50 protein-coding genes and 3 pseudogenes (1 of these 53 running past the window's edge) are annotated in these 57,671 nt (G+C 57.1%); 35 read left to right on the top strand and 18 right to left on the bottom strand.

Annotation, left to right across the window (positions count from 1 at the left end; translation table 11 throughout):
• The 6 genes from EAH78_RS03665 to EAH78_RS03635 all read left to right on the top strand — a co-directional run.
• Positions 1-163 carry the 3' end of an MFS transporter gene (locus EAH78_RS03665; protein WP_140665803.1) on the top strand. It extends 1,178 nt beyond the left edge of the window, so the window shows 163 of its 1,341 coding nt (coding positions 1,179-1,341); the start codon falls outside the window, past its left edge; it ends in the stop codon at positions 161-163.
• Positions 156-1,112, top strand: coding sequence for an amidohydrolase family protein (locus tag EAH78_RS03660; RefSeq protein ID WP_140665800.1), 957 nt, complete (start codon positions 156-158; stop codon positions 1,110-1,112). The genes EAH78_RS03665 and EAH78_RS03660 overlap by 8 nt, the downstream gene beginning before the upstream one ends.
• Positions 1,109-2,113: a 4-hydroxythreonine-4-phosphate dehydrogenase PdxA gene (locus EAH78_RS03655; RefSeq protein ID WP_140665797.1), complete on the top strand. Its 1,005-nt coding sequence runs from the start codon at positions 1,109-1,111 to the stop codon at positions 2,111-2,113. The genes EAH78_RS03660 and EAH78_RS03655 overlap by 4 nt, the downstream gene beginning before the upstream one ends.
• 329 nt (positions 2,114-2,442) lie before the next feature.
• Entirely contained in the window at positions 2,443-3,618 is a 1,176-nt protein-coding gene (locus EAH78_RS03645; RefSeq protein ID WP_007943924.1) for an L-rhamnonate dehydratase, read from the top strand.
• Positions 3,619-3,670: 52 nt separating this feature from the next.
• Positions 3,671-4,666, top strand: coding sequence for an AraD1 family protein (gene araD1 / locus EAH78_RS03640; protein WP_140665791.1), 996 nt, complete (start codon positions 3,671-3,673; stop codon positions 4,664-4,666).
• Between the two features lie 20 nt (positions 4,667-4,686).
• Positions 4,687-6,267, top strand: a complete 1,581-nt coding sequence (locus EAH78_RS03635) for an aldehyde dehydrogenase (NADP(+)) (protein WP_140665788.1) — start codon at positions 4,687-4,689, stop codon at positions 6,265-6,267.
• A 123-nt stretch (positions 6,268-6,390) separates the two neighbouring features.
• Here EAH78_RS03635 and EAH78_RS03630 read toward each other — a convergent pair whose 3' ends face one another.
• Positions 6,391-7,299 carry a DMT family transporter gene (locus tag EAH78_RS03630; RefSeq protein ID WP_140665785.1) on the bottom strand — a complete coding sequence of 303 codons (909 nt, stop codon included), beginning with the start codon at positions 7,297-7,299 and terminating at the stop codon, positions 6,391-6,393.
• A 157-nt stretch (positions 7,300-7,456) separates the two neighbouring features.
• On the opposite strand from EAH78_RS03630, the gene aceK reads away from it, so the two are divergent.
• The 5 genes from aceK (at position 7,457) to EAH78_RS03605 (ending at position 15,859) form a co-directional block, all read left to right on the top strand.
• Positions 7,457-9,175, top strand: a complete 1,719-nt coding sequence (aceK, locus tag EAH78_RS03625) for a bifunctional isocitrate dehydrogenase kinase/phosphatase (protein ID WP_140665782.1) — start codon at positions 7,457-7,459, stop codon at positions 9,173-9,175.
• Between the two features lie 248 nt (positions 9,176-9,423).
• A complete protein-coding gene (gene hrpA, locus EAH78_RS03620; RefSeq protein ID WP_140665779.1) occupies positions 9,424-13,335 on the top strand; it encodes an ATP-dependent RNA helicase HrpA in 3,912 nt (1,303 codons plus the stop codon).
• A 413-nt stretch (positions 13,336-13,748) separates the two neighbouring features.
• Positions 13,749-14,870, top strand: coding sequence for a beta-ketoacyl-ACP synthase III (locus EAH78_RS03615; protein WP_140665776.1), 1,122 nt, complete (start codon positions 13,749-13,751; stop codon positions 14,868-14,870).
• A gap of 144 nt (positions 14,871-15,014) precedes the next feature.
• Positions 15,015-15,629 carry an RNA polymerase sigma factor gene (locus EAH78_RS03610; RefSeq protein ID WP_140665773.1) on the top strand — a complete coding sequence of 205 codons (615 nt, stop codon included), beginning with the start codon at positions 15,015-15,017 and terminating at the stop codon, positions 15,627-15,629.
• On the top strand, positions 15,623-15,859 hold the full coding sequence (locus tag EAH78_RS03605; protein ID WP_140665770.1) for an anti-sigma factor family protein: 237 nt from the start codon (positions 15,623-15,625) through the stop codon (positions 15,857-15,859). Before EAH78_RS03610 ends, EAH78_RS03605 begins: the two co-directional genes overlap by 7 nt.
• Positions 15,860-15,991: 132 nt before the next feature.
• Here the strand turns inward: EAH78_RS03605 and EAH78_RS03600 are convergent, their stop codons facing one another.
• Positions 15,992-17,323 carry a putative porin gene (locus EAH78_RS03600; protein WP_140665767.1) on the bottom strand — a complete coding sequence of 444 codons (1,332 nt, stop codon included), beginning with the start codon at positions 17,321-17,323 and terminating at the stop codon, positions 15,992-15,994.
• A 281-nt stretch (positions 17,324-17,604) separates the two neighbouring features.
• Here EAH78_RS03600 and EAH78_RS03595 point away from each other — a divergent pair, with 281 nt between their 5' ends.
• Positions 17,605-18,729 (top strand): GNAT family N-acetyltransferase, encoded by a 1,125-nt coding sequence (locus tag EAH78_RS03595; protein ID WP_140665764.1) that lies wholly within the window; start codon positions 17,605-17,607, stop codon positions 18,727-18,729.
• Positions 18,730-18,744: 15 nt separating this feature from the next.
• Here EAH78_RS03595 and aqpZ read toward each other — a convergent pair whose 3' ends face one another.
• From aqpZ to EAH78_RS03570, 5 genes and pseudogenes are all read right to left on the bottom strand, one after another.
• Positions 18,745-19,443 carry an aquaporin Z gene (aqpZ, locus tag EAH78_RS03590; RefSeq protein WP_140665761.1) on the bottom strand — a complete coding sequence of 233 codons (699 nt, stop codon included), beginning with the start codon at positions 19,441-19,443 and terminating at the stop codon, positions 18,745-18,747.
• Positions 19,444-19,782: 339 nt separating this feature from the next.
• Positions 19,783-21,615 carry an ABC transporter ATP-binding protein gene (locus tag EAH78_RS03585; protein ID WP_140665758.1) on the bottom strand — a complete coding sequence of 611 codons (1,833 nt, stop codon included), beginning with the start codon at positions 21,613-21,615 and terminating at the stop codon, positions 19,783-19,785.
• Positions 21,616-21,700: 85 nt separating this feature from the next.
• Positions 21,701-22,258 (bottom strand): peptidylprolyl isomerase, encoded by a 558-nt coding sequence (locus EAH78_RS03580; protein ID WP_140665754.1) that lies wholly within the window; start codon positions 22,256-22,258, stop codon positions 21,701-21,703.
• Between the two features lie 3 nt (positions 22,259-22,261).
• A pseudogene (locus EAH78_RS03575) lies at positions 22,262-23,067 on the bottom strand (alpha/beta fold hydrolase).
• 14 nt (positions 23,068-23,081) lie between these two features.
• On the bottom strand, positions 23,082-24,005 hold the full coding sequence (locus tag EAH78_RS03570) for a LysR family transcriptional regulator (RefSeq protein WP_027925831.1): 924 nt from the start codon (positions 24,003-24,005) through the stop codon (positions 23,082-23,084).
• A gap of 49 nt (positions 24,006-24,054) precedes the next feature.
• Between EAH78_RS03570 and EAH78_RS03565 the strand changes: the two genes are divergently transcribed.
• The 4 genes from EAH78_RS03565 to EAH78_RS03550 all read left to right on the top strand — a co-directional run bounded on the left by EAH78_RS03565 (position 24,055) and on the right by EAH78_RS03550 (position 27,014).
• Positions 24,055-24,369, top strand: a complete 315-nt coding sequence (locus tag EAH78_RS03565; RefSeq protein ID WP_140665748.1) for a 3-phosphoglycerate kinase — start codon at positions 24,055-24,057, stop codon at positions 24,367-24,369.
• Between the two features lie 231 nt (positions 24,370-24,600).
• Positions 24,601-25,200, top strand: a complete 600-nt coding sequence (locus EAH78_RS03560; RefSeq protein ID WP_027925829.1) for an FMN-dependent NADH-azoreductase — start codon at positions 24,601-24,603, stop codon at positions 25,198-25,200.
• Between the two features lie 429 nt (positions 25,201-25,629).
• On the top strand, positions 25,630-26,508 hold the full coding sequence (locus tag EAH78_RS03555; RefSeq protein WP_140665745.1) for a carboxylate/amino acid/amine transporter: 879 nt from the start codon (positions 25,630-25,632) through the stop codon (positions 26,506-26,508).
• Positions 26,505-27,014 carry a MepB family protein gene (locus EAH78_RS03550; protein ID WP_140665742.1) on the top strand — a complete coding sequence of 170 codons (510 nt, stop codon included), beginning with the start codon at positions 26,505-26,507 and terminating at the stop codon, positions 27,012-27,014. Before EAH78_RS03555 ends, EAH78_RS03550 begins: the two co-directional genes overlap by 4 nt.
• A gap of 20 nt (positions 27,015-27,034) precedes the next feature.
• Here the strand turns inward: EAH78_RS03550 and EAH78_RS03545 are convergent, their stop codons facing one another.
• The gene (locus EAH78_RS03545) at positions 27,035-27,922 is read right to left on the bottom strand and encodes a LysR family transcriptional regulator (protein ID WP_140665739.1); all 888 of its coding nucleotides are present in this window, start codon (positions 27,920-27,922) and stop codon (positions 27,035-27,037) included.
• Positions 27,923-28,080: 158 nt separating this feature from the next.
• Here EAH78_RS03545 and EAH78_RS03540 point away from each other — a divergent pair, with 158 nt between their 5' ends.
• Positions 28,081-28,725 (top strand): hydrolase, encoded by a 645-nt coding sequence (locus tag EAH78_RS03540; RefSeq protein ID WP_027925826.1) that lies wholly within the window; start codon positions 28,081-28,083, stop codon positions 28,723-28,725.
• A 159-nt stretch (positions 28,726-28,884) separates the two neighbouring features.
• On the opposite strand, the pseudogene EAH78_RS03535 reads toward EAH78_RS03540, so the two are convergent.
• Positions 28,885-29,123: pseudogene (locus EAH78_RS03535) on the bottom strand (mechanosensitive ion channel family protein); the annotation flags it as partial.
• Between the two features lie 102 nt (positions 29,124-29,225).
• On the opposite strand from EAH78_RS03535, the gene EAH78_RS03530 reads away from it, so the two are divergent.
• From EAH78_RS03530 to EAH78_RS03485, 10 genes are all read left to right on the top strand, one after another.
• The gene (locus tag EAH78_RS03530) at positions 29,226-29,660 is read left to right on the top strand and encodes a LexA family protein (RefSeq protein WP_140665736.1); all 435 of its coding nucleotides are present in this window, start codon (positions 29,226-29,228) and stop codon (positions 29,658-29,660) included.
• Positions 29,647-30,927 carry a translesion error-prone DNA polymerase V subunit UmuC gene (gene umuC / locus EAH78_RS03525; protein WP_140666800.1) on the top strand — a complete coding sequence of 427 codons (1,281 nt, stop codon included), beginning with the start codon at positions 29,647-29,649 and terminating at the stop codon, positions 30,925-30,927. The genes EAH78_RS03530 and umuC overlap by 14 nt, the downstream gene beginning before the upstream one ends.
• Before the next feature lie 549 nt (positions 30,928-31,476).
• Positions 31,477-32,745, top strand: a complete 1,269-nt coding sequence (locus tag EAH78_RS03520; RefSeq protein ID WP_140665733.1) for a cystathionine gamma-synthase family protein — start codon at positions 31,477-31,479, stop codon at positions 32,743-32,745.
• Positions 32,746-32,881: 136 nt separating this feature from the next.
• Positions 32,882-34,318, top strand: a complete 1,437-nt coding sequence (locus tag EAH78_RS03515) for an amino acid permease (RefSeq protein ID WP_140665730.1) — start codon at positions 32,882-32,884, stop codon at positions 34,316-34,318.
• A gap of 51 nt (positions 34,319-34,369) precedes the next feature.
• Complete coding sequence (locus EAH78_RS03510; protein ID WP_140665727.1) at positions 34,370-35,260, top strand: LysR substrate-binding domain-containing protein; 891 nt, start codon at positions 34,370-34,372, stop codon at positions 35,258-35,260.
• Between the two features lie 18 nt (positions 35,261-35,278).
• The gene (thrC, locus tag EAH78_RS03505) at positions 35,279-36,667 is read left to right on the top strand and encodes a threonine synthase (protein WP_140665724.1); all 1,389 of its coding nucleotides are present in this window, start codon (positions 35,279-35,281) and stop codon (positions 36,665-36,667) included.
• On the top strand, positions 36,664-37,101 hold the full coding sequence (locus EAH78_RS03500; protein ID WP_140665722.1) for an Lrp/AsnC family transcriptional regulator: 438 nt from the start codon (positions 36,664-36,666) through the stop codon (positions 37,099-37,101). Before thrC ends, EAH78_RS03500 begins: the two co-directional genes overlap by 4 nt.
• Positions 37,102-37,214: 113 nt before the next feature.
• On the top strand, positions 37,215-38,255 hold the full coding sequence (locus EAH78_RS03495) for a homoserine dehydrogenase (RefSeq protein ID WP_140665719.1): 1,041 nt from the start codon (positions 37,215-37,217) through the stop codon (positions 38,253-38,255).
• Positions 38,256-38,267: 12 nt separating this feature from the next.
• Complete coding sequence (locus tag EAH78_RS03490; RefSeq protein ID WP_140665716.1) at positions 38,268-39,686, top strand: aldehyde dehydrogenase family protein; 1,419 nt, start codon at positions 38,268-38,270, stop codon at positions 39,684-39,686.
• 218 nt (positions 39,687-39,904) lie between these two features.
• Positions 39,905-40,270: a histone-like nucleoid-structuring protein, MvaT/MvaU family gene (locus EAH78_RS03485; protein WP_140665712.1), complete on the top strand. Its 366-nt coding sequence runs from the start codon at positions 39,905-39,907 to the stop codon at positions 40,268-40,270.
• 243 nt (positions 40,271-40,513) lie between these two features.
• On the opposite strand, the gene EAH78_RS03480 is transcribed toward EAH78_RS03485, so the two are convergent.
• A complete protein-coding gene (locus EAH78_RS03480; RefSeq protein ID WP_140665709.1) occupies positions 40,514-41,188 on the bottom strand; it encodes an HAD family hydrolase in 675 nt (224 codons plus the stop codon).
• A 101-nt stretch (positions 41,189-41,289) separates the two neighbouring features.
• Positions 41,290-43,464 (bottom strand): glycogen debranching protein GlgX, encoded by a 2,175-nt coding sequence (gene glgX / locus EAH78_RS03475; protein ID WP_140665706.1) that lies wholly within the window; start codon positions 43,462-43,464, stop codon positions 41,290-41,292.
• Positions 43,465-43,689: 225 nt separating this feature from the next.
• Here glgX and EAH78_RS03470 point away from each other — a divergent pair, with 225 nt between their 5' ends.
• The gene (locus EAH78_RS03470) at positions 43,690-44,874 is read left to right on the top strand and encodes a DUF2252 family protein (protein WP_140665701.1); all 1,185 of its coding nucleotides are present in this window, start codon (positions 43,690-43,692) and stop codon (positions 44,872-44,874) included.
• Between the two features lie 164 nt (positions 44,875-45,038).
• Here EAH78_RS03470 and EAH78_RS03465 read toward each other — a convergent pair whose 3' ends face one another.
• On the bottom strand, positions 45,039-45,569 hold the full coding sequence (locus EAH78_RS03465; RefSeq protein ID WP_140665698.1) for a cupin: 531 nt from the start codon (positions 45,567-45,569) through the stop codon (positions 45,039-45,041).
• 322 nt (positions 45,570-45,891) lie between these two features.
• The gene (locus EAH78_RS03460) at positions 45,892-46,131 is read right to left on the bottom strand and encodes a hypothetical protein (protein ID WP_140665695.1); all 240 of its coding nucleotides are present in this window, start codon (positions 46,129-46,131) and stop codon (positions 45,892-45,894) included.
• A 379-nt stretch (positions 46,132-46,510) separates the two neighbouring features.
• On the opposite strand from EAH78_RS03460, the gene EAH78_RS03455 reads away from it, so the two are divergent.
• From EAH78_RS03455 to EAH78_RS32565, 5 genes are all read left to right on the top strand, one after another.
• Entirely contained in the window at positions 46,511-47,887 is a 1,377-nt protein-coding gene (locus EAH78_RS03455) for a cytochrome ubiquinol oxidase subunit I (protein WP_140665692.1), read from the top strand.
• Positions 47,888-47,899: 12 nt separating this feature from the next.
• Positions 47,900-48,901, top strand: a complete 1,002-nt coding sequence (cydB, locus tag EAH78_RS03450; protein ID WP_140665688.1) for a cytochrome d ubiquinol oxidase subunit II — start codon at positions 47,900-47,902, stop codon at positions 48,899-48,901.
• 105 nt (positions 48,902-49,006) lie between these two features.
• Positions 49,007-50,794 (top strand): thiamine pyrophosphate-requiring protein, encoded by a 1,788-nt coding sequence (locus EAH78_RS03445; protein WP_140665685.1) that lies wholly within the window; start codon positions 49,007-49,009, stop codon positions 50,792-50,794.
• Positions 50,795-50,862: 68 nt separating this feature from the next.
• Complete coding sequence (locus tag EAH78_RS03440) at positions 50,863-51,282, top strand: DNA methylase (RefSeq protein ID WP_140665681.1); 420 nt, start codon at positions 50,863-50,865, stop codon at positions 51,280-51,282.
• A gap of 213 nt (positions 51,283-51,495) precedes the next feature.
• Complete coding sequence (locus EAH78_RS32565; RefSeq protein WP_140665677.1) at positions 51,496-51,732, top strand: hypothetical protein; 237 nt, start codon at positions 51,496-51,498, stop codon at positions 51,730-51,732.
• A gap of 332 nt (positions 51,733-52,064) precedes the next feature.
• On the opposite strand, the gene EAH78_RS03430 is transcribed toward EAH78_RS32565, so the two are convergent.
• Positions 52,065-52,622 (bottom strand): ATP-dependent Clp protease proteolytic subunit, encoded by a 558-nt coding sequence (locus EAH78_RS03430; RefSeq protein WP_140665673.1) that lies wholly within the window; start codon positions 52,620-52,622, stop codon positions 52,065-52,067.
• Positions 52,623-52,929: 307 nt separating this feature from the next.
• Between EAH78_RS03430 and EAH78_RS33220 the strand changes: the two are divergent.
• A pseudogene (locus EAH78_RS33220) lies at positions 52,930-53,043 on the top strand (general stress protein); the annotation flags it as partial.
• Positions 53,044-53,507: 464 nt separating this feature from the next.
• On the opposite strand, the gene EAH78_RS03420 reads toward EAH78_RS33220, so the two are convergent.
• Positions 53,508-53,786 carry a hypothetical protein gene (locus tag EAH78_RS03420; RefSeq protein WP_123431623.1) on the bottom strand — a complete coding sequence of 93 codons (279 nt, stop codon included), beginning with the start codon at positions 53,784-53,786 and terminating at the stop codon, positions 53,508-53,510.
• 1,009 nt (positions 53,787-54,795) lie between these two features.
• Here EAH78_RS03420 and EAH78_RS03415 point away from each other — a divergent pair.
• Positions 54,796-55,266, top strand: coding sequence for a hypothetical protein (locus EAH78_RS03415; RefSeq protein ID WP_140665667.1), 471 nt, complete (start codon positions 54,796-54,798; stop codon positions 55,264-55,266).
• Positions 55,267-55,304: 38 nt separating this feature from the next.
• On the opposite strand, the gene tnpC is transcribed toward EAH78_RS03415, so the two are convergent.
• From tnpC to tnpA, 3 genes are all read right to left on the bottom strand, one after another.
• Positions 55,305-56,831, bottom strand: a complete 1,527-nt coding sequence (gene tnpC / locus EAH78_RS03410) for an IS66 family transposase (RefSeq protein ID WP_140665664.1) — start codon at positions 56,829-56,831, stop codon at positions 55,305-55,307.
• An 83-nt stretch (positions 56,832-56,914) separates the two neighbouring features.
• Positions 56,915-57,250: an IS66 family insertion sequence element accessory protein TnpB gene (gene tnpB / locus EAH78_RS32560; protein ID WP_140665661.1), complete on the bottom strand. Its 336-nt coding sequence runs from the start codon at positions 57,248-57,250 to the stop codon at positions 56,915-56,917.
• Positions 57,247-57,570, bottom strand: coding sequence for an IS66-like element accessory protein TnpA (tnpA, locus tag EAH78_RS03400; RefSeq protein ID WP_140665658.1), 324 nt, complete (start codon positions 57,568-57,570; stop codon positions 57,247-57,249). The genes tnpB and tnpA overlap by 4 nt, the downstream gene beginning before the upstream one ends.
• Positions 57,571-57,671 lie beyond the last annotated feature (101 nt).

Raw genomic sequence — 57,671 nt, 5'->3', positions numbered from 1 at the left:
CATGGCCGGCAGCACGGGCGGTATCGCGGTGCCGATTCTGGTGGGCGTCATTGTGCAAATGGCCGGTGGTTTTGCACCGGTGCTGGGGTTCTTTGCGGCGTGCTCGGCAGTCTTCGTGTTGGCCACATTGTTTATCAGCCTGGATGAGGTGCGTCATGACTAAGTTGTGGGACGGCCCGATCGTAGACGCCCATCACCATTTCTGGGACCCGGCGATCAATGACCATCCGTGGCTCGCGCCCGAGGCCAACATTCCGTTTCGCTACGGTGATTACAGCGCGATCAAGCGGCGCTATTTTCCTGATGACTACTTCGCCGATGCCGGTGCCCATAACGTCGTGCAAACGGTGTATGTCGAGACCGAATGGAACCCGCACGACCCGATTGGCGAAACCCGTTTCATCGAGGGGCTGGCTGCTCGCTACGGCGTGCCGAACGCTATCGTCGCGCAAGCCTGGCTCGATCATCCGGACGCCATCGCAGTCCTGACCGAGCAAGCCAGTTTCAAGTACGTGCGCAGCGTGCGCCACAAACCCGGCGGCCCGATTGCGCCGGAGCAGGTCGGGCACATCCGCAGCCTGATGAGCAACGAACATTGGCGGCGCAGTTACGCCGCGCTTGAAGGCCTGGGTTTGCATTTCGACCTGCAGACGCCCTGGTGGAATTTGCACGAAGCCGAACGTCTGGCCCGGGACTTTCCCGGCACCACGCTGATTCTCAACCACGCGGGATTACCCAATGACCGCAGTGCCGACGGCCTGGCGGGTTGGCGGCTGGCGATGGCGCGGCTGGCGCAGTGGCCGAACGTGCGGGTGAAGATTTCCGGCCTGGGCCAGGGCGGTCAACGCTGGCGCGCCAAGGACAACGCATGGATCGTGCGCGAAGTCATCGCCATGTTCGGCAGCGACCGGGCGATGTTCGCCAGCAACTTCCCCGTGGACAGTCTGTGCGGCTCGTTCGACGACATCTACAGCGGTTTCAAATCCATCGTTGCCGATTTTCCGAGTGCCGATCAGGAACGACTTTTCTACAGCAACGCGCAGCGGGTTTATCGCTGCGAGCCTTGCGCCATTGACCGGGCGCGGCCTGAATCCTTGAGGAGTGAAGCATGAACAAAACCACCATCGCGATGGTCTTGGGTGACCCCGCCGGCATCGGCCCGGAACTGATCGCACGCCTGCTCGCCGAGCCCGAGGTGCGCCGTCAGGCCCATGTGATTTTGATTGCCGACGAGGCGGAAATGCGTCGCGGCATGCGCATCGCCGGAGCGGAGTTTCCCTACCGTCGCGTCGAGTCGCTGGAGCACCTGTCATTCGTTGATGACACGCCGCTGTTCTATGACTTTCGCGGCGATACGATTGGCGAGTTTGCGCGCAATGAAGCCAGCATCATCGGCGGCCGCTACAGCCTCGACACCCTGGAAAAAGCCCTGCGCCTGACCGAGGCCGGCATCACCGACTCCGTGCTGTTCGGACCGCTGAACAAGACCTCGCTGCACATGGCTGGCATGGCGCATAACGATGAGCTGCACTGGTTCGCCGAGTTGCTGGATTTCCACGGGCCGTTCTGCGAGTTCAACGTGCTCGATAACCTGTGGACGTCGCGGGTGACTTCCCACGTGGCGCTGGCTGAAGTGCCGGGCATGCTGACTCAGGCGCGGGTGGTGGAGGCGATCCAGTTGATCGACACCGCGCTCAAGCGAAACGGCCTGGCCAAACCGCGTATCGGCGTGTGTGGGCTCAACCCGCACAACGGCGACAACGGCTCGTTTGGTCGCGAGGAACTGGACATCATCGGCCCCGCCGTACGCTCCGCCCAGGCGTTGGGGATTGCGGCGGAAGGGCCGTACCCGGGGGACACGATTTTCCTCAAGGTACAGGGCGACGCCAGTGCCTTCGACGCGGTGGTCACGATGTATCACGACCAGGGCCAGATCGCGATCAAGTTGATGGGCTTCTCCCGCGGCGTGACGGTTCAGGGCGGCTTGCCGATCCCGATTACCACCCCGGCGCACGGCACCGCTTTCGACATTGCGGGGCAGGGCAAGGCGAATGTCGGGGCGATCCGCCAGGCGTTCGAAATCGCCTGCCGAATGGGCACCAACAACTACTGATCCACAGTCGCCAAATCAACATAAATCCCCTGTGGGAGCGGGCTTGCTCGCGAAAGCGGTGTGTCAGACAGCATTAATGTCGACTGACCCACCGCTTTCGCGAGCAAGCCCGCTCCCACATTTGTTTTGTATGAGGGCTGATAACCCGATCTGCCTGATATCCCGTTTTTGCGATCACCCCAGGTTATCGCCGGATACGCATAAGTGATTATCCCCCCCCCCGCGCGCTGGCTAAAGTCGCTCCATCGAATGCCGGAACCCGCCACCCGAGCGGTTCTGTGCAGCGACCCTACAACTACAAGAAGCCGGCAGCGCAAGGAATTGTATTCATGAAAATCAAAGCCATCCGTACCCGCGTTTTTGAGTGGAAAGGCAAAGTCGTTCCGCCTCAAGCGCACTTCTGCACCAACGCCAGCGACATTCTGTTCGAGCGTGGCGACGCCATGGGCTCGTTCCGTTTTCACGGCTGGCTGGTGGTGGAAGTCGAGACCGATACCGGCCTCGTCGGCATCGGTAACTGCGCCCTGGCGCCGCGTGTGGCCAAGGAAATCATCGACACCTACCTGGCGCCGATCGCCATCGGCGAAGACCCGTTCGACAACGAATACATCTGGCAGAAGATGTACCGCCAGAGCCACGCCTGGGGCCGCAAAGGCATCGGCATGGCGGCGATCTCGGCGATCGACATCGCGATCTGGGACATCATGGGCAAAGCCGTGAACAAGCCGGTGTTCAAACTGCTCGGCGGGCGGACCAAAGAAAAAATCTGGACCTACGCCTCCAAGCTCTACGCCAACGACAACCTCGACCTGTTCCTCGAAGAAGCCCAGGGTTATCTCAACCAAGGTTTCACCGCGCTAAAAATGCGTTTCGGCTACGGCCCGAAAGACGGCCCGGCGGGCATGCGCAAGAACATCGAGCAAGTGCGCGCTTTGCGTAATCTGGCCGGCCCGGACATCGACATCATGCTCGAGTGCTACATGGGCTGGACGCTGGAATACGCCCGGCGCATGTTGCCCAAACTCGCCGAGTTCGAACCGCGCTGGCTCGAAGAGCCGGTGATCGCCGATGACATCGAAGGCTACATCGAGCTGAAAAAAATGGGGATCATGCCGATCTCCGGCGGTGAGCACGAGTTCACCTCCTACGGCTTCAAGGACTTGCTGGAGCGCCGCGCCGTCGACGTGATCCAGTACGACACCAACCGCGTCGGCGGCATCACCGCCGCGCGCAAGATCAACGCCATGGCCGAAGCCTGGTCGGTGCCGGTGATTCCTCACGCCGGGCAGATGCACAACTACCACCTGACCATGTCCACCACCGCCTCGCCAATGGCCGAGTTCTTCCCGGTGTTCGACGTCGAGGTCGGTAACGAACTCTTCTACTACGTGTTCAAGGGCGAGCCGCAACCGGTCAACGGCTACATCCAGCTCGACGACAACACACCGGGCCTGGGCCTGGAAATCTCCGATGAGTACCTGAGCGACTTCAACATCATCGAGTGACCCTGTGGCGGCGCCTGCGGGCGGCGCCATCCCCGATTTTCTGGAGGCCGTCATGCGCCTGATTCAATTTGAAAATACTGCCGGCGAGCGCCAGGTCGGCCTCGTCGAGGGTGCACAGGTGCAGGTGCTCAAAGGCACCACCAGCACCCGTGAACTGGCCCTCACGGCAATCCGCGCCCAGCGCAGTCTGCAAGACGAAGTCGCCCGACGCGGCACCGAGCCAGGTCCCGATTACGCGCAACTGTTACAGCAAGGCAAAGTCCTGCCCCCACTGGACCACGAAGATCCTGCTCATTGCCTGATCAGCGGCACTGGCCTGACCCATCTGGGCAGTGCCTCTGCGCGGGACAAAATGCACCAACAGGACGGCGCCGTCGAAGCCGGCATGACCGACACCATGCGCATCTTCAAGTGGGGCCTGGAGGGAGGCAAACCGGAGGCCGGGCAGGTCGGCGCGCAGCCGGAATGGTTCTACAAGGGCGACGGCAGCATCGTCGTGCGTCCCGGCGCGGACTTTCCAGTGCCGCCGTTTGCCGAAGACGCCGGTGAAGAACCCGAGTTGACCGGCCTTTATGTCATCGGCGACGACGGCCAGCCGTATCGCCTCGGTTATGCGTTGGGCAACGAGTTCTCCGACCATGTGATGGAGCGGCGCAATTACCTGTACCTGGCGCATTCGAAATTGCGTTTTTGCTCCTATGGTCCCGAGCTGCGTGTCGGTGAATTGCCCCGGCATCTGGCCGGCACCAGTCGCATCACGCGCAACGGCGAAACCATCTGGGAGAAAGAGTTTCTCAGCGGCGAAGACAACATGTGCCACAGCCTCGCCAACCTCGAGTTCCATCACTTCAAATACGCGCAGTTCTTGCGCCCCGGTGATGTCCATGTGCACTACTTCGGCACCGCCACGCTGTCGTTTGCCGACGGAGTGAAAACCCAGCCGGGCGATCACTTCCAGATCAGCCTCGATGAATTTGGTGCGCCATTGGTGAACGGTATTGGCGAAAGCGCCCAGCCTTTGCCTATTGGTCAGGTGCGTGCGCTTTAAGCCTTCTAAAGGAAACCCTCATGACATTGCCACTGGGACACAATTACATCGGCGGTCGCCGCAGCGCCAACGGCACGTTGCAACTGCAAAGCCTTGATGCGACAACAGGCGAACCGCTGCCGGGCACATTCTTTCAGGCGTCCGAAGCCGAAGTGGATGCCGCTGCCAAAGCCGCGGCCGCCGCTTACCCGGTCTACCGCAACCTGAGCGCGGAAAAGCGCGCCCGCTTCCTCGACGCCATCGCCGATGAAATCGATGCCCTCGGCGATGAGTTCGTCGCCACCGTGTGCCGCGAAACCGCGCTGCCGGCCGGGCGAATTCAGGGGGAGCGGGGGCGCACCAGCGGTCAGATGCGTTTGTTCGCCAAGGTCCTGCGTCGCGGGGATTTCTACTGTGCGCGGATTGATCGGGCGCTGCCGGAGCGCCAGCCATTGCCGCGTCCGGACCTGCGTCAGTACCGCATCGGTTTAGGGCCGGTCGCGGTGTTTGGTGCGAGTAACTTTCCGCTGGCGTTCTCCACGGCCGGTGGCGATACCGCGTCGGCCCTGGCCGCCGGTTGCCCGGTGGTGTTCAAGGCGCACAGCGGTCATATGGCGACGGCCGAGTGGGTGGCGGACGCGATCATCCGTGCCGCCGAACGCACGGAAATGCCGGCCGGCGTGTTCAATATGATCTACGGCGGGGGCGTCGGTGAGTGGCTGGTCAAGCACCCGGCGATTCAGGCGGTGGGCTTCACCGGTTCGCTCAAGGGCGGCAATGCCCTGAGCCACATGGCCGCGACCCGGCCGCAGCCGATCCCGGTGTTTGCCGAGATGTCGAGCATCAACCCGGTGTTCCTGTTGCCCGAAGCGCTGGCGGTACGCGGCGAGCAAATCGCTGCACAATTGGCCGGATCGGTGACCTTGGGGTGCGGTCAGTTCTGCACCAATCCCGGCCTGATCATTGGCCTGCGTTCGCCGCAGTTCAGCACCTTCCTGGAAACCTTCTGCGCCAGCATGAACCAGCAACCGGCGCAAACCATGCTCAACGCCAGTGCGCTGGTCAGCTACAGCCGGGGCCTTGGCGAATTGCACGAACATCCGGGGCTGACGCATCTGGCGGGCCGGCCGCAGCAGGGCAATCAAGCACAACCGCAGGTGTTCCAGGCCGATGTCAGCCTGTTGCTCAAGGGTGATGAACTGCTTCAGGAAGAAGTTTTCGGGCCGACCACCATCGTTGTAGAAGTCGAGAGCCTTGCGCAGTTGGCGGAGGCGCTGCAGGGGTTGCGCGGGCAATTGACGGCGACGTTGATTGGCGAGGACGAGGAACTGCTGGAGTACCGCTGGCTGGCGGAAATGCTTCAGGAGAAGGTCGGACGGATTCTGCTCAACGGCTATCCGACCGGGGTCGAGGTGTGCGAGGCGATGGTGCATGGCGGGCCGTATCCGGCGACGTCCGACTCGCGGGGGACATCGGTGGGGACGCTGGCAATCGATCGGTTCCTGCGGCCGGTGTGTTTCCAGAATTATCCGGATGCGTTGCTGCCCGAGGCGTTGCAGAACGCTAATCCGCTGGGGATTCGGCGGTTGGTGGATGGCGAGGTGAGTCAGTCAGGTTTGTAGTGCCTGGGCGATCGCCTTCGCGAGCAAGCCCGCTCCCACATTCGACCGCATTCCAACTGAAGGAATCGGGCCAAATGTGGGAGCGGGCTTGCTCGCGAAGGCGTCATCAGCAACACCGCCAAACTACTTGGCAGTCACCTCAGCCACTTTCACCACCGCTGGCTTCAGCACCAGCCACAACGCCGCCGCAATCAACACGCCGCCATAGATATGCGCCATGGACATCGGCTCATCCAGCAACAACGCCCCCCACAACACCCCGAACGGCGGGATCAGGAAGGTCGTGGTCATCGACCGCACCGGCCCGACCGAGCTGAGCAAGCGGAAGTAAATGATGTACGCCAGCGCGGTACACACCAGCCCCAACCCCAGCAACGACAACCAGACATTCCAGCCACCCCAGCTCGCGGGCGGTTGGCTGATCACGCTGTAGCCAAACAACGGCAACAGAAACAACGTCGCCCCGAGCATGCTGCCCAGCGCGGACAAACGGCTGTCGAGACCGCCGGCCTGATCCAGCCAGCGGCGGGCAAGGAAACCGGCGAAGCCGTAACACGTCGTGGCCATCAGGCAGGCGAGGGCGCCCATCAGCAATTGCAGGTCGAACGCGACCGGACCCGCGCGGGTCAGCACGCCCACACCAAACAATCCAAGGAATACCCCGCCAAGCTTGGCGGCGGTGAGTCGTTCATGGAAGAACAACCCGCCAATCAATACGCCCATCAGGGGTGTGGTGGCGTTGAAGATCGCCGAGTATCCGGCCGGCAGCACTTGGGCGGCCACGGAGTACAAGGTCGCCGGAATCCCGGAGTTGATCACCCCGAGCAGCATCACGGTCTTGAGTTTGCCTTTGAAATCCCAGCTGATGCGCATCAGCCCGAGAATAATCAGCAGGCCGGTCGCAGCAATCGACACGCGGAAAAACGCGGTGGGGATTGTGCCAATCACTGGGGCGATGATGCGCATGAACAGAAAACTCGCACCCCAAATGGCCGCCAGTGACAGTAAACGGACGATATCGACGGGGTTCACGCTGCTCTCCTTCCTTGCTGGGGACGAGAGTGTTGCCGAGTGCCTGATTGATGGCAACCGAAAAACGGGCAAATAACTGCAGCGAAAAATTACGCTTCTCCTGCACCCGGTTCACTGGCTAAGCTCAGGGCTCACGAATTCCCGCAGAGGTCTCACCATGCCGCAGCAATGGCCAGCCGCCGATATCGCCCGAATGATCCTCGATGGCTTTGACGATTACCGCGAGCATTTCCGTCAGATCACCGATGGCGCGCGAGCCCGCTTCGAGCAGGCCCAGTGGCAGGAGACGCAAGTCGCGTCCGCCGCGCGGATCAATCTCTATGAAGAAAAAGTCAGTGAAACCGTCGAGCGACTGCGTGTCGCGTTCGACAGCGACACGTTGGACGTGAGCTGCTGGCCGCTGGTCAAAAGCGCCTACATCACGCTGATCGACCTGCGTTTCGACGATGAACTGTCCGAGACCTGGTACAACTCGATTTTCTGCGGATTGTTCAGCCACGACCTGATCAGCGACGGCTGCATGTTCATCCATACCACCCGCCCGAGCCTGCGCCGGGCCCGCGCCGCACAAACCCGTACGTACAAACCTCAGGGGCAGTTGTCCGGCATGCTCGCGAGCATTTTTGCCGACTACCGCTTCAGTGAGGATTACGCCGACCTGGCTGGCGACCTGAGCCGCCTCGAAGCGCAACTGCGCGAGAACCTGCCGGACTGGGTGTGCAAGGACCCGGAGTTGAGCGTCGAACTGTTTTCCTCGGTGCTCTACCGCAATAAAGGCGCGTACCTGGTCGGGCGCATCTACACCCGCGACGAGCAATGGCCGCTGGTGATTCCGCTGCTGCACCGCGAAGGTCGCGGAATTCAGATCGATGCGCTGATCACCGATGAAGCGGACGTGTCGATCATCTTCTCGTTCACCCGCTCGTATTTCATGGTCGACGTGCCGGTGCCGGCGGAGTTCATCGGTTTCCTCAAGCGCATCCTGCCGGGCAAGCACATCGCCGAGCTGTACACCTCGATCGGTTTCTACAAACACGGCAAGTCCGAGTTCTATCGGGCGTTGATCAATCACCTGGCCAGCACCGACGACCAGTTCATCATGGCCCCCGGCGTGCGCGGCATGGTCATGAGCGTGTTTACCCTGCCGGGTTTCAACACCGTGTTCAAAATCATCAAGGATCGCTTCTCGCCGTCGAAGAACGTCGACCGCGCCACGGTGATCGAGAAATACCGCTTGGTCAAAAGCGTCGACCGAGTCGGACGCATGGCCGACACCCAGGAGTTCGCCGATTTCCGTTTCCCGTTGAGCAAGTTCGATCCGGCGTGCCTGGAAGAATTACTCGAAGTAGCCGCGTCCACCGTGTCGGTGGAAGGTGACACGGTGTTGATTCGCCACTGCTGGACTGAACGGCGGATGACGCCGTTGAACCTGTACCTGGAAAACGCCAACGAGGCTCAGGTGCATGAGGCGCTGGAGGATTACGGCCTGGCGATCAAGCAACTGGCGGCGGCGAATATCTTTCCTGGCGACATGCTGCTGAAAAACTTCGGCGTCACCCGCCACGGTCGCGTGGTGTTTTATGACTATGACGAAATCTGCTTTTTGACCGAGGCCAACTTCCGCCACATCCCGCAACCGCGTACGCCGGAAGACGAGATGGCGTCGGAGCCTTGGTATTCGATCGGGCCGCTGGATGTGTTTCCCGAGGAGTTTCCACCGTTTTTGTTTGCCGATTCCGGGCAGCGCAAGTTGTTCGATCAGTTACATGGCGAGTTATACAACGCCGATTACTGGAAAAGCCTGCAGGAGGCGATTCGGGCGGGGAAGATCATCGACGTGTTCCCGTATCGGCGCAAAGGCTTCGATAACGAATAACACCCCAGATTGAGCACCCGGGGCGAGGGGCTTTTGTGGCGAGGGAGCTTGCTCCCGCTGGAGTGCGAAGCGCTCCCGAATCGGCAATCGCGGTTTAACTGATTAATCGCATCAGCTTGACTGCGACTGCTGCGCAGTCGAGCGGGAGCAAGCTCCCTCGCCACAAAAGCAGGTTGCATTCGTCGTCGTGTACCCAAATCTGCGACAATCGCCACCCTGCGCCACTAGACGACTGAATTGCGTACCCGATGACCGACGAATCGCCCTCCATCGACAAACTGCTGAAAAACCTCGATCACGCCATGCTCGCCGACCGCCACCGGCTGCGACGGCAGTTGCTTGAGCTGCGCAAGAAACCCGACGAGGCCAAGCTGGCCCTGTGGGTGACGCGTATGCAGGCGTCCTGTGATCAGGTGTTGGCGCGGCGCGCCAGCCTGCCGGTGATTCGTTACGACGACAGTTTGCCAATCGCCGCCAAGCGCGACGAAATCAAAGAAGCGCTCCTCAAACATCAGGTGCTGATCATTGCCGGTGAGACCGGCTCGGGTAAAACCACCCAGTTGCCGAAGATCTGCCTGGAAATCGGTCGCGGCCAGCATGGCCTGATCGGCCACACCCAGCCCCGTCGAATCGCTGCGCGCAGCGTGGCCAGCCGGGTGGCTGACGAACTGGCGACGCCATTGGGCGCGCTGGTCGGCTATCAGGTGCGGTTCGAGGATCAGAGCGATTCCAACACCCTGATCAAACTGATGACCGACGGCATCCTGCTGGCGGAAACCCAGAACGACCGATACCTCGAACGCTACGACACGATCATCGTCGACGAAGCCCACGAACGCAGCCTGAACATCGACTTCCTGCTCGGTTACCTGAAAACCCTGCTGCCGCGTCGCCCGGACCTGAAAGTCATCATCACCTCGGCGACCATCGACCTGGAGCGCTTTTCCAAGCACTTCGACGATGCGCCGATTGTCGAAGTCTCCGGTCGCACCTTCCCGGTGGACACCTGGTATCGCCCGCTGACCCTGGAGCAAGACGAAGAGGGCAACCGCGTCGAGGATGACTTGACTGTTGATCAGGCGATTCTCGCCACCCTCGACGAAATCGCCGCGTTCGAACGCAGCGAACGCAAGAGTCCCGGCGATGTTCTGGTGTTCCTGCCCGGCGAGCGCGAGATTCGCGACGCGGCGGACATGCTGCGCAAGGCCCAGCTCAAGCACACCGAGATTCTGCCGCTCTACGCACGACTGTCGCCGGCCGAACAGCAGCGGATTTTCCAGTCACACCCAGGCCGCCGCGTGGTGTTGGCGACCAACGTCGCGGAAACCTCGCTGACGGTGCCGGGCATTCGTTACGTGATCGACAGCGGCACCGCGCGCATCAGCCGTTACAGCTACCGCGCCAAGGTCCAGCGCCTGCCCATCGAAGCCATTTCCCAGGCCAGCGCCAACCAGCGTAAAGGTCGCTGCGGGCGGGTCGAGCCCGGCATCTGCATCCGCCTCTACGGTGAAGACGATTTCATGGGGCGCCCGGAATTTACCGACCCGGAGATCCTGCGCACCAACCTCGCCGCTGTTATTTTGCAGATGCTGCACCTGCGCCTCGGCGAGATTACCGATTTCCCGTTTATCGAACCGCCGGACGGCAAGGCCATCAGCGACGGTTTCAACCTGCTGCAAGAGCTCTCGGCGGTGGACCGCAACAGTCAGCTAACCCCGCTGGGGCGCAATCTGGCGCGTTTGCCGGTGGACCCGCGCATGGGTCGCATGCTGCTGGAAGCGGCAAAACTCGGCAGCTTGCAGGAAGTGCTGATCGTCGCCAGTGCCATGTCGATTCAAGACCCGCGTGAACGTCCGCCGGAGCGTCAGCAAGCGGCGGATCAGGCCCATGCACAATGGAAAGACGTGGACTCGGACTTCGCCGGGCTGGTCAATCTGTGGCGCGGTTTTGAAGAACAGCGTCAGGCGCTGACGGCCAGTCCGTTGCGCAATTGGTGCCGCAAGAATTTCCTAAATTACCTGCGATTGCGCGAATGGCGCGACTCGCACCGCCAGTTGAGTCTGATCTGCCGCGACATGCAGCTGACCCTCAACAAAGAGCCGGCGGATTACCCGAAACTGCACAAAGCCGTGCTCTCGGGCCTGCTCAGTCAGATCGGCCAGAAAACCGATGAAGGCGATTACCTGGGCGCCCGTCAGCGGCGTTTCTGGATTCACCCGTCATCCGGTTTGGGCAAGAAGCGTCCGCAATGGCTGATGACCGCCGAACTGGTGGAAACCACCAAACTCTATGCGCGCATGGTCGCGAAGATCGACGCCGACTGGATCGAGCCGCTGGCCGGGCACCTGATCAAGAAAAACCACTTCGAGCCGCATTGGGAGAAGAAGCGCGGTCAGGTCGTGGCGTTCGAGCAGATCACGTTGTTCGGGCTGATCGTGGTCGGTCGCCGGCCGGTGCATTACGGGCCGATTGATCCGGTGGTGTCCCGTGAGTTTTTCATTCGTGAAGGCCTGGTGCGCGGCGAGATTCAATCCAAGGCGAAATGCCTGACGGCTAACGCGCAACTGCTGGAACAACTCGACGAACTGGAAGCCAAGGCCCGTCGCCGTGACATTCTCGCGGACGAAGAAACCCTGTTCGCCTTCTACGATGCGCGATTGCCTGCGGAGATTCACCAGACTGCGACGTTCGACAGCTGGTACCGGGTCAACAGCCAGAAAGACCCACAGCTGTTGATCATGCGCGAAGAAGACGTGCTGGCCCGCGAGGCCAGCGAAGTCACTGCGCTGCATTACCCGGACACCTTGCACATTGGCGATCTGGAACTGTCGTTGAGTTACCACTTCGAGCCTAACCACCCACGCGATGGCGTGACCCTGCGCGTGCCGGCGCCGTTGCTGCCGATGCTGCCACCGGAACGTCTGGAGTGGCTGGTGCCGGGGGTGATCGAAGCCAAGTGCATCGCGCTGGTGCGCAACCTGCCCAAGGCCTTGCGCAAGAATTTCGTGCCGGTGCCGGACTTCGTCAAAGCCGCGCTACAGCGCATGACCTTTGCCGAGGGCTCGTTGCCACAAGCGCTGGGCCGCGAATTACTGCGCATGACCGGCGCGCGGGTCAGCGATGAAGCATGGGCGGAAGCGGCGCAGCAGGTCGACAGTCATTTGCGGATGAACCTGGAAATCGTCGACGGCCAGGGCAAGTTCCTGGGCGAAGGGCGTGATCTGGCCGAGCTGACCGCGCGTTTTGCCGAAGCCAGCCAGGCGGCGTTGGCGGTTCCGCAAACCGCGAAAAGCCAACAACCGGTGGAAGCCAAAGTCTTTGCCGCGGTCGCCGAGAAAACCCAGCAGAAGATCGCCGGGCTGTCGATGACGGTCTATCCGGCGCTGGTGGAAGAGGGCGGCACGGTCAAGGAAGGGCGTTTCTCGACGCCGGCCGAGGCCGAGTTCCAGCATCGTCGCGCGTTGCAGCGTTTGCTGATGCAGCAACTGGCGGAACCGGCGAAATTCCTGCGCGGCAAATTGCCGGGGCTGACCGAACTGGGCCTGATGTACCGCGACATGGGCCGCGTCGACAGTCTGGTGGAAGACATTCTGCTGGCCAGTCTCGACAGCTGCATTCTCGATGGTGAAGACCCTTTGCCGCGCGATGGTGCCGGGCTGGCGGCGTTGGCCGAGCGCAAGCGTGGCGGCTGGACTGAGCACGCCGAGCGTCTGGCGAAGCTGACCCTGGAAATTCTCAAGCTGTGGCATGGCCTGCAAAAACGCTTCAAGGGCAAGATCGACCTGGCCCAAGCCGTGGCTTTGAACGACATCAAGCAGCAGCTCAGTCACTTGGTGTATCCCGGTTTTGTCCGTGAAACGCCGATGGCGTGGCTCAAGGAATTGCCGCGTTACCTGAAAGCGGTCGAGCAGCGTTTCGAGAAAATCGCTGCTCAGGTGCAACGTGATCGGGTGTGGAGCGGCGAATTGTCCGGCCTCTGGACCCAATACCAGACCCGCGCCGGCAAACATGCCCAGGAAGGCAAGCGCGATCCGCAACTGGAGCTGTATCGCTGGTGGCTGGAGGAATACCGGGTTTCGCTGTTCGCCCAGCAATTGGGGACCAAGGTACCGATCTCCGATAAACGCCTGAACAAACAGTGGACTCAGGTCGAACCCTAGAACCGGGGCTCACCACAAACCCTTGTGGGAGCGGGCTTCTGTGGCGAGGGGGCTTGTCGGAACGCCGCATCGCCCCGTCCGGCTGCGTAGCAGTCGTAAACCTGCTCACTCAGTACAACTGATAAACCGGGGTCCCGTAACGGGGCGGCTTCGCCACCCAACGGGGGCAAGCCCCCTCGCCACACTGGCTCCCACATTCGACAGGCGCTTTATCCAGCAAAAGGCGCCAAAATCTAACGTTTATGGCAAACTTCGCGCCTATAAACGCCGGCCCCGCGGTTTTGAGCCTTTCAAGGTCCGGGCGCAACGGAATAAAGCGATGCCTGGTTGGCTTCCCGTGACGGGAACGGACCCTTTGTGTGTTGGTACGTCGGTGCCAATGCTTTCTGCCTGAACAGATTAGAGAAACGACCATGCATAACGTCGTCATCAGCGGCACCGGCCTGTACACCCCGGCCAACAGCATCTCCAACGAAGAGCTGGTGCAGTCTTTCAACGCCTACGTCGCGATATTCAACGCCGACAACGCCGAGGCCATTGCCCGTGGCGAAATCGAAGCGTTGACCGAGTCCAGCGCGGCGTTTATCGAAAAAGCCTCCGGCATCAAAAGCCGCTTTGTCATGGACAAGGACGGCATTCTCGACCCGCATCGCATGGCGCCACGCCTGCCGGAGCGCTCGAACGACGAATGGTCGGTGCTCTGCCAAATGGCCATCGGCGCTGCCGAACAAGCCTTGCTGCGCGCCGGCAAGACCGCCGCGGACATCGACGGCGTGATCGTCGCCTGCTCCAACCTGCAACGCGCCTACCCGGCCATCGCCATCGAAGTCCAGGAAGCGCTGGGCATCCACGGCTTCGGTTTCGACATGAACGTCGCCTGCTCCTCGGCAACCTTCGGTATCCAGGCCGCCACCAACAGCGTGCAACTGGGCCAGGCCCGGGCGATCCTGATGGTCAACCCGGAAGTCTGCACCGGTCACCTGAACTTCCGCGACCGAGACAGCCACTTCATCTTCGGTGACGCGGCCACCGCCGTGATCATCGAACGTGCGGACCTGGCGACGTCCCAGTACCAGTTCGACATCGTCAGCACCAAGCTGCTGACCAAGTTCTCCAACAACATCCGCAACAACTTCGGCTTCCTCAACCGCGCGGCGGAAGAGGGCGTCGGTGCCAAGGACAAACTGTTCGTGCAGGAAGGCCGCAAGGTGTTCCGCGACGTCTGCCCGATGGTCGCCGAGCTGATCGCCACGCACCTGGATGAGAACACGCTCAACATCAGCGACGTGAAGCGCTTCTGGCTGCACCAGGCCAACCTCAGCATGAACCACCTGATCGTCAAGAAACTGCTGGGTCGCGAGGCCACCGAAGAAGAAGCACCGGTGATTCTCGACACCTACGCCAACACCAGCTCTGCCGGTTCGGTGATTGCGTTTCACAAAAACCAGGATGATCTGGCCGCCGGTTCGCTGGCCGTGCTCAGTTCGTTTGGCGCCGGTTATTCGATTGGCAGCGTGATTCTGCGCAAGCGTTGAGCCAAACCTTTTTCCGTTGGATAGTGAGGACGTTTCCTACAGTCGAAACCGTCAGGACACTGTAATTTTCGGGAATGACGGCAGGACTGCGCCGCGGGCGAAGTCCTGCCGTCGTCATTTTCGACGTCTGAACAAGGGGATGGATTGATGGCGGCTGACGATTCGCAACTACTTGAGCGATTACTGGCCGGAGAGCAAAAGGCTTTCAAAGAATTAGTCAGCACCTACCAGAGCGCCATGCGCGCGGTGGCCTATGCGATTGTGGGCAGCCGGCATGCCGACGAAATCGTCCAGGATGCGTGGCTATCGGTGGTGCGTAACCTGAGCAAATTCGAGGCGCGTTCGAGCCTCAAGACCTGGTTGCTGACCATTACCGCCAATGCGGCAAAAGGTCGATACAAACAAAACCGTCGTGAAGTGCTCCTCGATGACCTGCCGTCACCCCATGGCACCATCGATGATGATCGTTTCTCGTCCGGTGATGGTCATTGGCTGGTGGCGCCGTTTGCCTGGCATCAGGACACCCCGGAAGCGCTGCTGACCGAAAACGAGCTGCGCGAATGCCTGGAACACACGCTACTCAGCCTGTCGGAACTGCAAAGCAGTGTGTTATTACTTCGCGAGCGTCAGGGGCTGGAGTTGGAAGAGATCTGTAATCTTCTGGAAATCTCGCTCTCCAATGTTCGTGTGCTGCTGCATCGGGCACGGTTGAAGGTCTTCGCGACCGTAGAACATTTTGAGGAAACCGGCGAATGTTGACCTGTAAGGAACAAGTGGCCCGTTCCAGCGATTATCTCGATGGCCAGTTAAGCTTTCGCGAGAAGTTGATGGTGCGCCATCACTTGATGTTCTGCCCTAATTGCCGGCGGTTCATTCGTCAGATGCGGGTGATGCAGGCGACATTGCGCGCCATGCCTGAAGACGCTGTGCCGGACGCTGATACGTTGGCCGAACGTCTGGCTGCCGAACGTCGCAAGGACATTCCGTAGCAGAGAGGATTGATGGCAGGGCAAGAAACAGGCTCGCGTGGATGAGTCAAACGGATGATGGGGATCAACCCATCCACGCCAGTCTGTAAAAGCAACCCGGGCTTCCTTGCCCGAGTCGTATTGCGCGGTAAATCAGAACTTCGCTTCAGCATCCAGTTGCAGGGTGTTGATGTCCGAATCTTTCTTGTTGATGCTGGCGTTGGTCTGGTCAGACGTCGCCATGTAGTACGTCGCGCCCAGGTTGAAGTTTTTGTCCAACTCGTAGCTCACTTTCAGCTTGCTGCCGCGCGAACCGGTAAAACCGTTGGCGAAGTCGGAGTCGGTGAAGGCGCCAACCACCGAATTCTGCTGTACATCCCGGTAGTTGTAGTCCACTGCGAAGCCGTAGAGCTTTGTCTTGACGCCGGTCAACCAGCCCGTGTCCTGGTCGTTGCTCGCGTCTTTGTTGTTGACGTACTGACCGTAGAACGAGAGCGGTACTGGCAGGTTGTTGATGTCGAGCTGACCAAAGCCTTCATACAGTTTGAAGCGTTCGTTCGGGCTGTTGCCGTTGACGGCCAGGGCGCATGGCGCGGTGACGGTGCCTGTGGTCGGGCAGGCACTGTTCGCGTCGTTGTCGTACGAATAGATACTGCCGCCCAAGGTCATTTTCAGGCTGTCGGTGATGGCAAAGCGCGCACCCAACTGGCCAGCGTACAGACGCAAGTCGTGTTTGAACTGCACTCCTTCGCCGTCGACGTTGTCCTTGAGGGTGTAGTGACCGGCACTGCCGAACAGTTCGGTGCTGCCGCTCAGCGGGTACTTGTAGGACGCTGACAGGCCTTCCGGGTTGATGTCGCTATCCCAGATGATGTCGCCCATGCTCACCCATTGTTGTGGCATCTTGCCGCCAACGAGGTGCAGGTTTTTGATCGCGTCCGGGTGGTAATCGACGTAACCCTGGTCCAGCCAGATCTGCTTCTTGTCGAAGTAGTTGTTCAGGTCCTGGTTGGTGGAGCGAGCGTCGTCGTTGCTGCCGGTGGCGATACGGATACCGGTGTCGACTTGCGGGTTGATTTCGCTGTAGGCACCCAGGCGGGCACGAATGCGCTGACGGTTCTGGTCTTTGTTGTTGGGAACGCCATCGTTCTGGACAGTTTCCTGCCGGAAGCGAACGTCACCCTTGAATTGGGTCTTGGCTGCCCATGCGAGTTTCTGGTCGAAGGCGCTCAGTGTGTCGGTTTTCTTCGCAGTTGCTGCGATCTGCTCGTTTGTCTCTTGCTGAGCCTGACGGGCGATTTGCTGGTCTTTCTGATCCCGGGCCAGTTCGGCTTGCAGTTCGCCGTACTGTGCGTTGGTAATCGAGCCGTTAGCCTTGAGCATGTCGAGCAGTTTGGCGTCGACTGCGGCGCTGGCCGGAACGCTCATGGCCAGCAGTAGCCCGCCACACAGGGCCGCCGCAGTTTTCGTGGAAGCAAGACGCATATCAATCTCCGAAGATGAGAGTGGATGACTGAGCCATCCAGGGCACAACCGACCATTGATGGACGAAAACAGTGGCCGGGTAATAACCAGGCGCTCTAAAAACAGGCGCCAGTATCGCGATGGTTTATGACAGAGCAGTGGCTAAGTGATGGCGTCTTGATGACGATCCAAAGGCTGTTTGAACTTTTCCTTCGCGGGTCTGACGGCGAAACACGGGTGTGGAATGGATGGCGATAGGCGATACTCGCGAGGCTTTCACGCAAGAAGTGGAGATGAAGTTGATGCCGCTGCAACGTTTGGAAAATCTGTCCGAAATCGCCCCGCACATCTGGGATGCACTCGTTCCCGAGCGCCAGCCGTTTCTGCGCCATGCCTTCCTCAGTGCCTTGGAGGACAGCGGCAGTGTCGGCCCGCATTCCGGTTGGCAGCCCGAGCATTTGCTGCACATCGAGGGTGATCGGTTGATCGCCGCGCTGCCCAGTTATCGCAAGTGGCATTCCTATGGTGAGTACGTGTTCGATCACGCCTGGGCCGATGCCTGCGAGCGGGCCGGCATCGACTATTACCCCAAATTATTGACCGCCGTGCCCTTCAGTCCGGTCAGCGGCCCACGCTTGCTGGCGGCCAGCGTCGAGGACGGTTTCGAGCTGCTCAACAGCCTGCCGGGCTACCTTGAGATCGAAGGACTGTCCAGTGCGCACATCAACTTCACGGACCCGTTTACCGACGCTGCGTTGAGCGAACAGCCCGGTTGGCTACAGCGAATTGGCTGTCAGTATCACTGGCAGAATCGCGGCTATCGGGATTTTCAGGATTTCCTCGACGCGCTCAGTTCACGCAAGCGCAAGCAGATGCGCAAAGAGCGCGAGCAAGTGGCGGGGCAGGGCATTGATTTCGAATGGCTTGAAGGTCGGCAACTGGATCAGGCGCAGTGGGATTTCGTCTATGCCTGCTACGCCAATACCTACGCGGTGCGTCGGCAAAGGCCTTATCTGACGCGCGAATTCTTCAGCCTGCTGGCCGAACGCATGCCGGAATCGATTCGCGTGGTACTGGCCAAACAGGGCTCACGGCCGGTGGCCATGGCCTTCAGCCTGGTGGGCGGCGACAGTTTTTATGGTCGTTACTGGGGCTGCCTGGCGGAGTTTGATCGCCTGCACTTCGAGACCTGTTTCTATCAGGGTATGGATTATGCGATTGCCAACGGCTTTCAGCGATTCGACGCCGGAGCGCAGGGCGAGCACAAGTTGATTCGCGGCTTTGAACCGGTGATTACTCATTCCTGGCACTACCTGCGCCACTCCGGGCTGAAGGCGGCGGTGAAAGACTTTCTGCAGCAAGAGCGTGTCGGGGTGCTGGCCTATGCCGAAGAGGCGAGGACCGCCCTGCCTTATCGGCAAGACTGATCCTCGTCCGGGACCTTAAGTGTCTTCTTTGCCCAGCCAGCGATAAACCACGCCACCAATGACTGCACCCAGCAGCGGTGCGACCCAGAACATCCACAGTTGTTGAATCGCCCAGCCTCCGACAATCAGGGCCGGGCCGGTGCTGCGCGCCGGGTTGACGGAGGTGTTGGTGACCGGGATCGAGATCAGGTGGATCAGGGTCAGTCCCAGGCCGATGGCGATAGGGGCAAGCCCGGCCGGGGCGCGCTTGTCGGTGGCACCGAGGATAATCAGGATGAACATCGCCGTCATCACCAGTTCACAGACAAACCCGGCCGCCATGGAATAGCCGCCGGGGGAGTGGTCGCCGTAGCCGTTGGACGCCAGGCCCCCGGCCAGGTCGAAACCGGGTTTGCCGCTGGCAATGAAGTACAGCAACGCGGCTGCAATCACCCCGCCAATCACCTGCGCAATGATGTAGGCCGGCAGTTCCTTGGCCGGGAACCGTCCGCCGACCACCAGTCCCAGCGACACTGCCGGGTTGAGGTGACAACCGGAGATATGGCCGATGGCGAATGCCATGGTCAGTACCGTCAAACCAAACGCCAGGGACACCCCCAGCAAACCGATTCCCACATTCGGGAAGGCAGCGGCCAGCACCGCACTACCACAACCCCCCAACACCAGCCAGAACGTGCCTACTAACTCTGTCGCAGAACGTTTGAATAGAGACATGAGAGCGTGTCCTTTCGAGGTTTTACTGCCTATCGCATCCAGTAGATGGACTGCAGAACCATCTCCAGAACCTTGGCTGAGTACAGCAGGGTTTTTTGAGAATTCCAGTGCCCTAAAAAAACCGCCAGAGCCCGTGATTGAGAGGCTGTGGCGGTTTTTTGGAATGTTGAAGGTCTCCCGGCGGGAGATGAACGCCTGTGGAGCGAGCTCTGTGGCGAGGGGGCTTGCCCCCGTTCGGCTGCGAAGCAGTCGTAGCGGATTTTGGGGCCGCTTCGCGACCCAACGGGGGCAAGCCCCCTCGCCACAGAATCTCCCACATGGGGTTGGGGTGATTTTGGGTTAATCGATTCCTACAAAACCGCCGGTCTGGTGCTGCCACAGCCGTGCATACAACCCGCCATGGGCCAGCAGTTCGGCGTGGGTGCCGGTTTCGGCGATTCTGCCGTTTTCCAGCACCACCAACCGGTCCATCCGGGCAATGGTTGAAAGCCGGTGGGCTATGGCGATCACGGTTTTGCCCTGCATCAGGGTTTCCAGGCTCTCCTGGATCGCCGCTTCCACTTCCGAGTCGAGGGCCGACGTGGCCTCGTCCATGATCAGGATCGGCGCATCCTTGAGCAGCACGCGGGCAATCGCGACCCGCTGACGCTGACCGCCAGACAGTTTCACCCCGCGCTCACCGACATGCGCATCAAAACCGGTGCGGCCTTCGGCGTCGGACAGTAACGGAATGAACTCGTCGGCACGCGCCTTGTGTGCCGCTTCCCAGAGCTCGGCGTCGGTGGCGTCGGGTTTTCCGTACAGCAAATTGTCGCGGATCGAACGGTGCAGCAGCGACGTGTCCTGGGTGATCATGCCGATGCGCTCGCGCAGGCTTTCCTGGCCAACGTCGGCAATGTTCTGGCCGTCGATGAGGATTCGCCCTCCTTCTACGTCATACAGGCGCAGCAGCAGATTGACCAGGGTCGATTTGCCGGCGCCGGAGGGACCGATCAGGCCGATCTTTTCACCAGCCTTGATGTTCAGGTTGAGGTCGCCAATGATCCCGCTCTTCTTGCCGTAGTGGAAATCCACGTGCTCGAAACGCACTTCACCACGAGCAACGGCCAGCGGTTTGGCCTCGTCGCGATCGGTCACGCTGACCGGTTGCGAAATGCTCTGCAAGCCATCCTGAACCATGCCGATGTTTTCGAAGATGCCGGTGACCACCCACATGATCCAGCCGGACATGTTGACGATGCGGATCACCAGGCCCGTGGCCAGGGCAATCGCCCCAACAGTGATCAGCGACTGCGTCCACAGCCACAGGGCCAGGCCGGTGGTGGTGACGATCAGCAGGCCGTTCATGCTGGTGATGACCACGTCCATGCTGGTGACCACGCGGCCAGCCAGTTGGGCCTTCACTGTCTGCTCCTCAATGGCTTCCTTGGCGTATTGCTGTTCGAAATTGGTGTGGGCGAACAGCTTCAGCGTGGTGATGTTGGTGTAGCCGTCGACGATCCGCCCCATGAGTTTGGAGCGTGCATCGGACGACACCACTGAACGCTCCTTGACCCGTGGCACGAAGTAATAGAGCGCGCCCATGTACGCGGCGATCCAGCTCAGCAACGGGATCATCAGGCGCCAGTCGGCCTCGGCAAACAGCACCAGCGAACTGATCGCGTAGATCAGCACGTGCCATAGCGCGTCCACCGCCTGGACTGCCGAATCGCGCAACGAGTTGCCGGTCTGCATGATGCGCTGGGCAATGCGCCCGGCGAAGTCGTTCTGGAAGAAATTGAGGCTCTGTTTGAGCACGTAACTGTGGTTCTGCCAGCGGATCATGCTGGTCATGCTGGGGCTCAAGGTCTGGTGCACCAGCAGGTCATGCAGGCCGACGAACACCGGCCGCAGGATCAGCGCCACCACCGCCATCCAGGCCAGTTCGATGCCGTGTTCCTGGAATAAATTGACGTTGGGCGTGCCCTGGGCGAGGTCGATGATGCGGCTCAGGTAGCTGAACAGCGCGACTTCGATCAGCGCACCAAACAGGCCGACGATCAGCAGGGCGGCGAAACTCGGCCAGACCTGCTTCAGGTAATAGGTATAGAAAGGGAGAACCCGATCCGGCGGAGCCGCCGTCGGTGCATCACGAAAGACGTCGATCAGTTTTTCAAAACGGCGATAAAGCATCAGTTCTCCGCCCGCGCACGGGCTCTCCTTTGAACAAAGTGAGCGGTGCCGCAGGCCGGCAACCGCTCAAGACTTCCTGTGTAGCTTAGTCGATGACCTTGGCCGACTTGATGAATACAGGATCGGCGGGCACGTCTTTCATGCCGCCGCGCGTGGTGGTTGGCGAGTTGACGATGATGTCCACCACGTCCATGCCTTTCACGACTTTACCGAATACGGCGTAGCCGTCACCTTGATCAAGGAAATCGTTGTCCTTGACGTTGATGAAGAACTGGCTGGTGGCCGAGTCAGGTGCCGAAGTGCGTGCCATAGACAAGGTGCCACGAACGTTGACCAAGCCGTTCTTGTGTTCGTTTTTGATCGCGTCCTTGGTTACTTTTTGTTCCATTTGTTGGGTGAAGCCGCCGCCCTGGACCATGAAGCCCGGGATCACTCGGTGGAAAATCGTGTTGTTGTAGAAGCCGCTGTTAACGTAATCAAGAAAGTTCTTGGTACTGATCGGCGCTTTGACCGGGTCCAGTTCGATTTCGATCTGGCCGTTGGTGGTCTCCAGCAAAACGTGCGGCGCCTTGGCAGGTGTTGCAGCCATCAGGTTGGCGGCAAACAGAACGGAACCGGCGACGAGGGCGATTTTTTTCAGCATGGGTCAGTGATCCTGATTGGGGTGGTGTCGACTGCGGTGAGAAACTCGAGCAGTGTTTGGTTGAAGCGTTCGGGTTGATCCAGTGGGGTGGCGTGACGCGAATCGGCGATCACCACCAGCCGCGCATCGGGCAGCAGTTTTACATAGGTTTCCTTCAGCGCCACCGGCGTGTAATCACGGTCGGCGCTGACGATGAGGGTTGGACAGGTGACTTTCGAAAGTCGTTCCTGTACACCCCAGCCAACGATGGCATCGAAGCTGGCGAGATAAGCATGTTTGTCGTTTTTTGCCCAGCGCTCGGCCATCTTTTGACGCAAATCAGCTTGATCCGGATTCGGGAACAGCTTGCCGCCGAGGGCCTTGCCAATGGTGCCCAGGCTGAGGACGCGCATCAGACTCCAGCGTTTGAACCACTGCCAATAATCGTCGCGACTGCGCAGCTTGACCTCTGGCGCGCTGTTGACGATGGTCAGGCTTTTGAGCAATTGCGGCTGGTCCACGGCCAGTTGAAAGCCGATCATGCCGCCCATCGACAGCCCCACGTAATGCACCGGGCCGAGGTTCAAATGCTCGATCAGCGCGATCAGGTCGGCACTGAAGCCGGCAATGCTGTAGCGCTCGCGGGGTTTGTCGGAACGACCGTGGCCGCGTACATCCGGGACGATCACCCGGTAGCGCGTGGACAGCGCCGGGATCTGCATTTCCCAGTCCAGCGTGCTGGACCCCAATCCGTGAACCAGGAGCAATGGCGTGCCATGGCCATATTCCTCGTAGTGCAGGTTGCAACCTTCATGTTCGAAATAGGCCATGCATTCACTCCTTGTCAGGCTTGTTCAGGGGCGGCGAAAGGCGCGTCCAGCGGTGCGGTGTCGAAGGTGCGCAGCAGTTCGATGAGAATCTGCGTTGCCGGTCCCAAGGGTTTGTCCTTGTTCGAATACAGGTAAAAACTCGGGTTGCGGCTACCGCCCTGGTCCAACGGTAGCAGCTTGAGCGTGCCTTCCTTGAGTTCCCGTTCAATCATGTGCCGTGGCAGCCAGGCAAACCCCAATCCGCTGCTGACAAACGTCGCGGCGGTGGCCAGGCTGCCGACGGTCCAGCGCTGTTCAGCGCCGAGCCAGCCGACGTCGCGCGGCTGCTGGCGACCGGAGTCGCGGATGACCACTTGCATCTGGCTTTCCAGGTCCTGAAAATTCAGTTCGCGGTTGAGACGATGCAGCGCATGGTCGGGATGGGCGACCGCGACGAATTCGACGTCGCTCAATTCCGCGCCCAAATAGCCTGGAATGCTAAAACCGGTGATCGCGAGGTCGGCCACGCCTTCGAGCAGGACTTCCTCCACCCCCGACAGCACCTCTTCACGCAGGCGAACCCGGCAGCCGCGGCTTTGCGGCATGAACGCGGTCAGGGCGCGGACGAGGCGGGCGCTTGGATAGGCGGCGTCGACCACCAGCCGCACTTCGGCTTCCCAGCCTTGCTCCATGTGATGGGCCAGGTCTTCCAGTTGGCTGGCCTGTTTCACCAGTTGCCGCGAGCGGCGCAGCAATACGCCACCGGCTTCGGTGAGCACGGCTTTGCGACCGTCGATGCGCAACAGCGGCACGCCGAGCTGGTCCTGCATGCGCGCCACGGTGTAGCTCACCGACGATTGCGAACGGTGCAGCGCTTCGGCGGCCTGGGCGAAACCACCGTGGTCGACCACGGCCTGCAATGTTCGCCATTGATCAAGGGTCACACGGGGCGCTTTCATGAATAGCTCCTCTTGTCCTAAGCTGGCAGCCCTTTATGGAGACTGCTGAATGAATAAATTCTGTTGTGTGCTGCTGGCGATGCTGCCGCTGACGGCATTTGCTTATCCGATCGATGTGCAGAAAAACCTCAACGGCTTGAAAGTCGACTACGAGACCTTCGACACGGATAACGACATCGGCTCCATCCGGGTGGCTAACTACGGCGACGTCGATGTCAGCTGCAAGGCCGTGTTCATCAATGGCCCGGAAGCGCCACGTACCCGCAAGATCGATGTGCTGGCGGGCAAACATAAAAATGCCACCGCCAAGTTCACCCGCAGCATTATCAAGCTGCGTATCGAGCTGACCTGCACCCCGAAATGAATTCAACTCCTTGTAGGCGCTGAGCTTGCTCGCGATAGCGGTGTGTCATTTAACTTGATCTCAGCTGACCCACCGCTATCGCGAGCAAGCTCAGCTCCTGCAGGTGTATGCTCTGCTTATAAACGAATTTATTGATGGGTTATAGCAGTTATTTGCGCTTTTTCATCGATATGACTCTGTTTAACCTTCACTCCATCGCCTTACAGCATTCTCAGATGGAGCCTACATCCCATGTCACGCGTTCTGATCATCGAAAGCAGCGCCCGTCAGCAAGACTCGGTCTCCCGTCAACTGACCCAGACCTTCATCAGCCAATGGAAAGCCGCGCATCCGGCCGATCAGATCACCGTGCGTGACCTGGCCGTCAATCCGGTGCCGCACCTGGACATCAACCTGCTGGGCGGCTGGATGAAACCGGCCGAGCAACGCAGCGACATCGAACAGGCTTCGCTGGAACGCTCCAACCAGTTGACCGATGAGCTGCTGGCCGCCGACGTGCTGGTCATGGCCGCACCGATGTACAACTTTGCCATCCCCAGCACGCTCAAAGCCTGGCTCGACCATGTGCTGCGTGCCGGCGTGACCTTCAAGTACACCGACACCGGCCCGCAAGGTCTGCTCAGCGGCAAGCGTGCCTACGTGCTGACCGCTCGCGGCGGGATCTACGCCGGTAGCACGGCGGATCACCAGGAACCGTACCTGCGTCAGGTCATGGCATTCATCGGCATCCACGACGTGACCTTTATTCACGCCGAAGGCATGAACCTGGGTGGCGACTTCCAGGAGAAGGGCCTCAACCAGGCCAACGCCAAGCTTGCCCAGGTCGCCTGAGCCTTTAATCGCCAGATAATCCCTTGATGTTCAAGTGACCTGGCGCAACCCCTTCAAGGCTTTACGCGCAACGAACCTCCCTTTGCACTTGTTGCTCCTGAGTGCTGTCGCCCGATTGAACGCTTTAGCGAGATCGGGCTTTTTTTTGCCTGCGATTTCATCAACACCTCAAATCCCCCTGTGTGTACGGACCTGTGGCGAGGGGGCTTGTCGGAACGCCGCATCGCCCCGTTCGGCTGCGGAGCAGTCGTAAAACATTGCACGCGCCTACCTGAGAGACTGCGATTGCTGGATTTGGGGCCGCTTCGCGACCCAACGGGGGCAAGCCCCCTCGCCACAGGTCCGCTCCCAATGGTTTTGTGTGTTGCCGGGTATTCGCGATAAAAAGCAAAACCCGCTATCGTCGCCGCCATTCAAAACGAGGCGAGCATGGGCTATCTACTTTTTGTCACGCTGATCCAGGCGTTTTCCTTCAGTTTGATCGGCGAGTACCTGGCCGGTCACGTCGACAGCTATTTCGCGGTGCTGGTGCGCGTGGTGTTGGCTGGGCTGGTGTTCATCCCCCTGACGCGCTGGCGCTCGGTGGAGCCAGCGTTCATGCGCGGCATGCTGTTGATCGGTGCGTTGCAATTCGGCGTGACGTACGTGTGCCTGTACCTGAGCTTCCGGGTGCTGACGGTGCCGGAAGTGTTGCTGTTCACCATCCTCACGCCGTTGCACGTGACCTTGATCGAAGACGCTCTGAACCGGCGTTTCAATCCGTGGGCATTGATTGCCGCGTTGGTGGCGGTGATGGGCGCGGCGGTAATTCGCTACGACCGGATCAACCCGGATTTCTTCATGGGCTTCCTGCTGCTGCAACTGGCCAACTTCACCTACGCCGCCGGGCAGGTGCTGTATAAACACCTGGTGGCGCGCCACCCGAGCGATCTGCCGCATTACCGGCGTTTCGGCTACTTCTACCTCGGCGCATTGGCGGTGGCATTGCCGGCATTCCTGCTCTTCGGCAAACAGAACTTCCTGCCCGAAGCGCCGCTGCAATGGGGCGTGCTGGTGTTCCTTGGCCTGGTCTCGACCGCGCTGGGGTTGTATTGGTGGAACAAGGGCGCGTGCATGGTGAATGGCGGAACGCTGGCGGTGATGAACAACCTGCATGTGCCTGTGGGGTTGTTGATCAATCTGTTGATCTGGAATCAGCATGAGGAACTGGGGCGGTTGTTCCTTGGTGGGGCGGTAATTCTTATGGCTGTGTGGATCAGTCGGTTAGGCATCAAACGACAAGTTCAGCCCGTGCAGGAACGACCATGACGGACCTTCCACACGACCTGGTCGCCGCCATCGAGCAGGTGTACAAACCAGCAGGCATGACATTGACGCATGAGGTTCAACGCGAGCCGGAGAGTGGCGAGTACGAAGCCTGCCGCCTTGGCCTCGATGACCGGATTGTGGTCTTTCGTGTGGCTAAAACCACGCCGACCAAGATTGGCCAATTCGTTACGCTATGGAAGCGGCCGACGTCGACCCGCGAGATTGCACCGTTCGACACCGGCGATGGCGTCGCTTTTGTGGTGGTGAGCGTTGCTGATGACACGCACTGCGGTCAGTTTGTGTTCGATCAGAAAATTCTGGCCGCCAAAGGGGTCATGTCGGTTGACGGTATTGGTGGCAAGCGTGCAATGCGCGTCTACCCACCTTGGACCAGACCTGTCGCAAAGCAGGCGATCAGGACGCAGCAATGGCAGCTGAAATATTTCCTAGCGATTGAGCCGGGCGGCGCAAACGTGGATCGGGTGTGCCGACTGTTCGGAAAATAGACACCTACAAGGGATCTGCGCTATTTCTCTGCCAGTTGCTCTACCAAAAACTCAATAAACGTCCGGGTCTTCTGCGGGACCCGACGTGCCGAAGGGTACACCGCGTTGATCGTGATCGCGGGTGCCTGCCATTCACACATCACCGGCACCAGGCGGCCAGCCGCCAGCGCATCCTCGACAATAAAATTGGGCAACAAGGCGATGCCCATTCCGGCTTCGGCAGCCTGAGCAAGCAAGTCACCATTGTTGGCGTGCAATGGGCCGGTCACGTTGACCCGTTGAGTTTCCGTGCCATTACACAGCTGCAGGCTGACGCCACTTTGCAAATACCCATAGTTGAGGCACTGATGGGCACGCAAGTCTTGCGGGGTCTTCGGTATGCCGGCGCGTGCCAGATACGCCGGGGACGCCACCATGATGCGCGGGGCCGGCGCCAGTTGCCGGGCGATCATTGTCGAGTCCGGCAGGCTGGCAATGCGGATGGTCACATCGAAACCACCGCGCACCGGATCCACCTGCTGGTCGCTGAGCACCAGTTGCAACTCGATGTTCGGGTGCTGTTCATGAAACAGCGGGATCAGCGGCCCCAGTCGGCGCAAGCCAAAGGACATCGGCGCATTGACCCGCAGCACTCCACGCAACTCGCCAATACCGTTACGCGCACGCTGTTCAGCCTCGTCCAGCGCGGCCAGCACTTCGCGCGCGGCGTCGAAGTATTCGGCGCCAGCCTCGGTCAGGTGCAGGCTGCGGGTGGTGCGCTGCAGCAATTGAACGCCGATGGCTTCCTCCAGCGCCTGAATCTGTTTACTGACTTTTGATCGCGGCACATCCATTGCCCGTGCAGCGGCGGCGAAACCGTTCTCGCCGACCGTGACGACAAAGGCGCGCATGCATTCGATGCGATCCATGATTGTCCCTATTTTAGAATCAATGATTCTCTATTTTATGGAATTGTCCCTTTGTTTGCTAGCGTCTAAAGTTACATCCAAGCCGACGACAACGCCGCTGAAGGCAACGCCGACTCACCCATTTCTCACCTGAATATCGACATCAAAAGGAACGCGCCATGTCTATCCGTGAACTGCTCAACCCAACCAACTCCGCCCTGATCCTGATCGACCACCAGCCACAAATGGCGTTCGGCGTGCAGTCGATCGACCGTCAGACGCTGAAGAACAATACGGTAGGCCTGGCCAAGGCCGCCAAAATTTTCAACGTGCCGACCATCTACACCTCGGTGGAAACTGAAAGCTTCAGTGGTTACATCTGGCCTGAATTGCTGGCGGTTCACCCGGAGCAAAAACCGATCGAGCGCACCTCGATGAATTCCTGGGAAGACAAGGCACTGGTTGACGCAGTGAAAGCCACCGGCCGCAAGAAGCTGATCATTGCAGCGCTGTGGACCGAGGTCTGCCTGACCTTTCCGGCACTGGAAGCCCTGGCGGAAGGCTACGAGGTGTACATCGTGACGGACGCTTCCGGCGGCACCACCAAAGAAGCGCACGACATGTCGGTGCAGCGGATGATTCAGGCGGGTGCGGTGCCGGTGACCTGGCAACAGGTGCTGCTTGAGTACCAACGCGACTGGGCACACAAGGACACTTACGAAGCGGTGATGGAGTTGGTGCTGGAACACAGCGGCGCATATGGCATGGGCGTGGATTACGCTTACACCATGGTGCACAAGGCACCGCAGCGGCAGGTCAAGTAATTCCGATCGCAATTACTTGGGAAAATAATTGTGGCGAGGGGGCTTGCCCCCGTTGGGTCGCGAAGCGGCCCCCAATCAGAAGATTGGGGACTGCTGCGCAGTCCAACGGGGGCAAGCCCCCTCGCCACAAAGGCTCACTCCTACGGGGTTTTGTGGTGTTTACATGACGTGTTTTTCGGCGTCGGGAATGTGACTTGCGCCCAACATCGCCGGCAGCAACCCCGCACGCAAATCCGTGCCACTCGGCTGCTGATAAAGACTCAAGCCAAACTCCGGCAGCACCGCCAGCAAGCAGTCGAAAATATCCCCCAGAATCCGCTCGTAATCCGCCCACGCCGTGGTGCTGGTGAAGCAGTAGATTTCCAGTGGGATACCTGCGCTGTGGTCTGCATCTGGCGGCCGGTGAATCCTTCGGTCGTAATTTCCCTCGCTTGAGATTGACCGCAAGCTTGCTTCGACGTTAACTGTATGCATATACAGTTTAGGTTAAAGCACCATTCATGAGCGTCACCATTCTCGGCCCAATGGCAGAAGGGGGAGTTCAGCTTCCCTTTTATTCGTTCAAAGTTCCTGCAGGCTTTCCATCGCCTGCGGCTGATCACCTTGAGCAACACATCTCCATTGACGAGCTCCTGGACATTCGAGCCCCGCACATTTACCTGGTGCGCATCGAAGGAAGCAGCATGGAAGGTGCTGGAATATTCGATGGTGATATGGCTGTGGTGGATCGCTCGATCACAGCTGAGCACGGACACATAGTGATTGCGGCGGTGAACTGCGAGCCGGTCTGCAAACGACTGTGCAAGCGTGGGCCTAACATCATCTTGATGTCCGAGAACGTAGGTTACCCGCCGCGATACATTCTGGAAGGCGATGAACTGATCATCTGGGGTGTGGTGACATTCAGTGTGCGTGCTCATGATCCGAAAGCCTGATCCAGTCTTCGCCCTGATCGATTGCAACTCGTTTTATGCGAGCTGTGAGCGCGTCTTTCGCCCAGACCTGGCCAAGACCCCCATCGTGGTGTTGTCGAACAACGACGGCTGCGTGATCGCCCGCAGCGCGGACAGCAAGCCGTTCATAAAGATGGGCGAGCCGTACTTCCAGATCAAGCACAAACTAAAGCAGCACGGGATCGTGGCCTTCTCGTCGAACTATGCGTTGTATGGGGACATGAGTGAGCGCGTGATGAGTGTGATCGAGTCCCTGGTACCCGCCGTTGAGGTTTACAGCATCGATGAAGCGTTTGCAGATTTGGCAGGCGTGCCAGGTGATATAGAGATGCTCGGGCGGCGTATCCGTGCTCAAGTTTATCGGAGTACCGGCATCCCAGTCGGGGTGGGTATCGCCGGCACGAAAACCCTTAGCAAGCTTGCCAATCACGCGGCGAAAAAGTGGCAAGCTCAGAGTGGTGGAGTGGTCGACCTTCGTGACCAGATCAAGCGCGATTGGGTTTTGAAGAAGTGCTCGGTTTCTGACGTTTGGGGTATCGGACGCAAGATGACACTTCACTTGGAGGGCATGGGCATCAAGTCAGCTTGGGATCTCTCCAACGCTGATGCATGGATGCTGCGCAAGAAATTCAGTGTGGTGATTGAGAAGACAGCCCGTGAGTTGGCGGGTACGCCGTGTCTTGAGCTTGATGAGCCAGATCCACCGAAGCAGGAGATTTGCTGTTCCCGGATGTTCGGTAAGCGCCTCACCGAGATTGCTCCGATCAAAGAGGCCGTCGCCACTTATATGATGCGAGCTACGGAGAAACTCCGGGCACAGCAGTCTCTGTGCAAGAAAATCCGGGTGAGCATTCGAACCGGCATGTTTAACCCGGAGGAAGCGAAGTATGCCAACGGTGTACTGGTTGAACTGCCTTACCCAACCGACGATGTGCGATTGATGACAAAGGCCGCAGTGGAAGCGGTGGATCGGGTTTATCGGCCGGGATTCAAGTACAGCAAAGCCGAGGTGCTCTTGGTAAACCTTTTCCAAAAGGGCGAGTACACCGAAGATCTTTTCTCGATCTCTCAGTCGGAAGCGACCGAGAAAGTGATGGGCGTTTTGGATGCCATCAATGGTAGGTGGGGCAGGGGGACGATGCGTCTTGCGGGTGTGCCGGCCGACCCGGATTGGGGCATGCGAAGAGAGCTTTTGAGTCAAAGCTTCACGACACGGGTTGATCAGCTTTGGACAGTGTATTGCAGGTGACTAGGGGCAGTTTATGCGTTTAGCCATTTGCAACCGCGAATTGAGTTTTCGGTAAGCTTTCGCGCAGCTCATCAATCGATATCGAGCCCCCCTCTCCGATAGGGTATTCGAAGTTTCGGTGACTAAGTCATCGATGATGTGAGCGTCCAGCGCGGCCGAACAAGTGTTGTGACCTTGGCATCTATTACTACGCCAAGTTCACAATGCGGATCAGTCATGCGTTCAAAAACACCGACAGGGTGAACAGCTGCAGCGCCACAGCTGTCCTTTGACTACAAAGTATCGATCGTCAGAAGTCACTGGATTCATCTCTGCATCTCCAAGGGGCTAAGTTCAGCACCCCCAAGCTCGTGGTATCGCGCAGCTGCATTTTAGTGAGGGATTCTCCCAGGTGGGACTGGTTTGGCGACCGCTTACCCCAATCCAGTCATTAAAAAAAGCCACCCTTACTCCCAGATATCATGATTTTTCACAAGCATGAGCCTTCCTTATAGTCCTCCCAAGCCCACTTGGAACACGGTTGTGTTTCCCTTGATGCGAGACAGTTTTATGGAAAATAAGAAATGCGCCGTCCAAGCTTCAGAGGTTGGGATGGGGACTCGAGTCGTATGGGGAGGAGAGCAAGTTCAGCATCCTTACAATGCGACCCAGACACCTATCGTGGTCAGTGCCGCCTATGGCTATGACGATATCGATAAGTGGTATGACGTGGCATTGGGAAAGCAGCCCGGCTTCATTTACAGCCGGATGAGCAATCCCACCGTATCTGTCTTGGAAAATAAACTCTGTGAGCTCGAAAACGCAGAGTCGGCTGTAGCTTTTAGTACCGGAATGGCCGCAATCAGCGGTGTACTACACACCTTCCTATCCTATGGGCAGCGTGTGATATCTACACGTGACAGCTACGGTGGTACGAACAAAATTTTTGAGGAGTTTCTTCCACGCATGGGTGTGGAAGTATCCCTTTGCGATACCCTCGACACGGTGGCACTTGAGCAGGAGATCGCTAAAGGCTGCAGCGTCTTGTACCTGGAAACACCTACGAACCCAACGCTGAAAATCGTTGATATTCGGCGTGTTGTGGCAGCGGCGAAACGAGTGGGCGCTTTGGTTGTTGCGGACAATACATTCGCGACGCCTCTGAATCAGAATCCGCTCGCTTTAGGCGTTGATGTGGTTGTGCACAGCGCGACTAAATTCCTGTCCGGCCATGGTGATGTACTCGGTGGTGTGGTTTGCGGCGCTGAGCATTTGATGTCTCAAGTTCGCCATTACCGTGAAATCAATGGTGCCTCGCTGGATCCTTTTTCGGCGTATCTAATCATCCGAGGTATCAAGACTCTGGCTCTGCGTCTTCGCCAGCAACAGGCGAGCGCGCAACTTTTGGCCGAGTACCTCTGTACCGAACCGCTGGTCGAGACGGTGAACTATCCGGGGTTGCCTCAACATGCAGGTCATGACATCGCTCGTTCGCAAATGAACGGATTCGGAGCCATTGTCAGCTTCGTGCTGAAAGGAGGCATGGAAACAGTTACTCGTTTGCTACCGCTGCTCAGATATGCGCATCGGGCGGGTAATTTGGGTGCTGTCGAGACGATCTATGGGCCGGCTCGGACGACCAGTCACGTGGAAAATACCTTGGAAGAACGTCAGGCACTTGGAATTTCCGAAGGTTTGGTTCGAGTGTCCGTAGGCATTGAAGATTCAGTCGATTTATTGGCTGATCTAAAGCAAGCCTTCGCTCTAGTGCGAAGTAAGCAAGATGATGCAAGCGCTCACGCTGACAGTACCCAACGTTTCATTGAGGTAGGAGCCTGAATACGGGCAGGACTTTCGATATTCATCTTAAGCCCTTCATGAAGAATGAAAATAATAAAATCCAGCGACAACAAAATTGTACTGCCCAAAAGCCAGTTACAAGACGCTTGTCCGAACATTTCATGAGAATACAACTATGACCACACAGATAGAACATAATCAGCCCGATCCAAACTCGCATTTCAAAAAGGAAATGCAAACCCGCCACATCGTTATGTTGGCGTTGGGCGGTGTGATCGGTACGGGGTTATTCCTTACTTCCGGTTACACGGTTAATCAGGCAGGGCCACTCGGTGCAGTGATCGCTTACATGATCGGTGCAGTGATGGTGTACTTAGTCATGGTGTGTCTCGGTGAGTTGGCTGTACAGATGCCAGAAACCGGATCGTTCAGTAGCTACGCAACGCGATACCTGGGCCCAGGCACAGGCTATACAGTGGCCTGGCTTTACTGGCTCACTTGGGCAGTAGCTATCGGTTCAGAATTTACAGCGGCAGGCATACTGATGGTTCGGTGGTTTCCTGACACACCGGTCTGGATTTGGAGTGCGCTGTTTGCCATTGCAGTCTTCTTAAGCAATGTTGTCTCTGTTCGGTTGTTTGCGGAAACTGAATTTTGGCTTTCGCTGATTAAAGTTGTGACCGTTATCACGTTCATTGTGATCGGCGGAGCGGCCATTTTCGGTCTTTTTCAAGTACAGAATCTGCAGGGTGCGGGACTTTCCAACTTCACACGTGAGGGGCTTTTTCCCACCGGGTTCTTACCCATTGCAATGACTCTCCTGGCTGTTTCCTTTGCATTTTCCGGAACTGAGCTGATCGGAATTGCGGCAGGTGAAGCGCAAGACCCACACACTAGCGTGCCCAAGGCAATCCGCACGACAGTGGTACGTTTGGCTCTGTTCTTCGTGGGGACAATTTTCGTCCTTGCGACGTTACTGCCACGAGAACAAGCGGGGCTCGTAGAAAGTCCATTTGTCATGGTGTTTGAGTTGATTGGCATCCCATATTCTGCCGATATTATGAACTTCGTCATTCTCACGGCACTGATTTCCGCCGCTAACTCGGGACTGTATGCAGCGTCGCGCATGCTGTGGACATTGAGCGATCAAGGACATATGCCTAAGCGCTACGCCAGGCTCTCCAGTCGGGGCACACCAGTGAACGCCATTGTTCTTAGTATGGCGGGTGCAGTGGCTTCTCTGCTCAGCAGTGTGTTTGCCCCTGATACGGTTTACTTGGCTTTGGTGTCCATTTCCGGTCTGGCGGTCGTAGTCGTGTGGATGAGCATTGCTGCAAGCCAGATCGCGTTCCGTCGTCAATACGTCGCTAATGGCGGACGAGTTGAAGACCTGCATTTCCGTGTACGTGGCTATCCATGGGTGCCTATCGGTGCAATCTCGTGTTGTCTGCTGGCCTGTGTGGGTATCGCTTTTGATCCTGAGCAGCGAGTGGCGCTTTACTTCGGCCTCCCCTTTATCGCGTGGTGTTATTTCGTTTATTGGATCACTCGAAACAAGAGAGCAGAGCGGTTGGCGTTAGCCGCAGCTGTTCATTCCTCTAGCACCGCGTGAATTTCTCAGGCAATGATTGAGCATAGATAAAGTCCTGATGAGGTTGCGCCGATGAGTCAAAAGTCACTACCACCCTTGAATTGGTTGAGGGCATTCGAAGTATCGGCGCGTTATTTGAACTTTACCCACGCGGCGCAAGAGCTTCATTTGACGCAAGGGGCTGTGAGTCAGCAGATCCGTCAATTAGAAAGTCACCTCGGGGTGGCGCTGTTCAAGCGCTTGCCTCGAGGGCTTGGCTTGACCGAGGAGGGGCAGTCGTACCTGCCTGTCGTACAAGACGCGATCAGTCGCCTTGCAGTCGGCACAAACGAGATTTTCGGCCAGCACAATCGAAGACATTTGAAGGTGCGTGGCAGCCTTTCCTTTCTTCACTATTGGTTGGCCCCCCGGCTCGCAGATTTTTGTCGGGAGTATCCCCAGATTGATATTCGATATATCAGCAATATTTGGGTGAAAGAACCGGACGGCGAGGATGACCTGGAGATTCGCTGGGGATGCGGTGAGTGGTCAGGCTTGCATGCTCAGCGATTGACTTGGGACATCCTTCAACCTGTTTGCTCCCCAAAGCTCATGGCCAGCTCACCCATACATGAGCCTCGCGACTTGATGAACCATTCCCTGCTTCACGTGTTGGGTTACGAAGAAGGGTGGGGTTACTGGTTGAAGCGAGTTGGAGCAGACGACGTCGACTATTCCCGTGGCCTTCAGTTTGACACGCTGATATCCACGATCCGCATGGCCGAATTGGGACAGGGCGTTGCGCTAGCACGGTCATCCGTGGTCGAGGATTTGCTTAAGAGTGGGCAATTGGTTGCGCCATTCAGTCACCGAATCGAGGCAAGCGAATCCTTTTATCTGGTGCACGAACAGAGCGAAGTGCTATCGCCTGATGCCGCAAATTTTTCTACTTGGCTGGTGGCTCAAGCTCACCGCCTTTTGTAATACCGATTGGGAGTGGTCATGGATTACGTAAGCACACGCGGCGGTGACATGCGGGCGGATTTTCGCGGTGTGGTTCTGTCGGGGCTCGCCGAAAATGGTGGCCTGTATGTCCCAACCAGTTTGCCGGTATTCACTGAACAACAAATCACCAGCTGGTCATGGCTGCCGTTCGATGAGCTGGTATGGCGGGTAATCTCGCCCTTTGTTGGCTCGTCCATGGACGAAAGCACCCTCCGTGCCTTGCTCAGCGACAGTTATAAACAATTCAAGCACCGCGCTATTACGCCGCTTGAGCAGATCGGGCATCACGAGTGGATACTCCAGCTGTTTCATGGCCCGACCCATTCTTCCAAGGATTTCGCCGCGCAGTTGCAGGCGCGCCTGGTCGAGCATTTTCTGGGGGAGGTTGGTAAAGAAGCGTTGGTGGTCGGAGCAACTAATGGTGATACCGGCCTCGCTGCGCTTGAAGCCTTTGCTAACTGCCCGGCCGCCCGCATGGCGATACTGTATCCGCGCGACGGGCTTGCGCCTGAGCACCTCAGTGCCTTGCAGGCCGCCGACCCACAACGGGTTCAGCTGTTTGCCGTTGACGGTAATTTCGATGATTGCCAAACGCTGGTCTCCCGACTCTTGCGTGAGTGGCCGTTGGATGGAGTGATTCCGGTCTGTTTCAACTCGACCAATTGGATCGGCGTCCTGGCTCAGATAGTTTTTTACTTCCACGCGGCGTTGCAACTGGGCGGTGGCTCGCGTCCGGTTGGCTTTAGCGTTCCAGCTGCCAGCTCGGCCGAGATCTACGCCGGCTACATTGCGCAGAAAATGGGATTACCCATCAATCAGGTGATCATTTCCACCAACAGCAATGATGCCCTGCACCAGTTTTTTCATTGCAATCGCTACTCCACCCGCGTGACTAATCGAACAGTATCGCCGGCGATGGACTTCTCGTTGTTTTCCAACCTGGAGCGGTTTATTTGGGAGATTTACGAGCACGATGGCTGCTCGACAAAAGCGCTGATGGAGCATTTTGAAAGTTGCGGAGAAATGAGCATCGGCAATCAGCAATGGCTGCGCGCCCGAGTACTCTTCGATTCCTATGCGGTAGACGAATCCCAGGTGCGCGATGAGGTGGTCGAACTATTCCGAGAGACAGGCTCGGCCATCGATCCTCACACCGCTGTCGGTGTACTGGCCGGCCGACTTCATCGACGCAGCCTGGGGGCGCCAATGGTCACCTTCGGACAAATTGCGCCGGCCAAGTCGGCGGCACTTTTGGCAGAGCTGGGCGTTTGGCAAGCAAGTGTTCCGAGCATTGTCGAGGTTCGCGCGCAGCCACCGTACCTGGCCAAGGACGATCTGGAGGGGCTGTGCCAGGCTCTTCATGTGGCGCAGCAGAGGTTTTCATGAAGCGCATTCTGGATCCGCTGGACGAACGCATACTGGCCGAACTTACCGCTAATGCGCGAATAGCCCATATCGAACTGGGTGCCAAGATCAACTTGTCGCGCAATGCTGTGCGCCAGCGCATCGAGCGTCTTGAGCGCGACGGCGCGATCCAGGGCTATACGGTACTTCTCGGTGAGTCGCGTCGGCCTACGTCGCTTATCAGCGCGGTGATCTTTGTCTACCGCTACGACCGTATGCGTGGTGATGAAGTACTGGCTGCGTTGCGCTCCATTCCCGAAGTCGCGCAGTGTGAAGTACTCAGTGGTGAGTTCGATTTAATGCTGCGCGTGAATGCCGCCACACCTGAACGTGTCCATCTTGTGTGGAAGGAAATCGCGGCCATGCCAGGGGTGGAAAACACCGTGACATCGTTCGTCCTTTCTGCGGTGTTTTAAAAAACGCGCTTGGGCAAAATGCCCAACTAATACAGCAGACTGCCATATTCAACTGCCAAAGCCCGACTCTTAGGATGTTCCTATCGAACAACATCAATAAAGGAACAGCTTTCATGACTGAGTACAAAATTGCCTTGGTAGGGTTTGGTGGCGTGAACCGTGGCTTCGCCCAATTGGTCGCCGATCGTAATGCCGAGTGGAAAGAGTCCCTGGGCTTCACTGTTAAAATTGTCGGTGTCACCGATCTGTTCCTCGGCTCCATCGTTGCTAAAGACGGTCTGGATGCAAAGCAGTTGGTCGCGCTGCCGATTGAGAAAGGCGCACTCGCTCAACTGCCCGGCGGCAATGCTGAAGCCTTCAACGAAACCGTGATCAAGCATTGCGGTGCAGACATCATCGCCGAGGCCACTTTCACCAATCCGGTGGATGGCGAGCCCGCAACTACCTTTTGCCGTTGGGCCCTGGAAAGTGGCATTCATGTAGTGACCACCAATAAGGGGCCTATTGCGCTGCACGGTGCCGAGCTCAAGGCGTTGGCCCGTCGCAACCAGGTGGCTTTCGAATACGAGGGGGCGGTGATGAGTGGCACCCCCGTGATTCGTCTGGCCAAGCAGGCCTTGGCGGGTGCCAACGTACAAGGCTTCGAAGGCATCCTGAACGGCACTTCCAACTACGTGCTCACCCAAATGAAAGACGGCCTGGCGTTCAACGATGCCGTCCTACAAGCGCAACGGCTCGGCTACGCCGAGGCAGATCCAACCGCCGATGTGGAAGGGTTTGACGTACGCCTCAAGGTGGTGATCCTGGCCAACGAACTGCTCAATGCACGACTGAATGTCAGCGATGTAGCCTGTTCGGGTATCAGCAATATCAGCGCGCAAGATATTGCTCAGGCAAGTGCCAATGGCGCGAGTTGGAAACTGATTGGCTCAGCCGATCGTGAAGCCGATGGCTCGGTTCGAGCGAGTGTCGAGGCCCGGCTGCTGCCGAATTCGCACCCTCTGGCAGGTATTGCCGGCGCCACGAATGCAGTGTCATTCAATACCGAACTGCTGGGCGCTGTCACGGTGTCCGGGCCTGGGGCAGGGCGTATCGAGACGGCCTTCGCATTACTGTCGGACATCGTCGCCATCCACACCGTCCACGGCAAATAACAGGAGAGAGTCATGAGCGTATCCAGCATGGCCAGTATCGAGCTTGTTGAAGCCAAACAGATTGATGTGTTCAGTCCATTCGATGGTCGTTTGGTAGGGAGCGTACCTTGCCTCGATGCAGCCGCAGTTCCTGGCTTGCTGGAGCGTGCGCGAATCGGCGTGCGCGAGAGTGCGGCAATGCCTCGTCACCTGCGCGCGCGCATTCTTGAGGATGCCGCCCGGTGTGTGGAGCTTGAGTCTCATGCATTTGCCAAGCTGATCGTTGCAGAGGCGGGAAAAACGCTGCGACAAGCAGAGAAGGAAGTGAGGCGTTGCGTGAACACGTTGAAGCTATCGGCGGAAGAGGCGCGCCGTAACGCCGGGGAAGTGATTCCATTTGGGGCTTATGAAGGATCGGAGTCGCGTCAAGGTTGGTTCACTCGGGAACCTTTGGGACTTATCGTCGCAATCACGCCCTATAACGATCCGCTGAATTTGGTCGCCCATAAACTCGGCCCGGCAATCGCCGGTGGCAATGCCGTGATTTTGAAACCCTCGGAACTTGCGCCGCTGTCTGCTCTCAAGCTCGTTGAGTGCTTGGTGAAAGCGGGTCTTCCACCCTCTGTGATTACCCCGGCTACTGGTGGCGTCGACTTGGGTAAAGCATTGGTGGAGGTTCGCGAAGTTCGGATGATTTCTTTTACGGGTGGTTTCGCCACGGGCGAGGCCATTGCTCGTAGCGCTGGGTTGAAGAAGTTAGCAATGGATCTCGGAGGAAATGCCCCGGTTCTTGTGCTTGAAGATTGTGATATCGAACCGACCGTGGAGTCCTGTGTTTCTGGTGCCTTTTGGGCAGCAGGGCAGAATTGTATCGGCACTCAGCGCATTCTTATACATAGTGCAATTTATGAGGACTTCCGTGAGCGTTTTGTCAGCCAAACGCGAGCCTTGGTAACGGGTGATCCTGACCAGCGAGCTACGGATGTAGGCCCGATGATTACGGAACAGGCGGCCCGTCGTACCGAACAACTGGTAAATGAAGCACTGGCCGAGGGGGCCGTTCTTTTGTGTGGGCACCATCGCCAAGTGGGAAACTATGCGCCAACCGTGCTTGAGCACGTGAGCCATAGCAGTACGATTTGGAAGCAGGAAGTCTTCGCCCCGGTGGTTATCCTGGAGCCTTTTGACCATCTGGAAGACGCTATTGCTCTGGCCAACGCAACTGAGTACAGCTTGCATGCAGGTCTTTTTACACGTGATATTTCCAAAGCGTTGAAACTAGCGCGTCAGATTGAAGCGGGTGGCGTGATGATCAATGATTCTTCCGATTATCGTTTCGATGCCATGCCTTTCGGTGGCTTTAAGTACGGAAGTTTGGGGCGCGAAGGTGTTCGATTTGCGTATGAGGACATGACGCAGCCTAAAGTGGTATGCATCAGCGAGTTGGATTAAACCAACGAAGTAAATTGCCATCGACTCACATCGGGTGGACGCTTTTTTCTGACGCCCGATGTCCCTGCACTAAAAATTGGACATGGATGGGAAACTACACAGAAGTGCGCGCCCGATGCTTTGTGAGATATCCTGACCTCAACTGTAAAGCGGTGAGCGGACAACTTCTTTGGTTCACCCTGTCTCACATTTGCATGCAAACATTCACGAGGTTAGCTATGTCCAAGCTCGCAGAATTCCGCCAACTCGAAAAAAACTTAGCCGAACAGCTCCAAGCCCTCGAAGCGCTGAAAGGTGATGTTGGTCTCAAGAAAGAAATTGAATTTGAAACCAAGCTACGTGCGCTTCTCGCAGAGTACGGTTACAGCCTACCGAACGTGATTAACTTGTTTGATTCTAATGCTGGCCGTCGTGCACCAGCTGCTGAGTCCAAAGCAGGCACTCGCAAGCCCCGCCAAATGAAGGTCTACAAGAACCCTCACACCGGCGAAGTCGTCGAAACCAAAGGTGGCAACCACAAAACTCTGAAAGAGTGGAAAGCAGAACACGGCTCCGCGACCGTCGAGTCTTGGCTGACCAAGTGATTTTTGTTTGAGTACAAAAAGGTCCATCAAGGGCCTTTTTTGTTATCGATTTTTCGTCAGTCTGAGGGTGTCGGCATTTCCAGTCCTCACTTTAGATCGATTAAAGCGCTGCCTCCGGATTGCGCCCGACCCCGCGGCTATAGTCGATCTTCCGAGTCTGTTTTGGTAAATTTCCCAGTCAGTTACGATTGTACGCATCGTTGCAGGAGTCGCTAAAGTTCGGGCGTCTTGCGCACTGCAAACTCACGGGCGGGATGCAACCTCATCCAAGTGCTGCAGCAGTGCCAGCGGATCCTCGTAGACCCGGAGTGCACCTGCACGTTCAAGCTCACCTGTGTCGTATCCACCGGAAAGCAATCCTATACCGGTAGCCTTACAACGTCTTGCGGCGAGCATGTCCCAGATGGCATCGCCAATCACCAGGCATTCTTCGATGGGCACAGCAAGCTTGCGGGCACCCGCGAGGAACAGGTCTGGATCAGGCTTGCCATATTTGACGTCATCGCGGGTGATGAGATTGACGTTCGCGATGTCGAGCCCGAGTGCCTTGAGATTTATTGCTGCGGTTTCCATCCCTCCGCTGGTAGCAATGCACCACTTGAGCTGGTCGCGGTCCAGGGCTTCTAGAAGATCAACGGCTCCCGGGAGAGCGGTGATCTGGCCCCGAAGATCCTTATAGGCCTTAGCATGTTTATCACTGAGCCTTTTAGCTTGGTCTGGATTGATCTCCAGCCCGGTTTCACGGGCTAACGTCTTAAGCATCAGCCCACCGCTCATACCGATCTTTCTGTGGATTCGCCACATGGCCAACGAAATGTTTTCTGAATCCAACGCAGTTTTCCACGCAAAGACGTTCTGGTAAACGCTATCAGTCAATGTGCCATCCAGATCAAATATGAACGAGGTTTGCTGGCGCATGCGTGTCATCTCCCTGGAGTAAAGTTCAAGCGGTAGATGTCGTATTTCGAAAGGTTTGTGGAACCGCAGAGCACGAGTGACACTGCGGTTTTTATCGCCTTTTACTTGCGTTTTTTCGCTGACGGTTTTTTCAACTCGAACATCAGAACCGAACGCCCGGTGACCTGGTACTGATCACCAAAGGCAAACGATTCACCTGGATCGAAATCCGGCTGGTTGGTATCCAATTGCAGGGCCCACTGTTTGCCCTGTGGCACCTCGGGCAGTGTGAAGCTCACAATGTCATGGTGCGCGTTGACGACGATCAGGAGCGAATGATCCACACCTTCCCGGCGAATGCCGCTTGTCTGAGTACGACCATCGAGCAGGATCCCCATGCAGCGGTTGCTGCCGTCTTGCCATTGCTCCATACCCATTTCTTCACCACTTGGCTGGATCCAGCTCACGTCCTTCACGCCCAGGCTTTCGTCATACTCCCCGGTGAAAAAGCGGTTGCGACGAAGCAGTGGGTAGCGATTTCGCAGGTCGATCAGGTACCTGACAAATTCCTGAAGTTCGCTACTTTTTTCACTCACGTTCCAATCGACCCAACCGATCTCACTGTCCTGACAATAGGCATTGTTGCTACCACCCTGGGTTCGAGCGAATTCGTCGCCAGCCAAAAGCATCGGCGTGCCTTGTGAAAGTAATAATGTGGCAAGAAGATTGCGCATCTGCCGATAGCGCAGCTCGATGATGGCGGGGTCTTCGGTCGGCCCCTCGACACCACAGTTCCACGACCTGTTGTCGGAATGCCCGTCACGGTTGTCTTCACCATTGGCCTCGTTGTGTTTGTCGTTGTACGAGACGAGGTCGTTCAGCGTAAAGCCATCGTGCGCAGTAATGAAGTTGACGGATGACGCAGGCTTACGGCCACGGCGATTAAACTGGTCACCGGAGCCCAAAAATATCTTGGCGAAGTCACCTAGCATTTCGTCATCGCCCTTCCAGAAGGCACGAGAGATGTCCCTGAACTTGTCGTTCCACTCCATCCAGCCTGGCGGAAAATTACCCACCTGATAGCCACCAGGGCCGCAGTCCCAAGGCTCAGCAACAAGTTTCACTTTGGCCAGAACCGGATCTTGGCGACAGGCATCAAGGAAACCTCCGCCCTCGCTGAATCCGTCAGGTTCACGACCCAGTATCGTGGCCAGGTCGAATCGGAATCCATCCACGCCCATCTCCGAACTCCAATACCTCAAGGAGTCGGTCACCATTTGCAATACGCAGGGATGGCTCATATTGAGTGTGTTGCCGGTACCTGTGTCGTTGATGTAATAACGGGCATCGTCAGGCATCAATCGATAGTAGTTGGCGTTGTCGATCCCTTTGAGGGAGAGAGTAGGGCCCATCTCATTGCCCTCGGCGGTGTGGTTGTAAACCACATCAAGGATCACCTCCAATCCTGCCTTGTGAAAGCGCGAGACCATGACCTTGAATTCGCCGATGGACTGTCCTGCCATGTAGCGCGCGTGTGGGGCAAAAAAGCCGAGGGTGTTGTACCCCCAGAAGTTACGGAGTCCTTTTTCCAGGAGATGATTGTCATCCAGGAAGTAATGCACCGGCATCAGCTCTACAGACGTCACGCCAAGCGAGCGAATGTATTCCACGACATCGTATTGATGGAAGGCCGCAAAGGTTCCGCGTTCGAACTCAGGTACCGAAGGGTGGCGCATGGTAAAGCCGCGCACATGTGTCTCGTAAAAAATAGTGTTTTCCCAAGGCACGTTCGGCTTTGCAGTATTGCCCCAGGTGAAAGCGGGATCGATAACTCTGCAGCGAGGCATGAAAGGTGCGCTGTCACGTTCGTCAAACGACAAATCGCCGTCTTCATGTCCGACGGTGTAGCCGAACAAGGCATCATCCCATTGCAGTTCACCTGAGATCTGCTTGGCATAGGGATCAATCAGCAGTTTGTTGTGATTAAAACGGTGACCATTGGCCGGATCGTATGGGCCGTGCACTCGATACCCATACAAGGTGCCTGGCCGAGCGTCGGGAAGGTATCCATGCCAAATCTCATTGGTGAATTCCGGTAGCGCAATGCGCTCAATTTCTTTCTTACCTTCCGCATCGAATAGGCACAGTTCCACCTTCGTGGCATTCGCCGAAAAAATTGCAAAGTTGACACCCGAACCGTCCCACGTGGCGCCTAACGGATAGGGTAGGCCCTCGCTGACGCGGCTGGCGGGACGGTCTTGGCCTGATGCACTGTCGCTCGTTGTTTGATCAGACATGATCAAGCACTCCAGAAGATTTGGGTTGGAATGACCAACGCGGTCTATCGATAGAAGTCTGGGGCGCGTAACAGTTCAGGATATTTGCAGCTTCATCGGTATACCCAATGCGGCCGATCATTCCCGGCTTTTGACTTGCCGTTTAAAGGGACGGGGAAATGAAATATTTTGAAACATCTAGGGTGGCAGGGAAGTCAACAGAGCTCATTCCCTAAAGAATTCCTCATGAAAACCCCTCGTCCTTCCGCGCGACTAGAGCCACTCTCCCAGCTTAGAAATTTGAAAATGGCCAGATCCGCACATGCCTATGTTCGAGGTAGCACGGTGCAGTTTTATGAATGGCTGCATTCCCAGTCCGGGCGTCGTCTTCCCAATGGGCCACCCGTTTGGATTTGCGGTGACTGCCACGCCGGAAACCTTGGGCCAACGGGTGATCTAAAGGGACGGATTGACATCCACATTCGCGACCTTGATCAGACCGTCATTGGCAATCCTGCGCATGACCTGGTCAGATTGGCTCTGTCGTTGGCTACAGCAGCTCGGGGATCGGATTTGCCCGGAGTTGCGACCGCGCGAATGCTTGAAGAGATGATGCGAGGGTATGAGCAAGCGTTCAAAGACGATGTTGATGAAGAGCCCCCTCGACCTGCTCAGGTAAAGGCAGGCATGCGAAGCGCAGTGCAAAGGACGTGGAAGCATTTGGCCAAAGAGCGCATTGAAGACACCCGCCCAACGATTCCCTTGGGTAAGAGTTTTTGGTCACTCTCTAGACCGGAGCGCGTAGCGCTGAAAGCGCTTTGTTCCACCTCTGAAATCCATACCCTGGTGACTTCGCTCAAAGGCAGGTCAAAGGATGACAAGGTGGAAATGCTCGATTCGGCTTATTGGGTGAAAGGCTGCAGCTCGCTAGGTTTGAAGCGCTACGCGGTGCTGTTGGGTGTGGGTGCCGAGGATGACCAAGAATACTGCCTGCTCGATATCAAGGAAGCGGTCAGTGCCGCTGCCCCTCGCGTGGCAAGAGCGGCGATGCCGAGAGATAACGGTAAAAGGGTTGTGGAGGGAGCTCGCTCACTGTCACCAAGTCTTGGTAATCGAATGCTGGCAACACGTGTACTTGATCATGGGTTCTTCATTCGCGAACTGCTGCCTCAGGACATGAAGCTTGAGCTGGATCAACTGAGCCAACGTGACGCGATGCTGGCGGCCGGGTATCTGGCGAGAGTGGTTGGGATTGCTCATGCAAGGCAGATGGACATGGCAACTCGGGCGTCCTGGATGAGTGACTTGCAGGCCTGCAGATCCAAGACGCTGGATGCGCCTTCGTGGCTTTGGTCGAGTGTCGTGCAGTTGGTAGGAAACCATGAAAGGGGCTATTTGGAGCACTGTCGTCGTTATGCCCTTGAACATTAAAAAGAGGGCAAGGGGGTTGCGAAAGAGACTTGGCAACTGCGGTCCTGCGTCACCTCGACGTTCCATTAGAAATGTCCGAGATCTGGCGTCCACACTAGCCAGTTGCTGGTGAGCCAGGTCGCTACCGACTCAGCCACTAATCCGCTTGGGCCAAATGGATGCAGTCAGGTCTGATAGTTCCAATGCCGATGCAGCGCGCCATTTACGCCTAGCACCGGGTCTCGATCTGGAAACGGCAGATTTGTAAGGTTCAACAGTTGCTCCGGACTCGGCGCTTCGCGACAAATGTCGCCGTTCTGACCAGGTGGGTAAGCACCGACCACCATAAAGTCGTCACTGGAGGCGATATTGCAGTGACCCGTGCCGGCGGGTAAGAGTAAAACGTCGCCAGCGCTGACTTCCAGCAACCGACTATCCGGGCCGCCAAGCATCAAGCGAGCGAAGCCGCTGGTTACACCAAGCACCTCATGGCCTTCGGTATGGTAATGGTGAAAGTCATAAACCCCATCACGCCATTGAGGCGGCCAGCCATTGGCACTGAAGGTTTTCTCAAATAAAGCCGCAGGATCGCTACCTTGAATTGCAATTGCCTTGATGTAAATGAGCACTGGTAGGCGAGGGTTGTTGGGCACCCAGCCGTTGGGTGCCAGTAACAGGGGTTGTATCGGAGCATGTACAGCTTCTGACTTGACCATTAGCAAGCCTCCGAAATTAGCTACGCCAACTTCATGAATAGCAACGCTAGAACCTGGCAACCTGGCTTTTGCGAAAGTCGTTCATATGAATGGCCATGGATGTGTGTAGCGGTAGATGCCCATCAGATTTACGAAGTTCGTCGCAAAGGATGTACGGTTACAAAAAGTGGACTTCACTATGAAAACTGCATTGAGGAAGGAGCCAGGAAGCAACCCTCCAGAGCGTGGGTAACCAAGCCTGAAATTTTACGGGTATTTAAAGCTATCGCAGGCAACACAGCCTGAGGAAGCTAGGGCGTAAAGCCCTAGCAAATCGCAGATGTCACTTTTTCTTTTTCGCCGACTTGTCTGACTTCTCTGATTTTTTAGCCTGCGCAGGCTTGCTATCAGCTTTTTTTGCAGATTTCTTTGGTTCGGCATCTTTTTTCTTGTCTTTCTTTTCGGAAGATTTCGAAAGAGCCGACGCCGCAGCTGATTTCTTTGTCGATGCTGACTTTTTGTCTTTCAATTCCTTGCTGGTTTTCGAAGCATCACCTTTGGTTTTCTTCTCGTCTTTAGCCACGATGCGCACCTCTCGAACTGTGCCGGTATTGGCAAGTTGCCCGTGGGAATATCCACAAGCTGATCATTAGGCGAGCGCGTCCTGAAGCGGTTCAATTTTTTTGAAGCAGCGAGATGGCTTTGGATGAAGCACCTATATGTAGCGATGCGCATGCTTTTCATTGGAAACTCTTGATGGCTGCTTGCCGTAGGCTCAGTGGGATGCCGTAGAGGCAGGCTGAGCAAACGAGTCAGTTGATTAGCAGATATTTTCAAAACTCGTTGCGACTTCAGAGGTCAACCATTCATCACAGCGCAAGTGCGCCGCAACGCGCGCGGAGAATGGATGGATAACTATCACATCACCAAAATTTGTGTAATCCCGTCAGAGCCTTGAGGGCATGGACGCCTTTGATTCGGCGCTGATTGCTGCGCGCGCCCAGTTTGCAATCACCATCAGTTTTCATATTGTGTTGGCCGCGCTTACCATCGGATTGGCCAACTTTCTGATGGTGCTGGAAGGACTTTGGCTGTGGCGCGGACAAAAAATCTATCTGGATGTTTACCTCTACTGGCTGAAGATATTTGCCCTCAACGTGGCCGTGGGGACGGCATCGGGTCTGATTCTGGAGTACCAGTTCGGACTCAACTGGTCGCGGCTGTCCACCCAAGCGGGCGATATCCTGGGCCCGTTGATGTTCTACGAAGTACTCGCCGCCTTTTTTCTGGAGGCGGGCTTCGTCGGCATCATGCTGTTTGGTCTGAAGAAGGTCGGCCCTCGTCTGCATTTCTTCGCCACTTGTGCGGTAGCCATTGGCTCGTTCATCAGTGCGTTTTGGATCTTGTCGGCCAATTCCTGGATGCAGACTCCCACCGGGTACGCCATCGGTACCGACGGCCGTTTCATGGCCGAGGATTGGTGGGCGATCATTTTCAATCCATCATTTCCCTATCGTCTGACCCATATGACGCTGGCGGCGTTTCTAGGCACCGCCACCCTGGTGACCGGCATTAGCGCCTGGCAACTATTGCGGCAGCCGCAAAATCCCAGAGCACGACTTCAATTTTCCATGGCGTTGTGGATGATCGTCGTGCTCACACCTCTGCAAATCTTGGTGGGTGATCTACACGGTCAGCACAGCCTCAAGGTTCAACCGCTGAAGGTTGCTGCTATTGAAGGCTCGTGGACGCGTCCTCCTGAACGTGCGGGTGAACCGCTACGTTTGTTTGCCATTCCCGACATGGCCGAACGGCGCAATCGTTGGGAAGTGGCGATTCCACACGTTGGCTCACTGTACCTGCGGCACGACCTGACAGGCACGATCCCCGCGCTGGACGAATTCCCTCCCGAAGACCTTCCGCCGGTGCCGATTGTGTTTTTCGCGTTTCGCTTCATGGTGGGTCTAGGGCTGTTGATGGTGGGACAGGGAATGACCAGTATGGTGTTGCGGAGGCGGCATCGGTTGTACACCGCACGTTGGATGCTGCGAGGGTGTGTGCTGATGGCTCCGGCTGGATTCCTCGCGATGCTTTGTGGCTGGGTAGTGACAGAGGTAGGTCGCCAGCCTTTCACCATCTATGGCTTGCTGCGCACAGCGGACAGTCTGTCCTCGGTGTCGCGCCAGCAGGTGATCGGCGCAACCTGGACGATCCTGGTGTTCTACCTGCTGATCTTCGGTATCGGCCTCTGGGTGCTGCTGCGGATAACTCGTGAGCCACCGCGCACGGATGAAGCGGGGCCGCAACCGACGCTGGCGGATGAGACAGGGGAATCCTGAGGAGTTGAATCCATGTTGGACAGTGACTGGATTGTCCTGCTATCAGCCGGAGCCCTGGCATTCTCGGTGATGAACTATGTGTTGCTCGATGGCACGGATCTGGGCGTTGGGGTGCTGATGGGGCTGACGCATTGCGGCAAGGATCGGCGGGCCATGGCCGTGACAATTTTGCCGATCTGGGATGCCAACGAAACGTGGCTCGTGCTGGGAGGTGGCGGTCTGCTGGCGCTGTTCCCGTTGGCCTACGCCATCCTGCTCCCGGCGCTCTATTCGCCATTTATCTTGATGTTTCTGGCGCTGATTCTTCGCGCGGTTGCATTGGAGTTTCGTGATTACGCGCCGGGTCATCGTACCAAGCGCGTAGTAGATGGATTACTGCTGTGCGGTTCAGTGCTCGCCGGCGGAACACAGGGAATCGTCTTGGGAACCCTCGTACTAGGTGTACCTAATCATGCCGGCCAATACAGTGGTGATGGCGCGGAGTGGCTCAACGCGTTCCCCGTGTTCTGTGGTGCAGTGCTCGTGGTGGGATACACATGGTTGGGTGCTTGCTGGCTCTATTGGCGCACTGTCGGCGAACTCCAGCGGCGATCTGGTCTGCAGGCGAAGATGCTGGCTATCGTGACCGTAGTGTTGTTGATCGTGTTGGTTGTCTGGACGGCGACACTGGACACTCGCTATGCACAACGGCTTACAGATCGCCTTGTGTGGATGCCGGCAGTCATGTTGCTCGCTGCGCTGCTGATTGGCTTTGCTTTGGGGTTTCGGAGCCGTCGTCACTTTCTTCCACTGTTTTGCGCATTGGGCGTTTTCATAGTGGCGTTTGCCTTGATGATCGCGGCGCTCTTTCCAATGATTGTTCCGCCGCAGCTGACCTTGCAGGCTGCGGCCTCAAGTCCCAATAGCCAGATTTTCATGTTGGTCGGTTTCGCCGTTCTGATCCCGATAACGCTCATCTACAACACCTATGGCTTCAGCGTCTTTAGCGGGAAGGTTCGAGTTAGTCGTGACTGATATCCGGCAGAACTTCGGTCTGCACTTGGGTGTCCAGACGCTACACGTTCGGACGGGATGTTCTGTCCGAACTGCTCGATGCTCCGGATGAAGGCGAGGAACGACATGACGACAACAGTTGGCGACTTTCTGATTGAGCGGCTCAGCGAATGGGGTGTGACTCGAATCTTTGGTTATCCAGGGGACGGCATTAATGGCGTGTTTGGAGCGCTGAGCCGGGCCAAGGGAAAGATTGAATTCGTTCAGGCCAGGCACGAAGAAATGGCCGCCTTCATGGCGTCGGCACATGCAAAGTTCACCGGTGAGTTGGGAGTTTGTATTGCCACTTCGGGCCCCGGCGCGTCGCACCTGATCACCGGACTGTACGACGCCCGGATGGATCACATGCCGGTGCTGGCCATCGTCGGCCAGCAGGCGCGCACCGCGCTGGGCAGCCACTACCAGCAGGAGCTCGATCTGGTGTCGATGTTCAAGGATGTCGCTGGAGCCTTCGTGCAGCAGGCGTCGGTACCGTCTCAGGTACGACACTTGCTCGACCGGGCGGTACGCATCGCCATCGGCGAGCGGCGCGTGACGGCAATCATTCTCCCCAATGATCTGCAAGATCTTGAATATGAGGCGCCGGCGAGGGCACATGGCACCGCACATTCGGGGGTTGGTTACAGCAAGCCTAAAGTGGTGCCTTACGAGGCGGATCTGCAGCGCGCGGCAGACGTTTTGAATGCGGGACAAAAGGTTGCGATCCTGGTCGGCGCCGGCGCGTTACAGGCCACCGATCAAGTCATTGCCGTATCGGAAAAGCTTGGCGCCGGGGTGGCGAAGGCCTTGCTCGGTAAAGCCGCAATGCCCGACGATTTACCGTGGGTCACCGGCAGTATCGGTTTGCTCGGCACCGAGCCCAGTTATAGGCTGATGACAGAATGCGACACCTTGCTAATGATCGGTTCGGGATTCCCGTATTCCGAGTTCTTGCCCAAAGAAGGGCAGGCGCGGGGCGTGCAGATCGACTTGCAACCGGACATGCTCAGTCTGCGCTATCCCATGGAGGTCAATCTGGTCGGTGATGCTGCAGAAACATTGGCCGAATTGCTGCCGCTGCTCGAACATAAAACCGAGCGCAAATGGCGGAAAAAAGTTGAAGGCTGGCACGGCAGTTGGGAGAAGACCCTGGAAAAACGCGCCATGGCCAAAGCCAATCCGATCAACCCCCAGCGCGTGGTCTACGAACTGTCCCCTCGTTTGCCGGAGCAGGCGATCATCACCAGTGACTCAGGTTCGTGCGCCAATTGGTTCGCCCGCGACCTGAAAATTCGTCGCGGTATGAAGTGTTCGCTTTCCGGCGGATTGGCCTCTATGGGTGCCGCCGTGCCATATGCGATTGCAGCGAAATTCGCGTTTCCCGAGCGCCAGGTAATTGCGCTGGTGGGTGACGGCGCCATGCAGATGAACAACATGGCCGAGTTAATTACCGTCGCCAAGTATTGGCGCCAGTGGGAAAGCCCGAAATGGATCTGCGCGGTATTCAACAACGAAGATCTGAATCAGGTCACCTGGGAGCAGCGGGTGATGGAAGGTGATCCGAAATTTGAGGCCTCGCAAAGTATCCCGGACGTGCCGTATCACCTCTTTGCCATTTCGATTGGGCTCAAAGGTATTTTCGTTGAGCGCGAGGAAGATGTAGCCGCGGCGTGGGAGCAGGCTCTTGACTCGGATGTTCCGGTGCTGATCGAGTTCAAGACCGACCCCGACGTGCCGCCGCTACCGCCGCATATCAAGCTCGAACAGGCGAAGAAGTTTGCCACGACTTTGCTTAGGGGTGATCCGAACGAGGCAGGGGTTATTTTGCAAACCGCCAAACAGGTATTGGGAACGGTACTACCGCACAAAAAATAAAGTGGTGCCAGCCATTGAACCGATGCTTCTTCCTAACGCGCGACTTAGGTAAGTGGAGGAAAGTTTCGATGCACAAAATCATCAGTGCCCTTGACTTGAACATCGACATGGAAAGCGCGAACGAGCAGGGCTTGTTCAAATGGCTGGTCGCCAGTTTTTTAATGGGCAAAAGAATACAGGCAAAGATTGCCGCCGAAGCTTATCGAGTGATTGTCGTTAAGCACCAGCTTGACACTCCCCGCAAGCTCGCCCTTAGCACCCACCGTGAACTCGTTGCGATGTTGGGAGAGGCGCACTACGTGCGCTACGACGAAACAACTGCTGCGCGTCTGTTGGCTTTGGCCCACAAGATCAACAATGAATATGCAGGGAGGGTCAGCAACATCCTAGAAGCAAGTACTGACCGCCGGGATTTTGAGAGTCGGCTTACCGCATTTGAAGGCGTTGGCCCCAAAACCGTCGAAATTTTTATGCGGGAGGGGGGCTGATTTATGGACTCATCGGTTAGGCATACGTCGAGCAGGAGGCTTCCACCTGGTGAATGCAAACCCTAGCGTCATTCCCTCGCTGGTTGCGCAAACCCATATTCCGGTGAGATTGTCGGTACCAAGCGACAGAGCCGCACAGAACAGTTCCACCCCGTCTTGGTGTAAAGACAATGGGGATGACAGCCGCACTTCTTTTCATCGAGGGACATAAATATGTGCAAATTCGTCTTGGAATACCTGTTCAACAGGGAGCCCCGTACACACATATTCGAACTCGAGCAGACTCGGTTGACTTCACATGAAGCGGCGATGCACCTGCTCCAGCTGCATTTTGGGGACGCAGAGAACAGCCTGATGATGCCCAATGCAGACGCGACTCCGGAGGAGATTTTAGAGCACGCTGAGGTGGTTGGGCTAACACAGATTAAGGTCGTCAATCCATCCAGTTGAGGCCAAGTGCAGCGACCGGGAAGGCACGCCTAGGCAGCTCGAGTAGCCGCTTTGGACAGATGCCAATGCTCTTTTGCTAGCCAAAAACCGTAACCGGTGTAGCAATAGGCGTAAGGGTGATGGGCGGTAGGTGCAAGTACAGTCTGAGGTTGTGATCTAGTCAATCTCAGTGTTGATACGGCTTGCAAGTCGTGTCTTCGAATTGAATGGACTACTCCTTTGCATCACGTGTCAGCGTCGATGGCGGGCGGAAATGTCAGCGAACCTTTCCTTCTCAGGACTAGCGAGTCCATGCCAGCTGTCCCGATCCGGGAGTGAGGAGGGCGTTCCGATTATCCACCACTGACTTTCCAGTGTTTGACATCGTCTGCAAACATCATTTGCTTCATCTCATGCGCAATCCCGTATGCCAGAGACTCGTGTGCAGCGATAACTTTTTCTTCCGCTGAAAGGCAATGAAAAATATCGAGCTTGGTCTCTGCGTCAGCAGTTTCGAGTGTGAAAATTTGCACGTAACGTGCGAGGTCGTTGTCGAGGCTCGATAGGTATTCACGCAGGCGTTGATGGTCGACTGATTTTTGACTGAAGTACCAATTCATCGGGTGAATCAGGAAGCGTGAGTGGGGCGAGGTAATGCGGCGGCCTGCCGCCAAAAACATAATGATGCCCATTGACTCAATGTTGCCCGCATTGATCGCGCATAGCGGTACCGGCAGTGACTTCAGGAACGTGTAGAGGGTGAAGCCAAAGTTGGTGCTACCTCCGCTTGTAGAAAGATTGAGAAGCAAGGAGGAGGCGCCTTGATCAATGGCTTCAAGGCAGCAGTCCCTGAAGCGCTCAGTCGTTCCCTGATCGATCTGGCAATGAAAATGCACGATGTGTTCGGTCATCGATTGACCACCTGATTGTGATGGATGCAGGGCTTCTTCGAATTATTAAGTCTAGTAAACATCGATCCTTTTGATCTGAAATCCGACGTGAGTTGTTCGTTTATTGGAGATAGCCGTCCATCGAATTCACGCTTTTTCAATGGAACCAAGTCCCCCAATCCACTCGTCGCAAGCCCCATATTTCCGTTCAAACTTTTGGTTTTTAGCGTCCTCCGAATTAGACGAGCCTATGCTCGTGCCAACGATGTAGAGGTGAATAAAAATGGCCAATACAGGAAACAAAAATCCAGGCAATTTATCTGACCGCGACAAGGCTTCCGAAGCTGGTAACAAAGGTGGAGAAGGCTCAGGCGGAAATTTTGCCAACGATCCACAACGCGCGTCTGAAGCGGGCCAAAAAGGTGGCCAAGCTTCTGGCGGACAATCGCGGGATAGTGATCGCATGTCCGGAGGTGGACAGGGTACGAATCGCGGAGGCGAATTTGCCGACGATAAAGAAAGCATGTCCAAACCAGGCCAAAAAGGAGGCCAGGCTTCAGGTGGACAACAAACCAACAAAGCTGATCAATCGTCCAGTGGTGGACAAGGAAGCGGACGCGGCAGCAATCTTGCCGATGACGACAAATCTTCTGAAATGGGACGCAAGGACGGTGGGGTGAGCGGAGGTGGAGGGCGTAAACCCTGATGCCGTGTGACCCCATCAAGCCCCGAATCTTTCGGGGCTTGATTTTGATATCGGAGGAGTGTCGGCGCAGGTCCATGGAGTAGCACATGCCCGATCCAGCACATGCTCAATTAATTATCGCCTACACCGCAACTGGAGCTTGAGGACTGATCGCTTTAAAAGCCCGTCAGTCCTGCAAATTCGTCGTTTGTTTAGGTTATTCAATAAACCTGGTTGCGGTGTGTCAGCATCAGTTTCACTCTGGTTTTGTAAGCAATCTTGCCTCCGGTATCCGAAAAGACGTGGTCGATGTCCACGACTCGATATTCCTCTTCTTCGGAGGCCGTTTCTCCCCATGCAGCGCCAAGGCCTTGATGATTGAAACGGTCACCTATCGACACAGCGGGGAAAGGCGTTATTGCTTCGATGCTCCAAACAGGGGCATTAGTGAAAGACTCCTTGTAGACTTCGAAATAGTACTCAATTTGCTGAGCGCTCATAAAACCTCCTAATACAGGTGTGCTCACGAAAAATAAGCAGTTCATCAGTATCAGATTATTGCCTGAATCGGATCGTTCAGTTCGAAGCCAAAATACAGACTTTATTCCTGGATTTTTGTGTACAGCAAAACGCTCACACGCATTCAGGCAGGGCCAGTTGGCACCTACTCGCGCCACGAGCCTGTCTGCACGCAGGGCGCCGCTTGCGCCGAGCCGGATCGACAGCCCCAGTCCAGCCGGCCGTCGATCTTGGAATCAGCTTATCCCATGAATATATGAACCTAATGCAAAATCTAACTGAATTTAGTTTTGTGCATGCCCTATAAAGCTCGGTGTAGGAGAAGTTCTGGGAAACCACGAGCGGTTCCGGTCACCGTCGAGTCTGGGCTGACCAAGTGATTTCGGATTGAGTACAAAAGGGCCCTGAAGAGGCCATTTTTATTGGTAACCGTCTGGTAAACACGCCTGTCTGACGCTATCGCTTATGTCCACTTAGGAGACCAGTGGAAAGCCTGGGTTTAGTGATTCAGCGCCGACAACTGACGATTTCAAACGGTTCCCTCATTCGGTGGGCCTCTAATTATCCTACCCAATCGACGGAAGCAGGCGGCTGGTCAACTGTTCAGATTCCGCTCCTCGCTAGACACCTCAATCTTAAGCCCACACACTATCCCCCCCCCCAAAAAACTAAGGATGGATATATGAGGCCGATGTACATCGTCGCGCTTTTGCTACTCGCGCTNGTAACCGTCTGGTAAACACGCCTGTCTGACGCTATCGCTTATGTCCACTTAGGAGACCAGTGGAAAGCCTGGGTTTAGTGATTCAGCGCCGACAACTGACGATTTCAAACGGTTCCCTCATTCGGTGGGCCTCTAATTATCCTACCCAATCGACGGAAGCAGGCGGCTGGTCAACTGTTCAGATTCCGCTCCTCGCTAGACACCTCAATCTTAAGCCCACACACTATCCCCCCCCCCAAAAAACTAAGGATGGATATATGAGGCCGATGTACATCGTCGCGCTTTTGCTACTCGCGCTCGTGGGATGCACTACAGTGACCAGTGATCGCGTGCCGGATGGCCTTTGGTATGCTAAGAGCGAAGAACCCGATCAATTTCACTATCACGTTTACGTGTTGTTTCTGGACGATAGCCACTTCACATGGTGGCGCACCAAAGAGACGTACGACGTGGTCATGAAACGATGGGCGTACTACACCCACGATCATCCGGGGGTCAAGATCCTGACCAACTACACCCGAGAGGGCGATCAGTTGACCGGCGAGCGACGCATAAGCGACAAGGGCGGCCCGAGCATGAAAGCTAACACGTTCATCCAAACTTTCACCGGGCGCTTTAACGGCGACGCGCTCGACATGACGGTGGAAGCGCACACGACCTACGACGATGGCCCCCCTTCGCCGACGGTGGTTGTCCGATGGCCCCTGAGGCATTTAAGTCACCCGCCCGTGGAATGAGCCCGTGGTTTAACGTTTGGCTAGCACGCATTGCGTTGTTAAACGGGCACCCACTTATGCGGCAGCAGTTCGCTAATTTCACTTGCCCGCTGTGTAGGCAGGCGCGTGAGAACGTCCTTCAAGTAGGCGTACGGATCATGCCCGTTGAGTCGTGCAGACTGGACCAAACTCATGATCGCAGCCGCGCGTTTTCCGCTGCGTAACGAACCTGCAAACAGCCAGTTTGAACGCCCAAGTGCCCACGGGCGGATTTGATTTTCGCACCAGTTATTATCAATGGGCACAGCACCATCATCGAGATAGCGCGTCAGCGCTATCCAGCGATTGAGACTGTAATCCAAGGCTTTGGCGATGGCCGATCCCTCAGGCACAAGCTGCCTTTGGGCAATCATCCAGGCATGAAGTACGTCGATAATTGGCGCTGTTTTCTCTCGCCGTATTCGCTGCCGGTCGCCTGGCTCCAGATCGCGAACTTCTCGCTCAACTTCGTACAAGGCCGCGATGTAGTGCAATGCCTTTTCGGCGATCTGGCTCTTGTTGGTCGCGTGCAAGTCGAAGAACTTGCGCCGTGCATGGGCCATGCAGCCGATCTCCGTAACACCCAGTTCAAATCCTGCTTTGTAGCCAGCGAAGTCATCGCACACCAGCTTGCCGTTCCAGTGACCTAGGAAGTTCCGGGCATGCTCGCCAGCGCGGCTCGGGCTGAAGTCGTAAACGACCGCCGCCATATCGGAGAACTGGCTGGTGGCATAGGCCCAGACGTAAGCGCGATGAGTTTTCTTCGCGCCTGGCGTCAGCATTTGTACCGGGGTTTCGTCGGCGTGGACGACACCATGCGTCAGCACGGCTTCACGCAGCGCGTCCACCAGCGGCTGTAATTGCACGCCGCAGTTGCCCACCCATTGCGCCAAGGTCGAGCGAGCAATAGGTAGGCCGGCGCGGCCGAAGATTTTCTCCTGCCGATACAGCGGCAGATGATCGGCAAACTTGGCCACCATGACGTGGGCCAGCAGGCCAGCTGTCGGTATGCCTTTGTCGATGACGTGCGCCGGTACCGGCGCCTGGATCAACGTTTCGCACTGTTCACAGGCCCATTTCCCACGGATGTGGCGCTCGACAGTGAAGACGCCCGGTGTGTAGTCGAGCTTTTCGCTGGCATCTTGGCCGATACGCTTGAGAGCGCAGCCGCATTGGCAGTGGCTGTTTTCCGGTTCGTGATGGATCAGTGTGCGAGGGAACTGTGGCGGCAGCGCAGCGCGCTTGGGTTGCTGGCGTACTTTGCCTTCAACGGGTTCCGGTTGCAGCGCTTCAAGCTCAGCTTCGATGGCGGCGATATCGGTGTCGATCAAGCCGTCGAGCAAGCTTGCTTGATCCGGACTTAGTTGCTCGCTGCGCTTGGCAAACTTGAAGCGTTTGAGCAACGCGATCTCGTGGGCCAGCTTCTCGTTGACCGACTTGTGATGAGTAATTTGCTTGTCCATCGTCTCGACACGCTGGATCAACTGCGCCGCCAAGGCACGCAGTTCTTCAGGGTTTAATTGATCGAGATTCGGATGCGAAGTCATGCCGCCGATTTTGCCAGAGCGGGCTAGTGGCGGCGATAGACTGATGGGCTAATTGCGTTGGCAAGCGCGCCATTGCAGACGAGTTAGAGCACCGTGATAGCGCCTCCAGAACCGACGCGTTGCCAAGGTAAACCGAGCACCAAGGCTTGAAGTTGCTCTGCATCTAACTCGACTTCAGAACCATACCGCACGCCCGGCCAAAAGAAACGTCCCTGATTCAAGCGCCGAGCGGCGAGCCAAATCCCTACACCGTCATGCACCAACACTTTCATACGATTGGCGCGGCGATTGGCGAACAGATAAGCACAGTGCGGCTTCGCCGCACCGAACACCGCCACGACCCGCGCCAGCGCGGTTTCAGTGCCGGCGCGCATGTCCATGGGCTCGGTGGCGAGCCAGATGGTGTCGATGCGGATCATCGCGTTAGTCCCCGGACGAACCGCGCACAACCCTCAGGATCGTTAATCGGCCAAGTCACGACAAGCTGTCCTTTCCCGCATGGCACATCAATTTTGATCGTGGGATCGGCACGCGTTTGGGCGTTCGGATCTAACGTCAATGGGATGAAAGCTGGCAGGTTTTTACCGCCTAGGTCACGGTAAAGCGGTATCCATTTGCGCACCAGATTGGCGTTGATGCCGTGGCCCAGCGCGACGCTTGCGATGGACGCACCGGGCTGCAAACATTCCTGGACGACCTGGGCTTTGAAGGATTTGGGGTAAGAGTGTCGTTGTTGCATGGCAATCCGCTTGATGGGCTAGAAATGGTGTCCACTTAAATAGGTGTCCACCATCGCCCTAAGCGTTGGGGTCAGGAAGGTGTGTTGGCCGGACGCATACT

Origin of the sequence: Pseudomonas arsenicoxydans, assembly GCF_006438915.1 — a bacterium.
Taxonomy (GTDB): domain Bacteria; phylum Pseudomonadota; class Gammaproteobacteria; order Pseudomonadales; family Pseudomonadaceae; genus Aquipseudomonas; species Aquipseudomonas arsenicoxydans_A.
The sequence above is the reverse complement of the archived record's forward strand: the minus strand, read 5'-3'. Positions and strand labels throughout refer to the sequence as shown.

Coding starts and splice junctions, on each gene's coding strand:
- EAH78_RS03660 (WP_140665800.1), top strand. CDS start 156: ATGACTAAGTTGTGGGACGGCCCGATCGTAGACGCCCATCACCATTTC.
- EAH78_RS03655 (WP_140665797.1), top strand. CDS start 1,109: ATGAACAAAACCACCATCGCGATGGTCTTGGGTGACCCCGCCGGCATC.
- EAH78_RS03645 (WP_007943924.1), top strand. CDS start 2,443: ATGAAAATCAAAGCCATCCGTACCCGCGTTTTTGAGTGGAAAGGCAAA.
- araD1 (WP_140665791.1), top strand. CDS start 3,671: ATGCGCCTGATTCAATTTGAAAATACTGCCGGCGAGCGCCAGGTCGGC.
- EAH78_RS03635 (WP_140665788.1), top strand. CDS start 4,687: ATGACATTGCCACTGGGACACAATTACATCGGCGGTCGCCGCAGCGCC.
- aceK (WP_140665782.1), top strand. CDS start 7,457: ATGCCGCAGCAATGGCCAGCCGCCGATATCGCCCGAATGATCCTCGAT.
- hrpA (WP_140665779.1), top strand. CDS start 9,424: ATGACCGACGAATCGCCCTCCATCGACAAACTGCTGAAAAACCTCGAT.
- EAH78_RS03615 (WP_140665776.1), top strand. CDS start 13,749: ATGCATAACGTCGTCATCAGCGGCACCGGCCTGTACACCCCGGCCAAC.
- EAH78_RS03605 (WP_140665770.1), top strand. CDS start 15,623: ATGTTGACCTGTAAGGAACAAGTGGCCCGTTCCAGCGATTATCTCGAT.
- EAH78_RS03600 (WP_140665767.1), bottom strand. CDS start 17,323: ATGCGTCTTGCTTCCACGAAAACTGCGGCGGCCCTGTGTGGCGGGCTA.
- EAH78_RS03595 (WP_140665764.1), top strand. CDS start 17,605: ATGCCGCTGCAACGTTTGGAAAATCTGTCCGAAATCGCCCCGCACATC.
- aqpZ (WP_140665761.1), bottom strand. CDS start 19,443: ATGTCTCTATTCAAACGTTCTGCGACAGAGTTAGTAGGCACGTTCTGG.
- EAH78_RS03585 (WP_140665758.1), bottom strand. CDS start 21,615: ATGCTTTATCGCCGTTTTGAAAAACTGATCGACGTCTTTCGTGATGCA.
- EAH78_RS03580 (WP_140665754.1), bottom strand. CDS start 22,258: ATGCTGAAAAAAATCGCCCTCGTCGCCGGTTCCGTTCTGTTTGCCGCC.
- EAH78_RS03570 (WP_027925831.1), bottom strand. CDS start 24,005: ATGAAAGCGCCCCGTGTGACCCTTGATCAATGGCGAACATTGCAGGCC.
- EAH78_RS03565 (WP_140665748.1), top strand. CDS start 24,055: ATGAATAAATTCTGTTGTGTGCTGCTGGCGATGCTGCCGCTGACGGCA.
- EAH78_RS03560 (WP_027925829.1), top strand. CDS start 24,601: ATGTCACGCGTTCTGATCATCGAAAGCAGCGCCCGTCAGCAAGACTCG.
- EAH78_RS03555 (WP_140665745.1), top strand. CDS start 25,630: ATGGGCTATCTACTTTTTGTCACGCTGATCCAGGCGTTTTCCTTCAGT.
- EAH78_RS03550 (WP_140665742.1), top strand. CDS start 26,505: ATGACGGACCTTCCACACGACCTGGTCGCCGCCATCGAGCAGGTGTAC.
- EAH78_RS03545 (WP_140665739.1), bottom strand. CDS start 27,922: ATGGATCGCATCGAATGCATGCGCGCCTTTGTCGTCACGGTCGGCGAG.
- EAH78_RS03540 (WP_027925826.1), top strand. CDS start 28,081: ATGTCTATCCGTGAACTGCTCAACCCAACCAACTCCGCCCTGATCCTG.
- EAH78_RS03530 (WP_140665736.1), top strand. CDS start 29,226: ATGAGCGTCACCATTCTCGGCCCAATGGCAGAAGGGGGAGTTCAGCTT.
- EAH78_RS03520 (WP_140665733.1), top strand. CDS start 31,477: ATGGAAAATAAGAAATGCGCCGTCCAAGCTTCAGAGGTTGGGATGGGG.
- EAH78_RS03515 (WP_140665730.1), top strand. CDS start 32,882: ATGACCACACAGATAGAACATAATCAGCCCGATCCAAACTCGCATTTC.
- EAH78_RS03510 (WP_140665727.1), top strand. CDS start 34,370: ATGAGTCAAAAGTCACTACCACCCTTGAATTGGTTGAGGGCATTCGAA.
- thrC (WP_140665724.1), top strand. CDS start 35,279: ATGGATTACGTAAGCACACGCGGCGGTGACATGCGGGCGGATTTTCGC.
- EAH78_RS03500 (WP_140665722.1), top strand. CDS start 36,664: ATGAAGCGCATTCTGGATCCGCTGGACGAACGCATACTGGCCGAACTT.
- EAH78_RS03495 (WP_140665719.1), top strand. CDS start 37,215: ATGACTGAGTACAAAATTGCCTTGGTAGGGTTTGGTGGCGTGAACCGT.
- EAH78_RS03490 (WP_140665716.1), top strand. CDS start 38,268: ATGAGCGTATCCAGCATGGCCAGTATCGAGCTTGTTGAAGCCAAACAG.
- EAH78_RS03485 (WP_140665712.1), top strand. CDS start 39,905: ATGTCCAAGCTCGCAGAATTCCGCCAACTCGAAAAAAACTTAGCCGAA.
- EAH78_RS03480 (WP_140665709.1), bottom strand. CDS start 41,188: ATGCGCCAGCAAACCTCGTTCATATTTGATCTGGATGGCACATTGACT.
- glgX (WP_140665706.1), bottom strand. CDS start 43,464: ATGTCTGATCAAACAACGAGCGACAGTGCATCAGGCCAAGACCGTCCC.
- EAH78_RS03470 (WP_140665701.1), top strand. CDS start 43,690: ATGAAAACCCCTCGTCCTTCCGCGCGACTAGAGCCACTCTCCCAGCTT.
- EAH78_RS03465 (WP_140665698.1), bottom strand. CDS start 45,569: ATGGTCAAGTCAGAAGCTGTACATGCTCCGATACAACCCCTGTTACTG.
- EAH78_RS03455 (WP_140665692.1), top strand. CDS start 46,511: ATGGACGCCTTTGATTCGGCGCTGATTGCTGCGCGCGCCCAGTTTGCA.
- cydB (WP_140665688.1), top strand. CDS start 47,900: ATGTTGGACAGTGACTGGATTGTCCTGCTATCAGCCGGAGCCCTGGCA.
- EAH78_RS03445 (WP_140665685.1), top strand. CDS start 49,007: ATGACGACAACAGTTGGCGACTTTCTGATTGAGCGGCTCAGCGAATGG.
- EAH78_RS03440 (WP_140665681.1), top strand. CDS start 50,863: ATGCACAAAATCATCAGTGCCCTTGACTTGAACATCGACATGGAAAGC.
- EAH78_RS32565 (WP_140665677.1), top strand. CDS start 51,496: ATGTGCAAATTCGTCTTGGAATACCTGTTCAACAGGGAGCCCCGTACA.
- EAH78_RS03430 (WP_140665673.1), bottom strand. CDS start 52,622: ATGACCGAACACATCGTGCATTTTCATTGCCAGATCGATCAGGGAACG.
- EAH78_RS03420 (WP_123431623.1), bottom strand. CDS start 53,786: ATGAGCGCTCAGCAAATTGAGTACTATTTCGAAGTCTACAAGGAGTCT.
- EAH78_RS03415 (WP_140665667.1), top strand. CDS start 54,796: ATGTACATCGTCGCGCTTTTGCTACTCGCGCTCGTGGGATGCACTACA.
- tnpC (WP_140665664.1), bottom strand. CDS start 56,831: ATGACTTCGCATCCGAATCTCGATCAATTAAACCCTGAAGAACTGCGT.
- tnpB (WP_140665661.1), bottom strand. CDS start 57,250: ATGATCCGCATCGACACCATCTGGCTCGCCACCGAGCCCATGGACATG.
- tnpA (WP_140665658.1), bottom strand. CDS start 57,570: ATGCAACAACGACACTCTTACCCCAAATCCTTCAAAGCCCAGGTCGTC.